Source organism: Nitrospira sp. (genome assembly GCA_024998565.1).
Classification (GTDB): domain Bacteria; phylum Nitrospirota; class Nitrospiria; order Nitrospirales; family Nitrospiraceae; genus Nitrospira_A.
Map to the genome: position 1 here is coordinate 113,204 of JACOEM010000004.1, position 57,298 is coordinate 170,501.

The following is a 57,298-nucleotide window of genomic DNA, read 5'->3' on the forward strand; positions in this document are numbered from 1 at the left end:
ACGGCTGTGACAGGGCCCGCAACACCCGGGGATGGACCATGCTTGGGCCGGGGCCCATGAGCAGGCGATGCGGTGGAACAAAGTCCTGATGCCGGGAGTTCGTAGTCATCGTTGTTGCCGGTCGTGGTTGTCGGTCCCGGGAGGCATCACCCTGTGGTTCACGGCCTGATACTCAGAGGAGCGTAGTATAACGAAACCGAATGGGATTCAGCCATGGGATTATCCGCAGTTCCCCCCTGCAATCTTCACGGCGCCGCGCCAGTTTCGCCTCTTGAAGGCCGGTGGTATACTCCGGCGCCAATCACGCTCCGGAGGACCTGTGGACGCAGACGAATCGACCGGCCCGACATCGCAGACGCCCGCATCTCCGCCGCCCTGCGTGGGGGCGCCTCCTCCCCCGCATGCCTACGATCCCGGCTTCTCCCGTGCCATCACCTGGTTGTCGGCGGTCGTGCTCAGTTCGTCCATTGCGGTGGTTGCCTGGTTATCGTTCGATGTGCCGCGTGTGGATCGGGTGCCGGATGCCGAGCGAGCGCTCAGTCATATGGTCGGGCGCTTGATGGATCAGGAAGACGGGCTCAAGACCCTGCCGGTCTGGGAACAGTTTCTCTATGAAGTGACGATGGGCGGTGACGCGAACGATCGTGAGCAGGCGATTGAATGGTATCGCGAACTCGCTGAAGAATCGTCCGACCCCTCTGTCGATTTGCATCTGGCGATCCTGGAGGGAGAGTCCGGGCACCTGGCGGATGTACAACAGAAAATGGCTCGATGGGTTCGACAGGGTGAACCGTACCCGGCCTTTGCCAGGCTACTGCAAGCGGGATACGTGGATGCCCGTGTGCCTCCCGCTTCGGGCTTCGAGTTGCAGGCCTATCTGGCCGAGCAGCCCGTGTCAGGGTGGTTCTACAGCCGTCTGGCCACTCGAATCGCCGAACGAGCCGGAGACCGGCCCTTGCTGGTGACGATCGAGACCTCGTCGCAGCAGCGGGTGGAGACAGTGCTGTGGCGCTCCCGGGTGTTTGCCTTACTCGAATTGACGCTCATGATCGTGGGGTTGTTCGTGCTGGTGTGGTGGGTCCGGCGGGGGCAAGGCACGGCGATGTTGCGCGTGGGGTCCGCGGAGCTTCCGCCACTCTGGGCCGGCCGATTGGGCGCGGGGGTGTTACTGCGCGGGGGGGCGGTGGGCGCCCTGTTGACCGTGGCGTTTCTCTATATCGCCGGCGATTATCCATCGTTGCGGGTGGTCGCGGTGCCGCTGTCGAACCTTCCCCTGTTGGCCTTGGCCTACTACCATCTGCTCCGGCCCCAGAGGCAGACGTTCTGGCGCGGATTCGGGTTGTGCATCGAACCACGCCATCTGGGGCAATTGGGGTTGGCGGTGTTGGCGGTCGTGGCCGCGGGCCTCGTGGGCGAATGGGTACTGGGCCGGATCGCGGAACCGTTGAAGTTGATCAGCCACTGGACCGAGTGGTTCGATGCGGATCTCGCGTGGGGATCGTCGCCGACCCTCATGGTCAGCCTGATGGAATACGTGTTCTTTGCGCCCGTCTTTGAAGAATTGGCTTTCCGCGGCTTGCTGTTCGGCGTGTTTCGTCGCCGGTTTCAGTGGGGCGTGGCTGCCATGCTGAGCGCGGCGTTGTTTGCGATCGCCCATGGGTATGGGTTGATCGGATTCCTCAGCGTCTTCTGGAGCGGGGTGATTTGGGCCTGGGCCTATGAACGGACCGGCAGCCTCTGGCCCGGAATGATCGGGCATGCCATCAATAATCTGCTGGTCTGTTTGAGTGTGATGGCCTTGTTACGGGCCTGAACACCGGTCGTCCGCGGCCTCACAGCCTGATGGGGGGCCGTCTGTCCGCTTCGATCGACTGGAGTGCGTCATAGAATTCCGGGTGCCGGAGCGTATAACCCACGTGTGTCAGGATCTTGTGATTCCGGATGCGTTTGCCTGATTCGCTGCGATCCGCCTGCCGAGCACTCACCACTCCCCACCTGCCTGAGACTTCCGCGCAAATATCGGCCCAGCGGCGCGGGTGTCCATCGCTCACATTGTAGGTGTCTCCGGCCTGTCCGCGTTGCAGCGCCAGGAGACAGAGGTGCGCCAGATCCTCAACATGGATGAGGTTGACGAACTTGTTCGTCGGACCGACGCGTCCTTGCCGGATCCATTCCACGGGGTTTCGATTCGGGCCGTAGATGCCGGCGACGCGCAGAATAATCGCTGCGTGATGCGTACGCAGGTATTCTTCGCCCTGCACGCGAGGAAGGCCGGTATTGATGGGATGGGCTTCGTCGATCCAGGCAGGAAGGTCATCCACGGGGCCGCCTTCCCGGTCATACGCAGAGGTACTGCCCAGCACCACCAACCTTCCGGGAGGGCGGCAAGAGTCTCGGGCAAATGCCTGGACCTGTTCGAGCGGTGTGGCGGGAAATGTCCAGATCAGGTCTGCGTCGGGAGGAAGTCCGGACCAGGTGCTCGGCTCCGCCAGGTCGAATCGAATGCGTCTCGATGGATCGACCTCACTCAAATGGCGATCGGGGTGACGGCTGCTGGCCAGGATGGGCAGGGATTGTTGCACGGCCAACTTGTAAATCCAGCGGCCGGTATACCCGGATCCCAGAATGACGAGGGTGCGTGGCGTGGTCATCGGCGCATCATACCTGAACGGCTGATCGGTTTGCTGCGCTCGACTCCGGCTTATTCTGGTTCTGGTCTCCGGCGAGCGACGCATGCTAAGATCCTGCCCTTATGAAACCCTTCAACGCCAGGCAGGAGCAGATGGGGGAAGGGAGCAGACACCCGGCCGATGACCCGTTGCATCGCCGACAGCGTCTCATGGTCGGGGCAGCGGGCCTGCTGGCGTGTCTCTTTTTCATTCTGGATCTCCAGTTGCCGCTCGGAGTGGCGAACGCGGTGCTGTACAGCGCCGTCGTCTTTCTGTCCGCGGCCAGCCAACACCGATGGCTGCCGGTCGGCACTGCCATCACCTGCTCGCTGTTGACCATCATGGCCGCTCCGTTCAGCCCCAGAGTGCCGGGCCTTCCGGCATGGTTTGAGTGGGGCAATCACCTGTTCAGTCTGTTCGGCATCTGGACTCCGGTCATGTTTATCTATCAGCGACGGCGCACGGAGTTACTGCTGAAGGAAGTCAATGAGCGGCTTGAGCAAGGAGTGGACGCGCGGACGGCGGACCTGGCCGCCAGCCGTCTGGCTCTGGAGCGAAGCGAAGAACAGTTGCATACATTGACCGGTCGGATTCTGACGGCGCAGGAAGAGGAGCGTCGGCGGATCGCGCAGGATTTACACGATGACGTCAATCAACGGCTGGCCTTGCTGATGTTGGATTTACAGGCAGTCGACCGGCAAATCGGGTCCGCTCCGGCCGAAGCTCAGGAGGGTATCCGCACCGCTCTGAAGGGGCTGGAGGAGCTGTCGGACGATGTGCGGTTTATGGCCTATCGATTCCATCCCTCCATTCTGGACGATCTGGGGTTGAAAGCGGCCTTGCAGCGGTTGCTGGATGATTTTTCGAGCCGCACGGGGGTGAAGGCGCTGTTTGTGCACCAGCCGCTCGATCACCAGCTCGACAAAACCACATCGACCGCCGTGTACCGGGTTATCCAGGAAAGCCTGTCGAATATCGCGCGACATGCCAAGGCCACCCGGGTGGAGGTGGAGGTGACGGTCGAAGACGAGGGGTTGGTCGTGGTGGTGCGTGACGACGGCAGAGGGTTCGATCAACTGGCGATCGATCGGGCCGAGGGCGGCCTGGGGTTGTTGAACATGCGAGAGCGGTTGCTGGCGGTGCAGGGGGCCTGCGAGGTGGAATCCAATCCGGGACGGGGAACGACGGTGTCGATGTATGTGCCGTTAGCACGGGTGGCGACATGACTCTGCCGCGCGTGCTACTGGCGGATGATCACACGCTGGTGTTGGAAGGGTTTCGGCGGCTGCTGGATGATCAGTGTGAACTGGTCGGGACCGTCGGGGACGGGCGTGCCCTGCTGGAGGCCATTCCGGAGTTGAAGCCGGATATCGTGATTCTCGACATCTCGATGCCGGTGCTGAACGGGATCGATGCGGCCCGTGTCCTGAAGGTCAAGTTTCCCCAGGTCAAAGTGGTCTTTATCACGATGCATGCCGATCCGGCCTATGTGCGGGCGGCCTTCGAGGCCGGCGCCTCCGCCTACCTGCTCAAACGCTGCGTGGGCGAAGAACTGGGGCAGGCGATACGGGCTGTGCGGGGCGGGAACTTCTATGTGACCCCTCTGGTGACTAAGGATGTGGTGGAAAGTATGTTGCGCGGGATCGATGGCGGGGCGCCGTCGGGTCCGGAACTGACCACCCGTCAGCGCGAAGTGCTGCAATTGCTGGCCGAAGGCCATACAGTAAAAGATATTGCCGGCACCCTCAAAATCTCCCCGCGCACCGTTGAGTTCCATAAAGGCCAGATCATGGAACAGCTCAATCTTCACACCACCGTCGAACTCGTCAAATATGCCTTGGCCCAGGGATTGACCAGCCAGACATAGTTGGCTTCCTACCGGTGTCTCCCCTTCCTCTCTTGAGTTACTAGTCAGAATCCAGGTATTTTTTAGTTGAGATGACCCGCGTTGTTACGCGTGTGGTTTTCCCTTCACTTGCCTACTATACGTCTCCATTTTCTAAGCAGTGACTCGTAGGAATATGAGAAAAAAGATGTCGCGTCCACGTGTCCTCATCGGCGATTCCTCGCGGGCTATGCTGGCCTTTCTGGAGATCTTGTTGGAACCTCAATTCGAGGTCGTGTCTTCCGAAACTGAAGCGGAAGCTATTGTATTGACTGCAAGAAAAATCTCGCCGGAGTTGGTCATTCTGGATTTCTCTCTCTCGTTTCTGGAAGGGCTTGGGGCCGCCCGACAGCTGTATGAGACAATGCCGAACAGCAAGGTCGTGTTTTTTTCTTCGCATGAAGACCCTGTCTACGTCACGGCCGCATTCGAGGCCGGCGCCAGGGGATATCTCGTCAAGCATCTCACGGTCGACCTCGGGCATTATCTCGGCCGCGTGCTGCAAGGTGAACGGGTCTGCTGTCCGGATGGTCTTCACACGCGGGTGGCTCGCATGAAAGACACCTGACCGCCTGTTGTCCGGCCATGCGATGGATTCGCGCAAAAGGAGACCGACGATGGTTCGAGTCGTACCGATGTGTGAGTTGTGCCGCCGGGTTCGTGATGAGGGGACCTCGACCTGGGGGACGAACAGCTGGGTCGATTTTCCCAGTTACCTGGCACGACATGTCGTGCCGCCCTCTCAGGTGCGGTTTTCACGGGACTATTGCAGTGAGTGCCGGCTCTCCTGCGACATTTTGAAGACGTACGGGGGGTAATGGGGGCGAAAGTCATCGCTCGAAACATTCCCTCCGAAGCGTCTAGTGAGCATCATCCGTCGCGTCGCATCCTACCGGTCCTGATCGTCCCGATTTCTCTGTTCTGAACATCCCCATTGTCGGGATCGCCGCTGCCTCGCCTTCCATTTCCTCAATCCGCATCCGTGGCGGCTTGCGCGATGTGTTGTCGTTTCCTGTTGTGCTACGATGATTCTCTGATGTCTGCCCTGCCGTTTCATCCCGTCGTTGCCGAGTGGTTCACGACCCGATTCGCCTCTGCGACGAATGTCCAGATGCAGGCCTGGCCTGCAATTCAATCCGGTCGTGACGTGCTGATCTCAGCGCCGACGGGGTCGGGGAAGACCCTCGCGGCCTTTCTCTCCTGCATCGATACTCTCTTTCAGCAGGCGGTACGCTGTGAGCTGCGGGATGAGACGCAGGTGCTCTATGTCTCGCCGCTGAAAGCGCTGAGCAACGATGTGCAGAAAAATCTGCAACAGCCGCTCAGCGAGATCGGGCAGGCCGCGCTGGCTTCCGGCCTGTTGCTGCCGCAACTGCGGGTGGTGGTGCGTACCGGCGACACGCCCATGACCGAGCGGCAACAGATGCTTCGGCGTCCGCCGCATATCCTGATCACAACCCCCGAATCGTTGTTTATCCTGCTGACGGCGGAAAAAAGCCGGGCGATGCTGAAGACCGTGCGCACGGTCATCGTGGATGAAATTCATGCCGTGGCGCCCAATAAGCGAGGGGCGCATCTGGCCCTGTCGCTGGAGCGGGTGGCGGCGCTCACCGGCGCCGGAGTTCAACGCATCGGCCTGTCGGCAACGCAGCGACCCATCGAAACCATTGCGGAGTTCTTGGTGGGAAATAGAAACCCGTCAAGTGTCAATGGTCACACGTCATACGAAGCCGTCAGTCATCAGCCACCAGTGGTCGGATCTTCCGCAGAAGTCGGAAGCCATCCGCCATCCGCCATCAGCTCTGCGCCGTGCACGATCATCGACGTGGGCCATCGCCGCGATATGGATCTGGCCGTTGAAGTGCCGAAGGATGAACTCGGGGCCGTCGCGACGAATGCGATCTGGAGCGATATCTATGATCGTGTCGCCGCGTTGGTCGAAGCGCATCGCTCCACCCTGGTCTTTGTGAATACGCGGCGGCTGGCCGAGCGGGTGTCGCACTATTTGGAAGAGCGGTTGCGGCATCTTGGGGACGAGGTGGTCGCGGCGCATCACGGGAGTCTGTCGCGAACGATCCGTCTGTCGGCCGAAGATCGATTGAAAACGGGCGCCGTACGCGTGGTGGTGGCCACGGCATCGCTGGAGCTGGGCATCGATGTTGGAACCGTCGATCTCGTGTGCCAGATCGGGTCGCCGCGGTCGATTGCCACGGGACTCCAGCGGATCGGTCGGGCAGGCCATTGGGTTCATGCCATTCCCAAGGGCCGGCTCTTTGCTACCACCCGCGACGAATTGATCGAATGCGCCGCGTTGATCCGGGCGATCAGGGCCGGGGTGTTGGACCGCATCGAAGTACCGCCTGCGCCGCTGGATGTGTTAGCCCAGCAGATCGTAGCCGCCGCGGCGACCCAGTCGTGGGAGGAGGCGGAGCTCTACGATCTCTGCCGGCGCGCGATGCCTTACCGCGATCTGGATCGGTCGACCTTCGATGCCGTCGTCACCATGCTCGCAGATGGGTACGTGACCAGCCGGGGCCGAGGACGGGCCTATCTCCATCACGACCGCATCAATCACCACATTCGGGGGCGACGCGGCGCTCGCCTGGCGGCCATTACCTCAGGCGGTGCAATCCCCGACACGGCCAACTACGCCGTGATTGCGGAGCCGGACGGTACGGTGGTGGGGTCGGTCGATGAAGATTTCGCGGTCGAGAGTTTGGCCGGAGACATCATCCTGCTGGGCAACACGTCCTGGCGGATCAAAGGTGTGGAGACCGGCAAGATGCGGGTCGAGGATGCGCAGGGCGCTCCGCCGACGATCCCGTTCTGGCGCGGAGAGGCGCCGGCCCGTACGGCGGAACTGTCCGCGGAAGTGGCGCGTCTGAAGGCCGACATCGACCATCGGCTCGGTGCCGGTCAGGCGCTCTCCGCGGGCTCTGCACCGCCCGTGCAGTGGCTTAGGCGGGAATGTGGTCTCGACCAGCGGGGGGCGCAACAGGCGGTCGAATATATCCTGGCTGGCAAGGCGGTGCTGGGGCCGGTCCCGACGCAGCAGACCATCGTGGCGGAGCGGTTCTTTGACGAAAGCGGCGGGATGCAGCTGGTCATCCATGCGCCGTTCGGCGGGCGGATCAATCGGGCCTGGGGATTGGCCTTGCGGAAGCGGTTTTGTGTGACCTTCGACTTCGAGTTGCAGGCCGCCGCCACGGATGAAGGCATCGTCCTCTCGTTGGGGGAGAAGCACAGCTTTCCGCTCGAGACGGTGTTCGCGTTCCTGAACGTCAACACCTTGCGAGAGGTGCTCACGCAGGCGGTGCTGCAAGCGCCGATGTTCATGACGCGCTGGCGGTGGAACGCTTCGCGGGCCCTGGCCCTGCTCCGGTTTGTCGGAGGGAAGCGGGTGGCGCCGCAGATTCAGCGGATGCGCGCCGAAGATCTCCTTGCCGCGGTGTTTCCCGATGCAATTGCCTGTCAGGATAATTTCCAGGGTGCGCGAACAATCCGGCAGATTCCGGACCATCCGTTGGCGCAGGAGACGATCCGCGATTGTCTGACCGAAGCAATGGATCTCGACGGCTTGATCGCCGTGCTGGAGAAGATCGAACGCGGGGCCATTACTTGCCTGGCGATCGACACGCCGATGCCCTCGGCCTTCTGCCACGAAATTTTGAACGCCAATCCCTATGCCTTCCTCGATGATGCGCCGTTGGAGGAACGCCGGGCCCGCGCGGTGGATATGCGGCGCAGTTTGCCGCCTGAACTGGCGGGTGGCATGGGCGCGCTGGATCAATCGGCCATCGATCAGGTCAGTGAGGAGTCCTGGCCGGTGGTGCGGGACGCGGAGGAGTTTCACGATGCGCTGTTGTCGCTGGGCTGGGTGCCCTGTGAGCGAATGCCCGGCTGGGACTTGCTGGTACCGACGCTGGGGGCGGCCGGTCGCGTCGCGACTCTCTGGCAGGGAGAGACGAAGCTGGGATGGTTGGCAGCGGAGAATCGTCACTACGCCGGCCTGCTCTTTCCCGATGCGCGGATCGATCCGGCGACCGGCCCGGTTGATCCGATGGAACAGGTTGAGCAGGAAGAGGTCCTGAACCGGGTGGTCTTGGGATGGATGGAGAGCATCGGCCCGACGACGGCCAGGGAACTGTCGCTGACGCTGCATCTGTCCGAGTCGGACGTTCAGTCGGCGTTTCTGCGACTCGAGTCCCAGGGCCATCTGCTCCGTGGCCAATTCCGTCAGGCACTGAGTGCGAGATCTGAAACGAAAGATCCATCGTCTCACCTTTCACCTTTCACTTCTCACGAGTTTTGTCATCGCCGCCTGCTCGCCCGGATTCACCGGTTGACGATCGGGCGGTTGCGCAAAGAAATCGAGCCGGTCACGGCTGCCGAGTTCATGCGGTTTCTGTTTCAGTGGCAACATGCGGCACCCGGTGCGCGTCTGCACGGAGAGGCCGGACTGCTTGAAGTCGTCAAACAACTCGGTGGATTCGAGGCCGCGGCCTCGGCCTGGGAGTCACAGATTCTGCGCGTCCGCATGGCCAAGTATCAGCCTGAGTGGCTCGATCGGCTCTGTTTGAGCGGCGCGCTGATGTGGGGTCGCCTGACGCCGCATCCCCGCCTGATGCAGGAGTTGAATCCTGTGTCGGGGCGCCGGGTGATTCCGACCCGCGTTGCGCCCGTCGGCATCTTTGCGCGTGAAGATGGGCCGGTCTTGCTGGCGGCGGCCGGTGAGGAGTTGGCGCGTCTCGATCTGTCCGCGCGCTTGAGTGGTTCGGCGCAAGCCATCCGACATTGCCTGCAGGCGCGGGGCGCGAGTTTTTTCAGCGAGCTGTTGCATGGGACGCGGCTGCTGGCTTCCGAAGTGGAAGACGGGTTGTGGGAACTGGTCGCGGCCGGCCTGGTGACCGCCGACGGGTTCGACAATCTGCGTTCGCTGATCGATCCGAAGCGGCGGCGTGCCGAGGCATCGGATCGAAGTCGCCGGCCGCGCCATGTGGGTGGACGCTGGTCGTTGCTGCGACCGATGGAAAACCATCAGCCATCATCCGGCAGCTCTCAGCAGTCGAACTCTGCACCGGCTACGGAGCACCTGGCCCGGCAACTGTTGCAGCGGTATGGAGTAGTGTTTCGAGATCTTCTGGGGCGGGAGTCGACGGTCTCATCCTGGCGCGATCTGTTGGTTTGTTACCGGCGGCTCGAATTGACGGGTGAAATTCGCGGGGGGCGGTTTGTGAGTGGCTTTACCGGCGAGCAGTTTGCATTGCCCGGCGCATTGGAGTCGTTGCGGGCGCTCAAGAAGCGGCCTGGTGCTGCGACTCAGCAGGAGATCAAAATTTCCGCCGCCGATCCGTTGAACCTGGCGGGGCTCATTCTGCCCGGGCCACGCATTGCCGCGGTGCCGTCGAACTTCGTGGTCTTTCGAGACGGGATGGTCGTGCGTACGGTGACGGGACGCGAGACGAACGACCGGCCGGGGGCGCCGGTCGTCGAGGTCGGTCGCGTCGGCGGATAGGATGCAGGTCGGGTTTCGTGCGGTTCCGGATCAGATGAGCTTGGCCGGAATCGCCAGCAGCGGGCAGCGCGCGCCGCGGAGCACGCGTTCCGTGGTGCTGCCGCGCAGCATGTCCAGCAGGCTGTCCTGTGCCTTTGTCGCCATGACAATTAAGTCCACGTCGAATTCCGCCCCGGCCGCAAGAATCCATTCCACCGGATCGCCTTTGCCGAACAATTGATTCCAGGACCAGCCCGCTTTTTGCGGCAGCTCCAGCGCATTGACGTCCGGTTCCTTCCCCGCATGAACCAGGGTCAGCGTGACGGGCGGGGCGCTCAGTTCCGAGATCAGCGCGCTTGCGGCATCGATGGCGGGTTGGGAAGGCGGCTGGATGGAAATGGGCAGGAGTAAGCGCTGGAGCCTGGTCTGACCGGTTTCTCGGGATACGAATCCTTCCACGTGTGACGGGACAAACAACGTCTTCACCTGCATTTCACGGGAGACCGGTTCCGCGAGCGCGTGATGCACCCATCGGGCGAATCCTTCGTGCTGATGCGTGGCCAGCACCATCAGGTCCGTCGGCGACGCCGTCAGATGATGAATGATGGCCTGTTTGGCATCGGAGGCCAGAGCGCGCACCTTCCTGATCCGGATGCCCAGTTTGGTCACATCACCCTTGGAGCTGGATTCCGGCAGCAGTCCCCATTGAGCCAGAGTCGGGCGAATACGGGGGAAGTCTTCGAATCCCTCCGGAGAGACCGCCGGGTCCACATGCATGATCGTCAGCTCGGCACGAAACACCAGCGCCAGCTTGAGTGCATGGGCGAAGGCCACCTGGCTGTCCTGCGAAAAATCTGTGGGGTGGAAGATCCGATGAATCGTGAACGGAGGGTGCAACGCATTCATGTCGATGTCGAACTCCAGTGAGGTGCTGTGATCGTCACTGCTGCCGGCTCGCCGACCGGCGGGAACGGCTAGCGCAGCGCGGATTGCAGATCGTTCACCAGGTCGGTGGTCGAGGTGCTTCCGGTCCGGCTCCAGCGGCTAAATGAGTCTTGCGCGAACGGTTGAAATACCGAGGCATCGGAGGTGCCCATGAGGCGGTCCAACGAAGCCAGGTACTCACCCTGCCCGCGGGCCGTATCGGCTTGAAGATTGTCCGCATTGTAGGCGGTGAAGGCCGCAACCTTGTGTGCGGGGTTCAGCAGGCCGTCTTCGTTCCACCAGATGCGTCCCGAGGTGGTGCCGGTGATGTTCGAGGTTGTGTCCGTCGTTTCCTTGAAGGTCGCTTTGAACGAGCAGGCCGAGAGCAGCAAGACGAGAGAGACTCCTCCGAATGCGACGACGATCCGGCGATGATTGGCAATCATGCGTAGACTCCTTTCGGGAAGCGAACAGACTCGTGCCGCGACTATACCATAGTGGAGACCAAATTGAGCCAGGTGAGAGATCGGGTATGCTCGTGTAAGTCCGGATGGTTTCCGGGCCGTCACCGTTGACAATAACGCGGAGCATGAGCACAATCGTCAAGGCCTTGATGGGGCGGAACTTCGGGCGAGGCGGTCTGGGGGAACAGCGGACCCAGGGGCCGGCGCACCCCGGGAAGATGAGGAGGCTTGAAGATGAAGACACGCGTGTTGCTGTATGGGCTTGTCGGCGTGGTGCTTGGCGTTGCGCCGGTGCGGGCGGAATCGGTTCCGATGAAGCCGGGCGAGTATCAAGTGACGGCCGTCACCGACGCCAGCAACGGCGAGGCAGGGAAGCCGGACACCCGCACTCGCTGTGTCAGGGAGGAGCATCTCGCCAATCCGGATGCCGTCTTTAACTACTACGCCTTGAACGGGTTTCAGCCCAACCCGTCCAGCAGGGTGGTGAATGTGTCGATCCAAGGCGGGAAGGTCAGTTATGACATCGAAGGTGTCTACGCGGTCACTCGTGTGGAGGGGACGGTGTCTCCCACCGGGTTTTCCGTGGTCCGCAAAGCGACGCCCAAGGGCGATCATGCGCTGTCGGTGACCATGAAAGTCGACGCGAAACGAACCGGAGATTGTCCCGGCAAGTGATGCCGTTCGGGCTGTGCGTTGAAGCTACGATATGCCTGTTGATGCGGAGGCCGGGCTGTCCCGGCCTCCGGCGTTTCGACTGTTCCCGCTAGTTCATCCACAAGCGCTGATACCATTTCTTCTCCTCGCCGGCCGGCAACGAGGCGATGTTCATCGTTTTGCGGATGTCACCGATGTTCCAGCCCGTCAGTGACGCCAGCGTTTGCGCCTCCCGCTCATATCGCTCCCGCAGTTGATGCCGGTACGCCGTGGCGGCGGCGCATTCATCGATTCCGGTCCAGGGATGGCGCAGGATATAACGCGCCTGGAAATTACTGCGATCCGAGGTCTCCTGGAATATCAGGTCTTCAGGAAAATGCGCGGCGTCGTAGCGCACGTGCAGCCGGGTAAGGAACACGTTCTGTGCCATCGGCAGGCCCTTGCCCGTCCGTCCGGTTCCATCCTGCCAGAAGACGCCCAAACCGCGGAGTTCGTCGGCAGTGAGCGGATTGGCCGCACAGGGATCGCACCAGTTCATATCCCAGGCATATTCCATGAAGACGCCGCGCTCGCTTTCCCGCTTCACCTGCTGGCTGAACAGGTCGCGATAGAACTCGCCGAATTTGTCCTTCACGTAGAGCGGAAGTTCCTGTGCCTCCGGGAGTCGCACGGTCCGGTAGTTTGTCGTCTCGACCCGACCCTGCTTCGTCAGGAAATAGATAAACAGCTCCTGTGCGCCGTCGGCATTCACCGTGCCGAGCCGGATCGGCAACATGAACTTCGGCGATTCGAATGCAATCTGAAGCGGCCGGAGGTGCGTCAAGCCGAGCTTCGCCTGCTCGCCCAGATTCACCTTCGCCACGAAAAATTTCATGCCCTGTTTGAGATAGCTATGGAGGACGACCGACGCCCCGTTCGGGATGCGATAGCCATTCTCGGTTAGCCAGCTTTCGAGCCCGATGCTCTCCTTGGCCGAGAGAATCAGGATGTCGTACTCCCCGACTGTGTATTGGGCTTCGACCGTGACCCCTAAAGCCTTGTCGCGCTCACGGGCCGACGCTGCAGCCGGGGCCATGCTTTTCATCGCGTCCATGCTCCGGCGCTCCATCAGTTCAGAACGCAGGCAGGGATTCTCGTCGAAGTATTCCACGAGCCGGGGTGCCGAGTAGTCGGCCAGATGCTTCAGCACCGCCGGATTGCCGACATGAATCTGCTCCTTCTCCAGGATGGTCGGCACCGGCACCACCAGCGCAAACTCCTTCACATCCCCTTTGAAGTCGTTCGCCATGGTGATGACCGTTTTGTGCTCGTGTCGCGCGATGGCCACTTCAGAGGCCTTGTTGAAGAGTTGGGTGTCGGCCTTGCCGACGTAGAAACCGCAAAAGGCCGAGGCCTCGCCGCTCCATGCGAGCAGGCCGAGGGCGAATAACAATGAAGGCACGATGGTACGTCTCATAAGAACCTCCTTGGTTGGTGACACGAGAGGAACGGGGACAGACTGATGCCTAGTCACGACTGACGGTCGGCCATTGACGGGTAACGACGCGTTTGGTGACGCGCTACCAGTCGATGGCCTGGCCCAGGCGTAACGAGCCCCGGGAAACAGATGGTCGAGTAGTGGGACGAGTGGTGTGCAGGCGATCAGCCCCCACAGCGGCCCATTCGGGCGGAACAATCCGAATTGGACATAGAGCGCGGCGAGGGCAACGCAGAGGGCATAGACGATTCGCCCGGCGCGGGAGTCGGGTGTGGTTTTGGGATCGGAGATCATGAAGAAGGCAAAGATGAGGAGTGCTCCGCTTTCGACCTGGTGGAACGGAATTGCAAGCGGATCGCCCAGCCACAGCGCTCGCGCGTAGAGCAGCCCGAGGTAGAAGGCGAGAAAGGCGAGGGTCACGTCGGCCCTCGCCGCGCGGGTCACCACGAGGCTGCCGAGGCAAGCAATGAGAAAGCCGAACCAGGCGACCTGCCCCCATTGTCCCGGCGAGATCCAACCGAGCCCGCACGCGAGCATGACGGCAAGAGCGAGGTTCGTCGGATTGAACAGGTGCTTGTCCTGCCAGCGAAAGAGGAACTTGCTGCCGATGGCAATGACGGAAGCCAATGCCGCGATGGCGAGATGGTCGGTGCGGAGGAGGATGCAGAGGGAGAGCGACGAGATGAGCGCGCTTTTGGGATCGAAGAACGGAAGCGTGGCGAGGCGGGTTCCGGCATACTGAGCGAGCAACGCTGTTCCGATGGTGACGGCGATATGCCGGAGGCTCACGTCGAAGTGGAGCCAAAACAGACCGTATGTCAACAACGTTCCCAAGCTGGCGATTTGGTAGAGGCGGGGATCGCGCCGATGAACTGATGGATTCGATTGGGATTTGCCCTCGGTGAGCTCCATGTGTCCTCCCTTCACAGGAGGATATGGGGCGAGGGGAGGAATCCTTTCAGGCCTGGAGGCAGGCTGTGTAAGTGATCGAATTATAATGGTGATGGTCGGTACTTCGACGGCAAACTTTAGGAGAGGCCACGGCTGACGAAGAGCGGGCAGCTTCGGTTTCGCTATGATGCGATGCAGAGCGGTTGCTGCTGTGCACGTTGCTGTTCGCCGTGCGCCTCATCGGAGCAACAGAGCGGCGCGACGGTGCCTGGTTTGGCTATCGGTCGGCAGCTGGCGCCATAGCGAAAGCCTTTGTGCCCATCTCTTCCATCCGTGGCAGAGAGAGAAGGTTTTGTCGAGCACGCGCTTCTATGAGGAGTGCGCAGGCTTCGAGGGGTTTTTGCTTTAGGTAGGATCCGTGATTCCGAAGATTCCTTGCCTTGTCAATTCTCCATGTCCTGCTAGAATGCCCGCTGTCCGTTACGTTGAGGATAGAGGAGCGGAAATAGTCTCGGGGAAGCATTACCGAGAAATAGTCCAGGAATGCTTTGAGGTCCGGAAACGATTCCCGACACCATTTCTCTCCTCCTCTGTGAGGTGATTAAACCTTGCCTACTTCGCGACTAGAAGCTCGTTTCAATCTCGAAGCGGAACGGCTTGCCCTTGCGGAAGGGCGCTTAGAAGCTTCTGTGGTCAAGTGTCCAATCTGCCTTGCTACTTTTGGTAGGCAGGACTTGTTAGCAGGAAGGTTAACGGAGGAGCATCCTATTTCCCGGAAAGTCGGTGGCCGGATGGTGACCATCACTTGCAAGGTTTGCAATAGCACTCAAGGATCCAGACTCGACAAACACGTTGTAAAAGCAGCAAGGACACGCGACGCCTTCGCCGGGCATGGTACGCTTCGTTCGACTGTGCGTATCGGAGACGCAAAGTTCGAAGCGGAAGTGGATCTGAAGCCAGACGTTATGGAGACCAATACCATTGCTGCAATAGAGAAGGCGAGCCATCCGAAGCAGATTCAAGCTGGGGTGCAACACCTTGTTTCTGGGGTTCAAGAGCTTAAGCTTTCGATATCGTTTGGCTATAATCAGGATAAGCTCCTCCTGGGTATTCTTCGCGCTGCATACCTCGGTGTGTTTCGTAATCACGGTTACACGTATGCGTTGAGTCCATCAGTAACTGCCGTCCGTCGGCAGATAACTGGCGAGGACGAACCTGATATTCACCTCGGACAGATTGTCACAGAGATTCAGACCCCAAAAATCTCATTGAGAGACGGATTCCGAGAGATCGATCTTCATCCCAGCACTGGTGAACCTATACATCTCGTGCTCGTTCAAACAAAGCTGATACTCACCACAACTTACGCAGTGCTTCTGCCTCATGCAGGTCCTGCTATGGAGAACTTGCTGGAGAGATTGGCTGCGATGCCGGGCGCGCTCAAAGGACGGACCATTTCAGTTCCTGTTGTAATGGGCAGAGTGTGACGGTGAAGTAATAGGTCTTGTGTGAGCAACTGGTATAGGGAAATATGGAGTCAAGAGCCTTTGCTCGATGTATCGTTTGCAATCCCGAATATCCCTTGTCTTGCCAATTTCCTCCGTCCTGCTAGAATCCCCGCGCCGATGACAGGTTTGATTCCCATGTGCGGCGCAATCTGTAACGTGCGCTGCCGGCGATAGAACTGTACTACTCAGAATGCTGCAGACCGACATCAGCGGCGGCTGCCCGACGGTAGCTTGCGCATCAGGTTATGCCGATCACCGTTCACCAAGGAGACCTCACCATGCTCTTCATCACCAGTCGAATGCCGACGGTCAACACCGAGCCTGAACTGAATCCGAACTTCGTCTTCGATCTTCGTAACAATTCGTCGAGCCGTGGATTTTTCTGCTGCAGCAGAAACAAGAACGGCGCGATTGAAGAGCTCGGCAGCAAGAATTTTTTGACGGCGATCAAAGAGTCCCAATATCGGCAGGTACTCATCTACATCCACGGCTTCTCGAATCTTCCCGAGGATGTCTTCAACGATGCAGAAGAGTTTCAGTCCCTCTGCAACAAGGAGAAGCAGGGGGAGTTGCTCGTGGTCCCCATCATCTGGCCCTGCGATAACGATCTGGGACTCGTCAAAGACTATTGGGACGATCAGAAGGCGGCGGACCAAAGCGCCTTTGCCTTCGCCCGTATGTTCCAGAAGTTCATGGAGTGGAGGAATTCGTCCGACGCGAATCCCGACGAGGATCCCTGCCTCAAGCGGATCAATGTCCTGGCGCACTCCATGGGCAATCGCGTGCTCCGTCAGACGTTGAGCCTCTGGCAGAAGTACGACCAACCGGGCGGATTGCCGCTCCTGTTTCGAAATACCTTTCTGATCGCGGCGGATATTCTGAACGAGTCTCTGCACAAGGGCGAGGCCGGGGAGCCGATCAGCCATGCCTCACGCAATGTGGTGGTCTATTACGCTTCGGACGACTTGGCGCTTCGGGCAAGCAAGGTCTCGAATCTCAAGAACGCCGAAGCCTCTCGCCGTCTCGGGCACACCGGACCGGAAGACATGGATCTGACACCCAAGAACGTCTATGCCATCGACTGCGATGACGTCAACACAGTGTACGATCCCCCGAAAGGCCATTCGTATTTCAGATCCGGAAGGAGAAAAGGTCAGCCCGGCGTGGTGTTCGACCATATCTTTGAAACGGTCCTGACCGGCCGCGTGTTTCCGAACGATGAGTCCAGGAAGTCGAGTATTTTGGAATTACCCCGATCGAGGTCCAAGGCCTGATCTGGATCCCTGGGCCGGGAGACGGCCGTATAATCCATCCCATGCTTGAGTTGCTCCTTGTCGTCGCGACTGTCATCGGCATCGCACTGATCGGCCTGGTGACGGTCGCGATGACACCACCGCTCATGGTTGAACTGGGATTGTGGGGGCTGGCTGCCGGGCTCTTCATCGGTATCCCGACCGGCTGGTGGTATCACGTCGTGCTCTACCGGACATTGACCGCACGCATGCCGCTTCCGCGTCGCTGGTGGCGAAGGCCGGTGGAGCTGCATCCCTTGCTGGCGCCTGACGAATATCAGAGCGTACGTCCCTGGTTTATCGCGGGTGCGCTAGGGTTTTTTCTGTGCCTCGCCGGAGGGGTTGCGGCGATCTCAGGACTGTTGGTACTCCGGTTTTATCCGTGATGGGGGGCTCGTCAGGTGAGGGCTCTCTCGGATTACTGACTGATTGGAATGTCGACGGCGAGCTGGGCGGTGGGTGATGCCTCCGGATTCACGACGTAGGTGGCCTGTTCCTGTACGCCGGACGTGTCGGCTGGAGAAACCGATTCAATGAGGAGGTTCGCCGAGAACCGGTCCAGCATGCCGACTTCCTGCATGGTCAGTGGCCCGAACGGTTTCGGTGACAGGCGGATCGTCAGCGCCAGTAAGCCATTCTCCGCCGGGGGAGGCAATGGAATCTCACTTCGTTTTCCCGCCAGCAGTTTGAGAGAAATCTTTCCCGTCTCTTGTGGTGGCCACCAGAGTCTGGTGCCGGCGGAGCCGAGATTTTGAAGGATTTGCAGATACGCATCTTGAGTCGTCTCCACTGTGATGCGCACCGGCTCTTTACTTCCGGCAGCGATCGCGGCAGCCACTTCCCGGCTCTGCCCGTCGGCGCCCCTTGTCACAAAGCTATACCGCAGTCCCAACGGTTTCACTTGGCCGATCGCCCCAGCCTTTCCTGCCGCAGCAAATTGGTCCATTCTTCGTTCCTGCGGGTTGGCCTGATCGTGTTCTTGCGCAAGACGGTTTCCATCGGCAGGGGGAGACGCGTGGCCATAGAAGAGGGCGCGGGCGCTTTGTTTTGGAGCGAGAGCGCTTGCGGCCGGCGCTTGTAGCGGAGCCGTTGCAGGGGCAGCGGCCAATGGCGGTGCGCCGGGGGAGAGTTTCTTGTCGGTTGATGCTGCTGCCTGCTCCGCCGTCCTGCCTGGTGCCGCGCCGGGGGCTTGGACCTGTTTCCGCGTTTCGTCGCGTTCGCGTAGAGGCATGATATTGTCGCGTACAGCGTTGACGGCAGGTTGTTTTTCCTGCGTCGTCTGCGTGGATCGTTCCCGCTTGGTTGATTCGACCGGCGTTCTTACTTTGAGCCGTGGTTCCGCTTCTGGCGATCGGGGTGAGTCGGCCGGTTGAGGTGCCTGGACTGACGGCCTGGCCTGCTTCGCGTCTTCGGTCGCTACCGATCGGGCGGATCGCTCGAGACTTTCCTGATAAATTCTAGTGCCGAACGCGAGTGCGAAGATCACGGCGGCGAGGCCGCCTGCAAAGGCGAGCCCTGCCGGCTTCCTGAACCAGGCCCACCAAGGCCGTGCCCAGCCGGATTCGGAAACGCCTGGTTGCTGCAATGCCTGGAGAAGTCGGCGGCGAACATCAGGATCCGCCAGCAATTCCTTCAGCGCCTGCTCGTCCGCCAGGGCGTTAAACAACTGCTGGTCCTGCAGGGCGGCTGTGTAGAGTTGTGAGCGCTCCTCCGGCGTCAGCGTATTCGCTGCGAACCCACCGAGTAATTTTTCGAGATCGTGTTCAGACATGTCTGTTACTGCGTAATACGTGAAACGTAAGACGTGAAATGAGGGCCGACATCATCATTCCCACGTGCCGCCCATCAAACTCAACAACTGTTTCCGGCAGCGGAGATCCCAGGTGTAAATGGTATTGATCGAAGGCTGTTGCATGAGGCGTTGAATCTCCGGAAAGCTATTCCCCTCCAGTTTCCATCTGAACAGGTCGCGGCAACGTTCTCCGAGTTGAGCCACGGCGGCCAGGAGTCGATCCACTCGCTGCTTCTGATCCAACAGCGTCGCCGGATCGTCCCCGGGATTGGCCAACGGCAGCTCATCGACCGATTCCTGATTGTACTCCCCCCGGCGCAGTGACTTACGATGGACATCCAGCATTTTGAACCGGAGTACTTGAAAGGCCAGGGGGACCAGTTCGGTCAGTTCAGTGACGCGGGCATACTTTTCGTGCAGCAGGATCAAGACTTCCTGCGTGAGATCCTCGGCGAGTTCCCTCGATACACGTGATGTCGCGAAGGAGAGAATCCTTTCGCGCAGAGAGGTGAGCATCTCGTCTCGCGTCATGGCCGGAGTGCCCAAAGGCCTGCCATTACTGGTGAAGGGGGAAGCAGGTCCCCGAGGGATCGAAAGCCGAGCTTCAGCCCGTGGCACACCTCGACCTGCCGGTCGAAGCGGTTCTTGGTGGCGATCATCTTGCGCAATGACCCGAGTGCGACCCGGCCCCAGGCTGCCAGATGGAACACCGACAGCGGATAGTCGGTGCCGAAGAGTAGCCGTTCATGCACCTCCGGATACTGCCGCAAGTGCAGCAGCATTCGCATCCGGTTCGGCAGGGTGAGGGCGGAAATATCCGCATAGAAATGCGGGTAACGTGTGACGAGGTCGCGCAGGGTCGGAAGAAATTTCTCGTAGAGCATCAACCCATAACTGCAGGCGTGGGCCGCGATGACGGTGGCGCCTTCATCCAGCGCCAGGCGCAACCGGTCCGGTTCGCCCACGGACTGGTCCTTCCCGATGAGGCTGAATTCGTAGCCGACATGACTGAGAAACGGCAGCTGTCGCTCCGCCAGGGCGCGATAAAAGGGTTTGTATTTCGGATTGGCCGGGTCGAATTGTTTGGCATTCGGCAGCACCTTGACGAGCACGGCCCCGGCATCCGCGCAGCGATGGACTTCGTCGATGGCATCCCGTCGCTGCGGGTTGATGGACACGCCTGCCAGCAATTCGCCGGGATGGGCCTGCGCGGTCTTGAGGACATAGTCGTTGCCGATGAGAAAGTCAGTGTGTGCCCGGTTGAGATGACCATTGTGGTCATAGACCCCGTCCATCCCGAGGAGGACGGCCTTTTGGACGTGGCGTGAGGCTCGGAGCTCGGTCAGAAGGTCGGCGAGATATTTGTGATTCGCCTCGCGCGGCTTGTCCGGTGAGAGTCCGTGTTTCCAGAGCAGAAACCGGAATAGCGGGCTCTTCAGCGTCTTGGGCGAAATATAGCAACCGTTGTCGCCGTCGGGCAGCGCGGCCAGATGGACATGGCAGTCGATGAGCGTCTTTGTGGTCAGGTTCGTCATGGTGTGTGCGGCAGCCGGGTGCCCGTCCTGCGCAGCGGACGTTTCACGCCTCACGCTCTCCCAGCCGTTCCATCGCGATCCGCTTGAGGGCCCTGAGATCCAGTTTGCCCGTTCCCAGGATCGGGAGCGCCTCGACTTTGATGCAGTGGGTGCGCGAGGGCAAAAACAGATTGGGCAAGCCGCCGGCTGCCGCCTTGGCAAGAATCTGGGGGATCCTCTCTTCTGGAAGCGTATGCAATACAGCTAACTGCTCACCTTTGCGCTCATCCGGTACGCCGGTGACGGCGCAGATTTGCAATTCCTCGCCGGATGCCAGTTGGAGCGCCTCTTCCACCAGCCGATGCGGCACCATTTCACCGCCGATCTTCGAAAAACGTGAGAGCCGATCGGTGATGGTCAAAAACCCATCGTCGTCGAGCGTGGCAATGTCACCGGTAATATACCATCCGTCGCGCATGGCCTGGGCCGTCAAATCCTCGCGACCGAGATACCCGTTCATCACGTTCGGCCCTTTGACGAGCAGCATGCCCGCTGTGCCGGGCGGGAGGATGGCGAAGCTGTCGGGATCGACGATGCGGACGGAGACACCGGGGAGCGGCTGACCGACGGTGCCACGCCGCGAGGCCGGTTGGAAAAATCCGGCAGCCCTGAAGTCCGGGCAGTTCACGGCGATGACCGGCGCACATTCGGTCACGCCATACCCTTCGATCGGGCCGATACCGAACCGGTCCTGGAACGATTCGCAAAGGCGCAGGGGCAATTTTTCGGCCCCCGTGAGGACGACTCGTAGCGTGCTGAACTGTTCCGGGGTGCAGCGTCGTTGATAGAGCTGCAGAAAAGTGGGGGTGCAGACCAGGAACGTCAGGCGATGTTTGGCACAGAGTTCTCCGATCGCCGTCACATCGAGCGGTGAGGGATGAAACACGGTTGCAGCGCCGTTGAGCGTGACATACCAGAACACGAGGTAGCCGAACGAGTGGAAGAGGGGAAGAATGCCCAGGATTCGATCATCCTCGGCCAGGGGGAGCACCTGTGAGACGGCCTGCACATTCGCGTCGATGCTGAAGTGAGACAGCATCACTCCCTTTGGCTCGCCGGTGCTGCCGCTGCTGAAGATGATGGTAGCGAGATCATCCATGGTCACGCGCCCGGTCTGTCCGCAGGCCGATTCCAGAAGACGGAGCGGAGCCAGTGCGGCAAGGGCTGTGGCGGTGAGTTTCTCCTTCGTACCGATGGTGGCGCCGATGTCCTCCAGCCAGAGAATGGTGGGACCCTCCGGGAGTTCGAGCTTGGCTTTCTCGATAAACTTGCGACTGGTGACAATGGTACGCAGCTGCGCCTGGCGTACGGCCGATTCCAATCCGGACTTGCCCACAGTGTAGTTGAGGTTGACGCAGGTGCGGCCGGCGAGCGTGGCGGCGACCGTGGTGAGGGCTCCTGCCACGGTCGGCGGCAACAGCAGCCCCACATTCTGTTGGCCTTGCCAGTGGATCTTCAGGGCGCGTGCCAGGGCGATGGCCCCGATCAAGGCCTGCAGTGAAGACACGCGGGGTTTTGTCGCATCGGCCATTGCGAGGCGAAAGGGATGCCGGCGCATGGCGCGGATGAAGGCCTGGTGCAACGGGTGCCGGGTCGGTTTTCGCAGCTGCCAGGCTGTTTCGCCAAGTTCGCGGACGAGGCGGCGGAGTTCGTGCGCCGGCGTCTCGGCGGGAACCGCAGTGCCGAACGAGACGGTGACCGGATAAGGAACACGCTCCGGCCATTTGGTGACAAACCGTCCGCCGACGAAACTGAAGATGCTGCCCCAGACGCGATCCAGGTGGACGGGTACGACCGGGACATTGCGTCCTTTGACGATCCGTTCGAATCCGCGTCGAAACGGAAGGAGGTTTCCGGTGCGGGTGATCTGGCCTTCAGGGAAAATGCAGACAAGGTCACCGGCATCGAGCGCATGACCCGCCTCGCGCAGGGCGCGGAGAATCACGCGGGGCCCGCCGTCGGACGAAATGGGAATGACCTGCAACGCGCGCATGAACGGCTTAAAAATCGGGCGATCGACGTATTGGGCATCCACCACGAACCGGATGGGACGATCCAGGCTTGCAATCAGGAGAAATCCGTCGATGAAGGAGATGTGATTGGGGACTAGAAGGGCGCCGCCCGTAACCGGCACTTGCTGCTGTCCGACGATGCGCAACTGGTAGATCGTATTCGTGAGCAACACGAGAACCAATCGCAGAAACGTTTCGGGCATCAGCCACATGGCCCAGGCAGTTCCAATGGTCGTGACGAGGGCGGTCGCGAGAAAAATGCCGACCGTCGAAAGGCCTGCGTTGGCAAGCATGCCGCCGCTCAGGGACCCCAGCAGAATGCCGGTGAAGACACAGATGTTTTCGAGGGCGATGACCGATCCCCGCCGGTCGTGAGGCGCGCGCCACTGTACCAAGGCGTTGATAGGTATGAAGATAAGCGCACTCGACATGCCCAATGCGATCATCAGCGCGAGGGTGCCGCTGAACGGGGGCATCCACCAGCCGAGGATCAGGAGAAAGGTGGCGACGCCGGCCGCTCCCAGTGGCACCAGTCCGTATTCCACGCGGGAACGGGAGAGGCGACCGACGACGAGCGCACCCAGTCCGATGCCCACCGAGATCAAGGCGGAGGGGACGGTCGCCAGGGCATCGGAGAGTCCCAGCACCGCTTTCGCATACACCAGTACGTTCTGCACGACGAGGCTGGCGATGGTCCAGAAAAAGACCGCGCCGGTGATGGCGAGACGCAGCAGGCGATCCGCCTGCAATGCCGACCAGGCCCCGCGCAGGGTGTCGAACAATCCGCCCGCATCGCGTGCCGGCGGCACCGGCGGGACAGCCCAGGCTGCGGCAAAGCCGACTAGGGCGAGCATGGTCAACGCGAACGGGGCCAACCAGGGTTGTGTCCCTGCCCCGGCCAGTAAGAACCCTCCGGCGGTGGTGCCGGTGAGGATCGCCAGGAAGGTAAACAGCTCCAGGATGCTGTTGCCTCGCGCGAGTTGTTCGTGCGGGAGTAGTTCGGGAAGAATGCCGTATTTGGCCGGACTGAAAATCGCGCTATGAACGCCCATGCTGGCGAGCACGACGAGTGCCCAGAGCCCTCCGGTCGGGTTCGCCAGCAGCGCGAGTGTTGCGGCGGCCATCAGCAGCACCTCTACTGCCTTCATCGTGAGGATGACGGTGCGTTTGCTGATACGGTCGGCAAAAAATCCGGCCACGAATGACGTCAGGACCAGCGGCAGGGTGAACACGACCATGGCGAGGGTCGTCTGGGTCTGCGATGCCGTTTCCAGATCCTGTCCCGGTGCGAGCGCGGCCGTGACGGCCCGGATGCCTAGGAGCGCAACCATGAATTTCCAGGCGTTGTCGTTGAAGGCGCCGCAGAACTGTGCGATCAGGAGTCCGCGCAAGGGAAGTCGGGTCGATGAGGAGTCGGGCTGGGGGTCGATGGGTGCCTCCTGTGTCTATGTGCCGTCGTTCGTGCCCGGGATCGAGGTTCAGTCTGCCGAAATTATTACACTGATGCAATGCGCTATCGTGATGCCGTCGAGGGAGGACTTTCCACCGGCAGCCCTTCGAGTGCCATGATTCGCAGCGCATTGGTGGTGGGGCAGGGACCCGGTTTCAATCGATAATCGAAGTGCAGTGCGCCTTCCGCCACGGTTTCCTGAAAATGCACGTTGGTGACGGTCGGGAGTTGGCGCTCCAACTCAGCCAGTTCGAGGTCGTGGGTGGTGACGAGGCCGAACCCGTTTCCTCCTGCGAGGGCCGCAATGAGGGCGCGTCCCCCGATGAGCCGCTCCCGGTTGTTGGTGCCTTTGAAGACTTCATCGATCAACCAGAGCACAGGCGGTCGCTCCATGTCCCGGGTGCGGTCGAGAATGTTCTTGAGCCGTTTCACCTCGGCATAAAAAAATGAGAGGCCGCCGTCGAGGGAATCGTCTACGCGGATGCAGCTGCCGATGCGCACTAAAGACCAACGGAAGGAGGTGGCGCAGACGGGGCCTCCGGCCTGTGCCAGGCAAGTATTGATGCCGATGGTGCGGAGAAAGGTGCTCTTGCCGGACATGTTGGAGCCGGTCACCAGAAACATGCGCCCGCGTTCCTGAAACACAATGTCATTGGCCACGCGAGCCTTCGCGGGGATGAGCGGGTGCGCCAGTCCCTGCGCATCGAGGATCGGTCCGGCACCGTTGAGATGGGCGGCGTCAGCCGTCTGCTGCAGTGAGGGCCAGGGGTAATCCGGGTGCAGGTAGGCGAATGTCGCCAGGGAGGCGGCGGCGTCCAGCTCGGCCAACAGCTCGAACCATTGCGGCGCGACGGCGGCAATCCTATCTTGCAGGTGCTGGAGACGATAGGTGTGGTAGAGGTCCCAGGGACCGAAGGCGTTGATGAGGTAATGCACCAGCGGATGGGCCCGAACGCTGAGCCGGTTCATCAGCGAGGCGGCCTGTTTCAGCGAGGTGGAGGGGCTGGTGTTTTGTTGCAGGAGCGGCCGGCACAGCTCGGCCAATCGGGGGGCGGCGCGGTACGATCGCTGCTCCAGATAACCTATGACGGCGCTGAGCCGCTCCAGTTGACGGTGCAGGGATTGGGCATGGTCGAAGATTTCTTCCGAGCGGCTGCGGACGGAGAGAAACAGGAATGCATAGAGACCGAACGACAACATCCAATAGTTACCGATTCCGGACACGAGATCGGCCAGCATGAACCCGGCCGTGACAAGGGCGAGGAAGGTTTCGGTCAGCAGCATGGGCGTGAAGCTGGGGCTGTCGACCCGCTTCTGGAGGACGGCGAGGAGCCGCCGGCCGTCGATATCGGCGTCTTCAACCGTCTGCGCTTCCAATGACAACCGGTCCCTGAGTAGAGAAAGCGGTGTCAATTCTCTGATGAGGGCCTGCCGGTTCGCCCACTGCGCGGGTTCCGGCGGTTGATTGAACAACCACGAGGCGAGCCGTTCCTGGCCCTGTGACGAGATGGTGTTGTTGATGAGATGCAGGAGTGAATGGGGGCCGGCGAGGTCGAGATCGGTCGCGTACCCGTGTCGTTCGGGTACGAATACCGGGCGAAATGGAATCTCGGCCCAGCCGAGACGCATGCGCGCGAGGTGCACCTGTTTGATGCCCTGCCAGCGGCGGAGCCGGTGCAAGCGATCTTCGAGCCTGTTATGATACCAGGCCACAATGAGAAACAGCATGACGCTGAATGCGAGTATGGCGTTGCCGAGCAGGGTCCATCCCAGTTTATGCGGAATGATAGAGCCGAAAAGTCCGACGGCAAAGATGGCGAGCCGCCAGGTCGTAAACCTTGCGCTGGCCCGGCGGGCATTCGTCTCCAGCTGTGCCGCGCGGCGCAGCATTCGCACCAGACTGTGTTCCCGCGCGGGCGACCTTCGCGATGGTGTGGATTCTGTATCAGGTGTCATCGTACCGCTGACGATACTGGGAGTCTGAGATGACGTCAACCTCGAAGACAGATGAGGGTTCCGCTGATGTGTCCGCCACGCCGGGTGCGGGCGACTGGATTCAAGTTGATGTGCACACCTCGCTCGATGCCGGTGAGCTCCTGGGGGTGCTGAACGATCCGGATGTGACCGGGGCCTGGCAGGAACAGGAGTGTATCCACCTGTACTGGCCCGCGGCCCGTTGCGGACCGGATACGTGGCAAGGCCTGAGGCTTGCGTTGACCCAGCTCGGGCATCCCGATCCGGCCGGTGCCCTCACGATCAACCACTTGGCGGACCGCGACTGGAACGCCCAGTGGTCACGTCTGGTGGAGCCGATCAGAATCCGGCAGGTAGTCATCAGGCCAAGTTGGAAGTCTCTCGCGCTGAACCCCGGCGACATCGAATTGATCATCGATCCCAAGCAGGCATTCGGCACCGGTCACCATGCGACGACCCAACTGTTGATCGAATGGCTGCAAGAGGTGGTGGCGCCCACCGATCGCGTCCTGGATGTGGGAACCGGGAGCGGTGTGTTGGCGATGGTGGCGTTGCGGCTCGGGGCCTCGGAGGCGGTCGGGGAGGATTTCGATCCGGTGGCGATTGAGTGCGCGCGGGACTACGCTCAGGTCAACGGGTTCGATACGCAGCTGACGCTGGCGGTGGAATATGCTCAGACGCAGCAGTCTCACAACGGATTCGAGCCCACTCTGGTCCTCGCGAATTTGGATCGGCAGACCCTGTTGAATGCCGCGGACACGCTCTGTGGATATGCGTCGGGCGGCGCGCGCCTGCTGCTGTCCGGTCTGCTGATCGATCAGCGGGCGGAGATCGAAGCCGCCTATGCCGAGCATGGAGTCTACGTGAGGGCATCGAGAGAACGAGACGGATGGGTCGCTCTGGAGGCCACCGGTATGGAATCCTGTGACGGCGGGCTCTGCTCCTGATACCGAGATGGCACAACCGGTTATTCCACAGGTGCATCAGGTGAGTCTGTCCGACGGCGGGGTACCGAAGTCGGCGGTACTGTCTGCGCAGGTGACGCGTGACGGATTGGTCGGGGATCGTCAGCGCAACCGGAAATATCACGGCGGTCCGGATCGGGCGGTCTGCCTCTTTTCCCTGGAGGTGATCGACGCCCTTCGGGCTGAAGGTCATTCGATCGGTCCTGGTTCGTCCGGGGAGAATCTCACTCTGGCGGGGCTCGACTGGTCCCTCATGCGGCCCGGTGATCGACTTCGAATCGGTGAGCAGGTGCGGCTGGAGATGACGAGTTATACGACCCCCTGTCGATACAATGCGCAGTGGTTCAAGGACGGGGACTATGAACGAATTGCCCAGGAGACGCATCCCGGATGGAGCCGGCTCTATGCGCGGGTTCTTCACGAAGGGACGGTGCGGCCGGGAGATCCTGTTGTGCTGGATTCGGACGACCTAAGCGGGTGGGGTGATCGATGAAGCGCGTGCTGGAACCGGAGCTGATGGACGATGCGGCGCAGGCCCGTGCCTATGCGAAGGCGGATTTCGCTGAGGAGAATCAGGGTTTCGTCGATCGTTTTCGCGAATACTTTCCCGATTGGGCCGGCGGTCATGTCGTCGATTTGGGATGCGGACCGGGAGATATTCCGATTCGTTTTCTGCGTTCCTTCCCGGACGCCCGAGTGACGGCCGTGGATGCCAGCCGTCCCATGCTGGACTTGGCGGCGGAGGCGATCGCGGGTGCGGGACTGGCGAATCGCATCACCCTCTGTTGTGAGCGGTTTCAATCGCTCGACCTGCCGGAACAGGCCGATGCTCTGTTGTCGAACAGTCTCCTGCACCATGTCCCGAATCCGCTGCAGTTCTGGTTTCGCGTGAAGCAATTGGCCAAGCCGGGGGCCTGTGTGCTGGTGATGGATTTACTGCGACCGGACTCGCCTGAAGCGGCCCAGGCCTTAGTGGACCAGTATGCAGCCGACGAAGATCCGATCTTGAAACGCGACTTCTATCACTCGTTGCTGGCCGCGTTTACCGAGGATGATGTCGCGGCACAATTGGCCGAGATGAACCTCTCCCGGCTCCTCATCGATGTGCCGGATGACCGGCATTGGGTCGTCGGCGGAATCCTTCTTTAATCAGCATGGTGAAAACGAGCTTCAACGGCGTTCTCACCTCGGCGACATCCTCAACAACGTACCCCTGAGGGTACGCCTGCGGTGTGGCCATCGGCTGCGGCCTTGTTGGATGCCCGTTTTGACCATCCTATTATGCTGATGACTTGTTCAGCAGTATTGCAGAGCGCTCGCGCCTGGGGGTCTGTTTGTGTATGCTTCCCGGCATGCGATTGCTTGTGAGTCTCCTCATCCTGTCTCTCTCGATTGCCGGTTTGGCAACCGGCGATTCAGCGTACGCACAGCTTGAGCGGCTGCGGAAAAACAAAGACGCTGAAGCTGCGCCGCTTCCCGGCCCGCCCATGGTCGCGATCCCTGAAGGAGCCTTTCTCATGGGGGCTGACGGAACGGATGCGCTGGAGGATGAGCGGCCGCAACACCGGGTCTGGGTCGACCGGTTCGAGATCGACCTGTACGAGGTGACAACCCGGAGGTATGCCGAATTTCTCTCGGCGACGACCCGGGCTGAGCCCTGGCAATGGGAGGCGGTGGATCCGGCCCGGCATCATGACCGCCCGGTCATCGGCGTTAGTTGGTTCGATGCGGAGGCCTATTGTCGTTGGCGGGATGCACGACTTCCGACGGAAGCCGAATGGGAGAAGGCAGCAAGGGGGAGTGATGCTCGACTGTTCCCCTGGGGCAATCAGCCCCCGACTGACGGCGTGGCGAATTTCGGCCTGGGCGCCCGATTCAGCTACAGCCAGGTGCTTGCGCCAGTTCAACGGTACGATACCGGTCGCAGCCCCTATGGGCTGCATCAGATGGCGGGGAATGTCGGGGAATGGGTCGCCGATTGGTACGGGGCGAATTACTACGAAACCAGCGTTTCCAAGAATCCTGCCGGACCGGAACGGGGGGCATTTCGTGTCGTGCGTGGCGGCTCCTGGTCGGATTTGCCGAAGTACCTGCTGACCTACGGCCGGTCGAAGTTGCCGCCGGAGACTCGCAATAGCTATACGGGATTTCGCTGCGCCAGGACGGTCCTTCCGATCACTTCCCCGTAAGCTGGGCGCTTGCTGCGCGCCAGCTCACGGTCTCTCCCTCTTCTCTGGTTCGCGTTCGCTTAGAACAGGCTCTTGCTGACTTCTGCAGACTTGGCACTTTCGTTCCCCGACTTGTCGAAGGCCGATACGGCAAAGAAATAGGTCGCACCGACCGGCAGGTTAGTGATCGTGAAGCTGGTCCGGTTGCTGACCTCGAAGGGGCCGATGACTCCATAGCTGCCGGACCGCGTTCCGACGTAGATTCGATACCCTGCCAGATCCGATTCAGTATTCGCATTCCAGCTGACTGTGGCGCTGGCAGTCTTGGGTGCCGTCGACGAAGGCGTGGTCGCCACCGGGAGTGGTGACGGCGGAGTGGGGGGCGGAGGAGGCGGTGCGGTGACCGCCGATTGAGTCGGCGCCGACGGTGCTGCAGCGGCCGTTTGGCCTGCGGCAACGGTAAACGTCACCGGGATACGCAGCGTGTTGGAGAAATTGTTCGGGCCGGACTCGACGATATACACCACCGCTGAGTAGGTTCCTGCTGCGAGAGCGGTGGGCTGGGCCGTCACGACAATCTGATCGGTTTCACTGGAGATCGTCTGAGTGCTTCCATACGGCGGGTTGAGCCACACCCAGGGCTGGCTGGTGCTGAGCGAATAGATATGCTGGTCCGTTCCTGTTTTGCGCAGGCTCAAGGTGCCGACTGCGTTGGCGCTGGTGAGTGCCAGCGAAGCGGGACTGGCTTGGATCGGCCCGGTGGCAACCGGTGAGGGGGCCGGGGGAGCGGGGGCCGGCGGAGGCGGCACCGCCACGGGCGCGGGTGGTGGGGGAGGCGGCGTCTGCACGACGGGTTTAGGCTGCGGCGGGGTTACGGCCGGCGGCGCTGCGGGCGGCGGGGGCGGTGGTGTCGCGACCGGCGAGGCCGTCACCGTGAGCGTGACCGGGATCCGCAGCATGTTGGTGAAGTTATTGGGGCCTGATTCGACGATGTAGATCACGGCCGAATGTGTTCCAGCCGGCAGGGCGGCGGTCTGTGCCGTGATCACGAGCTGATCTGTTTCTGTCGTAATGGATTGGGTGCTGCCGTAGGGCGGGTTCATCCAGATCCACGACTGGTTCGTGCTGAGGGAGTAGGTGTGCTGAGCGGTGCCGCCTTTGCGGAGAGCCAAGGTGCCGACAGCCGGCTGTCCTTTTGCTGCCGTCAGCATGAGTGCTACGGGGGCGGCAACCATCCCGGTGCTGGAGACCACCGGCGGGGCCGGGGGAGCGGGGGCCGGCGGAGGCGGCACCGCCACGGGCGCGGGTGGTGGGGGAGGCGGCGTCTGCACGACGGGTTTAGGCTGCGGCGGGGTTACGGCCGGCGGCGCTGCGGGCGGCGGGGGCGGTGGTGTCGCGACCGGCGAGGCCGTCACCGTGAGCGTGACCGGGATCCGCAGCATGTTGGTGAAGTTATTGGGGCCTGAGTCGACGACATAGACCACGGCCGAATGTGTTCCGGCCGGCAGGGCGGCGGTTTGCGCGGTGATGACCAATTGATCGGTTTCGGAGGTAATGGACTGGGTGCTGCCGTAGGGCGGGTTCATCCAGATCCACGATTGATTCGTGCTGAGATAGTAGGTGTGTTGATCCGTGCTGGACTTCTTGAGCGTGAGGGTACCGACGGCAGTGTTGCCTTTCTGGGCCGTCAGGACCAGCGCGGTCGGGTTGGGCAGGATGGGTGCGGTTCCGCTGCCCTGGGCTTTCGTGACAGCTGCCGCAAGGGATGGCTGTTGCAGCAGACTCATCGTGGTGGCGCTGTCCGCGGCTACCGCATATGAAGCCCCTCCTGTCTGGAGCAGGGCGGAAGACAAACAACCGACAGCACCCATCACAAGCACGCTCGTTGACGTCTTCATCGTAGTTCCTCCGGGAAAATCGAGACGCTGGATGAGCAACCAGTGTGCCAGGCGTCGAAGTGGTGCGATCGCCAGAAAGCCCCGTCACGAGCCATTTTGCGGGCAATCGAGCTGCGGGTTTCTATTCGTTATTTTTTGCTGTGCAAGATGGAGCAGTGGCTGCAGGAGAAAGCCTCCGGCGGGACGCGATTCTGCAACATCGATGAGTAACCGGGATTGTGAACGAGGTTCGGGGACTGTCGTCGGTCGGCGATGTAGGAAAAGGACGGTATCAGGTCCTGGGATGGCGAGTGACCCATTCGGTGAGGAGCGTCAGCATCCGCTGAAAGTCGGAGGCTTTCGTGAAGCGGTGATCGGCACCTGGAAGAATTTCCATCCGTTTAGGTCCCGGTAAGGCCTCGAAGAGTCGCTGGCTTTGGTGGAGGGGTACATATTCATCATGATCACCCTGCACGATCAACGTGGGAACGGCGATGGTTCGGGCCGGTTCATACGCAATCCGGTTGAGGCAGTCCTGGTAGAAAACATAGTCGAGGGGAAGGCGAGTGGCTCCTCCGTGAAGATCGGGTATCGTGTCGGTTTGTTTCCATTCTTGAAGGCCGTCTTCTCCCAACTCGAGTCGAAGCTCTTCTCCGAAGTCGACCACAGGGCATTTCAGTGCGAGGCAGGCTAGTGGCGGAATGGATGCCGGTTTCAAGGTGTGCATTCTTGTCCAGTCAGCGGCGGCGAGAATCGACACGAGACCGCCGAAGCTGGAGCCCACGAGTGCCAGCCGGTGGTATCCCCGTGTGAGGAGGTAGTGCAAGGCGGCGAGCGCCTGGCCGACTCCGATGGAGGTCGTCAATTTGGCGAAAGGGCCATCGCTGTCGCCATGTCCGAAGCAATCGTACCGGAACGTGGCAATCCCCCGGCCGACCAGGAGCTCGGTCAGGGCCTGGTTGCTCGAACTGTTTTTATGGGAGAGAAACCCGTGACAGAGGACGGCAACGTGATCGGTCGCCTGTTCAGGCCTGGCCAGGACGGCCGCGATACGGTGGCCGAGTGTGTCGTGGAAAAAGACCGGTTCTTCCATGGGCCCAATCGTCGGCATACGTGGTGATCCGAGTCTGGTCAGTGCGTGGCTGCGTGGTCGCCGGTCGGCATCGTTCCGACCATCTGCGTGATTTTGACGGTGACCATCGTCAGATGGATCAAGAGAAGTCCCAGACTACCCCAGGTTGCGGCCTGGATCCAGATCGAAGAGAGCGGGAGATTCCAGGTCAGCGAGGCGACGAGGACAAGTCCCAAGGTTCCGAAGCTGAGCGTGGACACCTGCAGCGCCCGCCATCGGTTCGCGATTTGCGCAAGGGTATCCTGATAGGCAGACCGCTTTTTGTGACTGGTGATTCGTTGCGCTGCCAGCAGCGCAGGCAACGCATAGGATAATCCGGCGACGGTCGCTTGTAGGAAAAATCCCAGGAACGCCGTGTGGGTATAGGCGACCAGGTGAAGCGTCCCGTAAGGCATCACCGGCGGGGTCCACAGGACATTGATCCCGACCGCCATGCCGATACAGGTCATGATGAGCAGCAGGCATAAAGCGATCATGAGGTGATCGGTGGCGGCGGAGCCAGGTTGGCCGGCCTGGCTCCAGGTGCGAAGCAGATTGACGCTGCCGAGTGCGAGTGTCAGCAGAAAGCCAGAGCCGGCGACCAGTTGAATGTGAACGGAGGATAACAAAAATCCTGTGATCAACCCAGCGGCGCAAGCCGGCAGAAGGAGCAGGACCAGTTGCCCGAGGCCGGTGCTGCGCAGCGGGCGGTTCATCAGCCCGGGCATCGCCGTTTGCATCGCTCCGACGACCCCCAGTGTGAGGAAGAGTAACAGGCCCGCGTGCAGATGCCCCAGCCGCAGGATGCCGTGCCAGGTGGGGAACCAGGCGCCGGCCAGGAACTCGCCCAGGGCCAGGGTGCCGAACAGTCCGGTGAGGCTGATTCCAAAGTAGAAGGTCGACAAGGGAGTCCAGCCGGAACCGGTCCGAAGTCCCAGCATCAGGTGGCGTGCCATGGGAACAAACAGCGCGGCCAGCAACAGCCCGGCCCCTATGGTCAGGGTGGAGTCACGCAACCAGGCCCCGGCGGCGAGTCCGAGGGCGGCGAGATTCATGCTGAAGAACAGCAGGTGGTGTTTCGGCCCTTTGGCGTCCTGGCCGGTGAGGGCGACCGCGGTGAGTGCCAGGCCGGTCAGGAGCTGAAGGAGGCCTCCTATGAGCGCTCCATGCACATGTAACAGGCGTAGCCCGGGAGGCAGCGGGGAGCCTCGTACGATGCCCAGGAAGGTTGCCAGTCCGATCAGTGACGTCAGCAGCAGCCAGCCCCATCCGGCCAACAAGAATGGAAGTGGTGATCCGAGCCCTCGACTCATAGCGCTAACCCTGATTCAAGAAAAAGAAGTGGTTGGTGGGACCTTTTCCGTGTCCGATGGCCAGGCTGTGCCGGATGGCCTCGGTGAGATAGGTCTTGGCGGTTTGCACCGCGTCGGGAACGGTTTTCCCCCGGGCGATATGCGCCGCGATGGCTGAGGCAAAGGTGCAGCCGGTCCCGTGGGTATGCGGCGTATCGATGAACTCCCCCTTGTAGATGTTGAAGAAGCAGCCGTCATACAACAGATCGGTGGCGCGGTCGCTTGCCAAATGTCCTCCCTTGATGAGGACGTTGGCGCAGCCGAACTGGTGAATGGTCTTGGCGGCCCGGCGGGCATCGGCTAGCGAGGTGATTTCGATGCCTGACAGCTGTTGGGCTTCGTGCACGTTCGGCGTCACCAGGAGGGCCAACGGAAACAATTCCTTCTTGATCGTGTCGATGGCGTCGGGCTTCAGGAGGGCCTGACCGCCCTTGGCGATCATCACGGGATCTACCACCAGATTCTTGACCTGCTGCGGTTTGAGGAGTGTGACCACGGTCTTAATGATGTCGGTGGAGGAGAGCATGCCTGTTTTGACCGCCGCGACGTCGAAATCGTCGAAGATCGCGTCCAGTTGGGCGGCAATGATCGAAGTCGGCAGCTCGAACACGTCGGTCACCTCTTCCGTGTTCTGGGCGGTGATGGCGGTGATGACCGACATGGCATACACCCCGTTAGCCGACATGGCCTTCAAATCCGCCTGAATCCCTGCTCCGCCGCCCGAGTCCGAACCAGCTATCGTCAAGACTTGTTTAATCATGAAGGTTTCCTGTGCCTATGTTCCGGAGGTCATCGATTAGGGTGTGGGGGTGTCTGCTGCCTGCGGAGCCGGCGCTTCGGCCTCGGCGACCGGCGCGGCATCGAGTTTCAGTCCATCCAGGGTGACTACGCGATCGGGTCTCGGCGAGGTCTCGTGGTAATGCAGCGTCACGGGTCCCTTGGGCGGCTTGTTCGTCGCGATGAATGAGAGGCTCGCATGCTGCTGCCGTCTGGGATTCAGTTCCATGCCGCGAGTACAGAGGCCTTCGCGATTCTGAGCAACATCCTGCCGCCACTGTTCGCCCTGTTCATCCACCAGATACGTGTCGAGAAGCTGGCACCCGATCTTGACCGGATGGGTGCTGCGATTGACGAACAGCAGGTCGATCTCGATCTGGTCATCTTGCCTGGCGATGGCCATGACACTGACTTTGTACAACTCATTCTCATGGGCGTTCAAGACCGGGGTGGTCGGCTCCGGAAGGGTCGCCGGTGCGGGCGGTTTAGGCGCATTCGCCTGCTTGAGGAGCGCGGCGAGTGGGCCCGCTTTCGGCACGATCGCTCGGGCGGCGCCCACCGGGAACACGGTGTAGGGGCCGATCAATTTGGCGGTGACTTGCACACCCTCGGGAATTTCAAGATAGGCGCCGGTGACGTAGAGATCGGCGCGTAATGCTTTGGCGACCTTCTTGGCGGCTTTGGCCTGCGATGTGTCGAGATGAGTGAGCTGGTGTTTCTCCATGGTGGCGACCAGGAGCTTGCGATCGACGACTTTCAGCTCTCCGGCCACCAGCAGGTGGGTCGCCAGTTCCTCGGCGAGGAATTGGCCGATGGGCGTCACCTCACCCGTGCTGTCCACGAAATCCAACAGCGCGAGCCGTGACTTTTTCATTTTGATGGCTTCGGCCGCCACCCCTTCGGCCAATTCCTTCACGCTGTCTTCATATTTCGACGCAGCCAAGGCGGTGGAGTGCCAGAGCACGAACAGGATGAGGGCGCAGAGGAGACGGATCATCGGGAGGCACTCACGGCATGATAACGCATGGCCCACATTATACCCACGTCGTCGAGACTGTCCAGCCCGCGTCACTCAGGGGAAGGCCTCGGCAGGAGTATTGTGGCGATGACGCGTCCCAACCCGTACCCGATCGGCATACTCACGAGCAGGATGACCGGCAGATAGAGATAGGCAAGCGCCCCCTGCGCATCCGGATGGAGCAACACTTCAAGATGGGTCCAACTGGCAAGGATCAGCATGCCGAGTCCTGCGCCGGCGAGGCCCAATGTCCGTCGGCGCGGAATCAGCGGGTCCTGAGCAGGAGCGGCTCCCAGGTGCAGCAGAATCAAGACCGCGAGGACCACGAAGGGAACGGCCGTCAACAGGCCGATGAGGAAAAAATTGTAGCCGGGAGCGAAGAGGTGCAAGGTAAACGATCGCCAGGCCCGTGCAAAAGGGACCTGGTGCACCATGACCTCCACCGCCAGCATGATGGCCCAGGGGAGCAGCAGCCCGCCGATCACACTTCCCCAGAAACCCAGGCGAGTCAGGACGCGGAGTCTCGAGGAGGTATCGTGTGTCGTGGCGATCATGGATGAGCCGCCTTGTCGGAGGATGCTGCCGGTACCATAGCGGCCTCAATCCCGGCGATGGCATCGGCAACGGCTTCCCGCACGACGGGATCAGAGTCTTCTCGCCGCTGCTGAAGGGCCTGGAGCGCTTGCTTCGCGGCGGGCCCCATCGCGCCGATTGCTTCTACTGCGAGGTACCGAACGAACGGCCGGTCGTCCTGAAGCAGCGGCAGGACCGGGAGCAGGGCATCGCCTGCCGCCGGACCGAGCTGGGCCAGCTGATGCAAGGCATAGTCTCGCGCACCTGAATGTTGGACCATCATGCCCAATGATTCGAGTTGGGCCGCATCGTCCGGCCTTGCTTTGTCCAGCGCACTGCGGGCCAGCGTGGCCATGGATCTATTCGGATCGTTCAGCAGCGGCGTCAAAGCAGTGATCACAGGCTGTGTCAGGGGAATCGTAAAGGCAAATTGAGTGACGGCTGTCTGGCGAACCAGTGAGGAGGAATCGCGCAGTCCCTCCAGCAAGGCAGCCACGATCGGTGGGGATGGAATGCCGATGCTCGCCAAGGCCATCAGCGCATTGCGTCGCACGAGTTCATCGAGATCATGCACCAGCGCCAGCAGGGCCGGCACCGCGGGCTTAGCCACCGGGCCGAGGCTCCCGAGTACCGCGCAGGCGGTGCGGCGCTGTTGCGCATCCTGGTCCTGCAGGCGCGGAATGAAGTGGGTCATGACCTGCCGGGCCGCCGTCAGATCGATCGATTTCAGGGCCGTAGCCGCGGTGGTGTTCGCGTGCTGACTGCCGTCCCGCGTGGCTTGGGCCAGCAATTGAGGAAGTGCCGCCTGCGCTGCGGGCCCGACCTGTCCAAGCTGCTCCGCCGCGACGATGCGTGTGGATGGATCGTCGTCCTGGAGCATCTCGATCCATGTCGGCATGGCTCGTGCGCCGGTGGAAAGCCAATACCACAGACCCAGCAGGCCGAGGAAGAGAACGAGCCCAAGCAGGTGCAGCTTGATCTCGCGTGGGGGCAGGACGGTGGGTGAGTGAGAGGATATTGTCATGATTGTGGGTATACGTCTGTTCTTTTAGGTGCGTCTAATGATGGCACCAATGTGTTTCGGGAGCAATGCGTTAGGGTGTCTCGAGAGTGGGATGCCAATAAGGTAGAACTGCTGCAGGCGAATGGCAGAGTCAGTGGATTTTTTTAGGAGTGGCTTGCTCGTTAGGACTGATGTCTATCGCAAGTGGTGGAGCAAAGCAAGAAAGGTTATGGGGTAGGTAGAGAACGGTGCCGTATTAGGGAAGGTATCGTACCCCTGTACCGGTCACGTGATATATATTGGTCTCCCTTAGGTTAATGCTCGAACTCCGTTCTTCAATGTCGATGACGGCGTCCGCTCCTGATGCGCAAGCTTCCTTACTTAGTTCGGGTAAAGCATCATCCAGTTGTGATCTGACATAGTAGGTCCGCTCTATGTGGACATCGAGGCGAGAGATTCTTTCAAACTCATGTGATGGCTTGCCTTGTGTGAAGAAATCGATGTGGCAATGTGCCGGTTTGGGATCATAGTGCGGAACCAGCATTGTGTGTCGGCTCTGACTCGAACAGCCGGTAATGACGAGCGAGAGGAACGTGACGGCCAGAAGTGTCGAGTCGGTCTTATTTGTTAATTCTGGGCGGTTCATACCGAAACTACCTTCTTCGACCCAGACTCTTTTCCATTTCCGCGAGAATTGGTGCAGCCCATTCTTCCTGGCAGGCTCTGCCGAAAGAAGACTTCTCGCTGCTGATTCGAGCTTGAGTATGCGCTGGGCTGATTTCCTCTAACCAAATGCCCACTCCCTCTCCCCCAGGAGTGCAGAAGAATCCCCAGGTCCGTGGCCGGTGACCCTCAATGTATGTGGGTTCGTTCTGAGTAACCTGAAAGCCATTAACGGCCATGGCATCCACGCTGGCTTGTTTCACAACCTTGAGAGGCTGGTTGTACTCGCCTTGAAATCCTCCAGGTTTCACAGGGGTAGCCGTACATGCCGACAAGGAGCATGTGAGGATCAGCGTAATACCAAGAACCGCCGCATCGAGCGTCGGTTTCATAAACGATTGCCCTCCACTATAAGTTAGCACCACCGTTGATCAGAGCATCTCACATCGAGAGGAGCATGTTTCCCATCTTAGACGGCTATGAGATTTTGGCAAGTAGAACCCAAGAAAGTTAAAGCTGAAAATAGAACTTGGAAGAGGTGCGTGGATTAATACCGATCGATATGACGTTCGACAGACTCTGCCAATCAGATGCGGCCCGCTCAGTACTCACCGCTGTCGAAGCTTTAGTTTAGAGGCGAGTGACCTGCCGTCTCTATCCGTCTATTCCCACCATCTCCTCCCAAGCGGACGTGTGATTGGCGAGGGTGGGGCCTGGCTCTGAGCGATGGCACAGCATCGGCGATGTGTGTGCGCGCCCTGAGACAGACCGCCCTGCCTCGCAGGTGGCGTCTGCTGTTTGAAGCTGCGGGTCGCATGGCGAGACGCAGCAAGTTCAGACGCCAAGGTCGTCTCTGGGAGCGCCCGTCGGTGCTGTGCTAATGAGCGTAAGAGCTAGGTCCCACCCTCGCCCCCTCACACCGGCCACTTCTCCTCGTTCCAGGCCATCTCCCAAAACATCCACTCATATTTTGAGCTGATCAGAAATGCCTGCTCCATGCGTTTCTTTTCCTCGTGGCCCGCCGTCCGCGCCCAGGTATCCACCCGGGCCCGCATCCATTCCTGGACGGCCTCGAATTCCGGCGAGGCATAGAGCATCAGCCAATCCCGATAGGGATGTTTGGCAGGCGGCGGTCCGTTCTTGAGGAAGTGTTTGCCGACGACGCAGTAGATCCAGGCACAGGGCAGCGCCACGACGGCGATCTCGGTGGCCGTACCGCCTTGAGCGACGGCGAGCATGTGGCGCGTGTAGGCATAGTTGGTGGGAGCCATCGGTTCGTTCAGCATATCGTGGGGGGAGAGTTTCCAGCGCTTGCCGTAGTTCTCGTGGAGGCTGCGTTCCACGGTGATGGTTTCTTCCGCCAGCTTGGCAAAGCGCAGGGCCGATTCGGAGTCGGGCGCCCGCAAAGATCCGGCGGCAAATACGCGGGCCAGATCCGCGAGAAAGCGGGCATCCTGGAGAATGTAGTAGCGGAACTTCCGCTCCGCCAGCGTGCCCTTTCCAAGGGCCACGACGAACGGGTGCGTCAGCTGGGCATCCCAGACGGGCTGGGCCAATTTGCGAAGATGATTGGAAAACGACATCCGGTTCCTCCTTTGTCGACGTCACGCGTATCTCGTCGATCGTGAAGCATATCTCGCGAGCAATTCCCGATACAGACTCCTGCCGGTTCATTCATTGTCTGCTTCACGTTTCACGAACGACGCGTCAGACTCTCGGCGGCCAGGGCCTGGGCAACTGATTGATGCCGTCAAGGGCGGCGACGCGATAACATTCAGCGAGTGTCGGGTAGTTGAACACGGCTTCGATGAAATAATCGATCTGGCCCTGATAGGCCATGACGGTCTGGCCGATGTGGATGAGTTCCGTGGCGCCGTCGCCGATCGCATGCACGCCGAGCAGTTGTCGGGTTTTGTTGTGAAAGAGCAGTTTCAGCATGCCAAGTTCGTCGCCGATGATCTGTCCACGGGCGATCTCTCTGTAGCGGGCGATGCCGACGGCATAGGGGACGCCGTTTTTGGTCAAGTCATCCTCGTTGCGGCCGACCATGGAAATTTCCGGGATCGAATAGATGCCGTATGGCATCAGCTCGGACTGGGTCTGGCAGGGAATGCCGAAGGCATGGCAGGCGGCATGGCGTCCTTGCTGCATGGACGTTGAGGCGAGCGCGGGAAAGCCGATGATGTCGCCCGCCGCATAGATGTGCGGTACGGTCGTCTGATAGTGCTCATTGACTGTCAGGCGTCCACGGTCGTCCGCGACCAGTCCGATCGCTTCGAGGTTGAGGGTGGCGCTGGCGCCGGTGCGGCCGACTGAATACAGCACCGTGGTTGCGGCGATTTCCTTGCCGCTTTTCAGTCGGACGATGACCTGCTCCTGCGGTTGCCGCTCGACGGACACCACTTCTTCGTTGAACCGCAGGGTCACGCCGATGCTGCGCATGTGGTACTGGAGGGCCTCGATCGTTTCCTGATCGACAAACTCCAGCAGGCGCGGGCGGCGTTCGATGAGGGTGACGTGAATGCCCATGGTCGCCAGGATCGAGGCATATTCCGCGCCGATGACCCCGCCGCCGATGATGGTGATCGACTTGGGGAGTGTTTTCAGGGTCAGCAGGCCGTCGGTGTCGATGATGCTGTGATCGTCGAAGGGAATGTGCGAGGGCCGGGCGGGGACAGTCCCGCAGGCGATGACCACGAAGTCGGCCGTGTGCTCCACGAGGTCGTCGGATCGTTCGATGCGCAGGCGGTGCGGATCGACGAAGCCGGCGGTGCCGAACCAGAGGTCGACATTGTTGCGCGTCATCTGGTTCTGGATGATCTCGATTTCCCGGTTGATGACGTGGTTGGCGCGGAAGGTGAGATCTTCCATCGTGATGTCCTGTTTGACGCGATAACTGGCGCCATACAGGCTGCGCTGGTGGAAACCCGACAGATAGAGTGCGGCCTCGCGGAGCGATTTGCTGGGGATGGTGCCGGTGTTGGTGCAGACGCCGCCGACGACTCGTTTGCGTTCGACGATGCCGACTTTTTTCCCCAGCTTGGCCGCCTGGATGGCGGCTTTCTGCCCTGCCGGGCCGGTTCCGATGACCAGCAGATCGTAGTGCGCCATTTCACCTCTCTTGTGACAGGCGATGTCCTCGTCGGACGCAACCGTTCTTACGAGTCGTGAAACGTGAAGCGTCTCTCGCCGTGAAACAGAGCCTAGCGCCCATAGAGAATAGGCCCTATCCTTCCGTGCTATGAGCCATTCGCCATACGCTCTTCTCTTCGCTCACGAGGCACGAAGGACGCTTCACGGTGGATGCTGTCCTCAGCTGGCCGTGACCAGTTTGCGCGCGAATCGGAATGCCTCTTCAAGGTCCGGCAGCTGTGCGAGTTCGGGGGTGATTTGGAGATATCGAACCTTGTTGTCCTTGTCCACGACGAGCAGCGCGCGACTGAGCAGATGGGGGTCTTTGAGCAGAAGTCCATGGGCCTTGCCGAAATCGGCGGCGCGGAAATCAGAGAGGAACGTCACATTCGTGATCTTCGCTTCCTCGGCGAAACGTTTCTGCGCAAAGGGGGTGTCGATGCTGATGGTGATCAGTTCGACCATTCGATCGAGACCCATGTTCTTCTCGCTCAGGTAGTGGGTCTGTTGTTCGCAGACCTTGGTGTCGAGGGACGGCACGATACTGATAATACGGACCTTGCCCTTCCCTTTCGTGTCGTTGATCGGCACCATCGATAAATCGGTCTGGGTGAGCTTCACGTCGCGCAGCTTGTCGCCGACTTTGATGCCCATCCCCGAGAGCATCAACGGCTTGCCCTGAAACAGGACGTTGTTGCCTTCTCCGGCGGCGGCGCTGCCGTCGGCCACCGACATATTCTTGTATGAAAAATCAGAATGGCCGGGGCTGGGCAAGGTTCCGCAGCCGCTGAAAAGCAGGCACAGAAGGGCCGTTAGAAAGTGGGACGTCGAAGCGCCGGGGATCATGCGGGTATGGGTCGATGCCATAGAATATCTCCATCGAAGAGGACTGTCGTCTCAGTGGGCTCTGTCACTGTATGGCCGGTTCGTTGAGCTGTCAAGGTTGCAGGAATTCCGTAATGTGCCGGTTCACCACCTCCGGTTGTTCCCACTGCGGGATATGGCCGGCATCGGGAATGATGATGAGCCGGGCCTGCGGAATCGTGGCCTGGAGATCGCGGCCGACTTGCGGGGGAAAGAGGCGATCCTGTTCGCCCCAGAGAATCAGGGTGGAATGGCGGATGTCCTTGAGTCTGGGCGCAAAGTGCTGTTCCCACAGGGGCAGGCTATCACGGAGCGACATGAGGGGCGTAATCATATCCTCGCGTTGACGGTTCCGGTTGGAGCGGTCCAGCACCGCCGCGGTCACCAGCCTGTGGTCGAAAATGATTTCTTTCAGCACGGCCTCCATGGTGCGATTCCCGACGAACAGGGCTCCGAAGCGGGCCAGCCATGCGGGGATGCTGGTGTTCAGGGCGCGTTGCATCAGCGGGCTGGCCAGTCGTTCGCGAACATGATCGGGCAAACTGTCGATCAATACCAGGTGCGACACCCGATCGGGATGGGTCAGGGCCATACCGATAGCCACACCGCCGCCCATGGAGTTGCCGATCAAGGTGGCGGTCGGAAGCCCGAGCGCATCCATGAGGCCGCGGATCGATTCGATCAACTCTTCAGGCCGGTAGTCGAGTGGAGGTTTGTCCGAGAGGCCTGACCCGATCAGGTCTGGCGTGATGACGCGGAATCGGCGGGCGAGGGGGATCTGTTGATATTCCCACTGCCACATCGAACCGCCGTACCCGTGGAGCAGGATGAGCGGCGGGCCCTGGCCTTCGTCGAGATAGGCGATGCGGTGGCTGTTGACCGAGGCGGTGCGGATGGGAAATCGTTGGAAGCCGTCGAACCAGCGGGGAATCTCTGGAGGCGTCGCACAACCGCTCATGAGGACCGCTGCGAGACAGAAGGTTAGGACGTGTGACGACGCGACGGCGGTACACCGGACCTGCCACGCCGGGAGCCTCACGGCTACTCCAGTTGAATGACGGTTTCGTCGATTTTGACGTTGTCGCCTTCGACCACCAGAATCGCCGCGACTCGTCCGTCCATCGGCGCCGGAACTTGGCTTTCCATCTTCATGGCCTCAATGATCAGAAGCGGGTCGCCGGTCTTCACCTGCGCGCCTTCCGTCACCAGGACTTTCACGACACGACCGGGCATGGGCGGGGCGACATCGCCGGGTTTGGCCGGCCGGGGCCGTTTCGGCTTGCTCGTGCTGCCGGCTCCGGGGGATTCTGGCACACCGGCCAGCACTTCCTGCAAAGGTTCCAGTGAGACTTCCTGCAGCCGGTCGTTGACCCGTATGTAGTAGGGCTTGCGGCCGTCGGTGGTGCGGCCTGAGCCCGAGACCACGACATGATAATTCTCGCCGTGCACGGTGATGTTGAATTCAGCCGGCGCGAGGTGGAGGTCGTGGGCCACGGCAGGACCCTTGGTTTCGGTCGGTTCCAGCGGCTCGGGTCGGAGTTCGCCGCGTTCGCGCGCTTCGAAGAAATCCCTCGCAATCGCAGGAAAGAGGGCGAAGGACAACTGGTCCTCCAGGGTCGTGGCGGACTCGGGCATGTCTTTCTTGAGTTTTTCGAATTCCGATTCCAGGCGATCCGCGGGCCGGCCTTTGACCGGTTCTTCGTCCCCGATGGCCCTTGCCATGATTTCCTTATCGACCGGGCCGGGAGCCCGACCGTAGAGGCCGAGGAAATAATTCTTGGTTTCTGTGGTGATGACTTTATATCGCTCGCCCTGTTCACCCGTGAGCACGTTGAGGGTGGCCTGCGTGCCGACGATCTGGCTGGTCGGTGTGACGAGCGGCGGATAACCCATGTCTTTGCGGACACGGGGAATTTCGTCCATCACTTCCTTCATTCGATCCAGCGCGTTTTGTTCTGCCAACTGGGCGGCGAGATTGGATAGCATGCCGCCGGGGATTTGGGATGTCAGAATCTCGGCATCCACGCCGGTGAAGTCGCTTTCAAACTGCCGGTACTTCCGGCGCACGTTCCGGAAATGCTCCGCAATGGGTTGCAGATCCTCCAGGTCCAGTCCGCTGTCATAAGGGGTGCCCCGCAACGCAGCTACCATGGACTCGGTGGGGGGATGCGAGGCGCCTCCGGCAAGCGGAGAAATGGAAGTGTCCAGGAGATCGAGTCCCGCCATGACCGCCATCAGCGCCGACATGGTTCCCATGCCGGACGTATAGTGGGAGTGCAGGTGGATGGGCACGCGAACCGCCGCTTTGAGGCTCTTGACCAGACGGTAGGCATCGGCAGGCGCCAACAGGCCGGCCATGTCCTTGATACAGATGGTATCGGCGCCCAGGTCTTCCAACCGTTTGCCCATCGTGACGAATCCATCCAGCCGGTGGACCGGGCTGGTGGTGTAGGAGATGGCCGCTTCCACATGCTTTTCGCAGGCTTTGACTTCACGGATGGCCCGCTCCAGATTGCGGACGTCGTTGAGGGCGTCGAAGATGCGGAAGACATCGATGCCGTTAAACGCCGAGCGCTCGATAAACTTCTCCAGCACGTCGTCGGCATAGTGGCGATACCCGACCAGGTTCTGGCCGCGCAACAACATTTGCAGCTTCGTCTTCGGCATCGCCGCGCGGAGGGCGCGCAGGCGCTCCCACGGATCTTCTTTGAGGAACCGGAGGCAGGTATCGAAGGTGGCGCCGCCCCAGACTTCCAACGACCAGAATCCCACGGCGTCCAGTTTTTGGGCGATGGGCAACATGTCTTCGGTGCGCATCCTGGTCGCGAGCAGGCATTGATGTCCGTCTCGCAAGGCGACTTCGGTCATCAACAGCTTTTTCCCCGGCGCCGGGGTCACCCGGAACTCGGAGCTCGCCGGCTGCGGAATCCGGACGGCGCGTGAGGCAGCGGGCCGGCTGGGTTTTGCAGGCACGGTCTTCTTCGCGGGGCTTTTCTTCGGGGCGGTTTTTTTAGTCTTTTTCGTTGCCATACTGGCGGCCTTCGGCGGCGAATCCGCTCGAGTAACAGGGTTGAGGTGTTGTTGCCGAGTGGCTGGGGAGATCAGAGTCCTTCGTACGCGGCGATCGCTGCGGAGATGGCCAGCACCAGGTCCTCAGGCTCCTCGGATTCTTCGTATTGATACAGGTCCGGATGGGTTTCCAGGTAGGACGTATCGAATCGTCCGGCTTGAAAATCCTGCTCCATCATCACGTTCTTCATGAACGGAATGGTCGTTTTCACCCCGCGCAGCACATACTCTTCAAGGGAACGCCGCATGCGGCTCACGGCCTCTTCCCAGGTGCGTCCGCGGACGGTGAGTTTCGCCAGCAACGCATCGTAGTAGGGAGGAATCGTGTAATCGCGATAGACCGCGCCATCGATGCGGACCCCGATCCCGCCGGGTGACAGATAGGCGGTGATGGTGCCCGTGCAGGGCATGAAGTTGTTGCGGGGGTCTTCGGCATTGATGCGGCACTGAATCGCATGGCCCTGCAGGGTCACGTCCTTTTGCCGGATCTCCAACGGCTTCCCCGCCGCAATGGAAATTTGATTCCGGACGATGTCGATGGCCGTGATCTGTTCCGTGACGGTATGTTCCACCTGGAGGCGGGGATTCATTTCCATGAAATAGAAATGACCCTCATGGTCGAGGAGAAACTCGACGGTGCCGGCATTGTCGTAGTGCACCGCTTTCGCGATGGCAATGGCGGCCTCGCCCATTTGGGCGCGCAGTTTGGGCGTCAGGATCAATGACGGGGCGATTTCGATCAGTTTCTGATGCCGGCGCTGGATGGAACAATCCCGCTCGCCCAGGTGGATGATGTTGCCGTGTTTGTCGCCCAGGATTTGAAACTCGATATGGTGCGGCCGCTCGATGTACTTCTCGATGAAGATACTGCCGTCGCCGAAGGCCGCCAGCGCTTCTCTTGCCGCGACTTCCATATTCTCGCGCAATTCCTGGTCGGAACGAACGACTCGAAGTCCGCGTCCCCCGCCGCCGGCGCTGGCCTTGATCATGACCGGATAGCCGATGCGGTTGGTGAACTCCAGTGCTTCCTCGACGCTGGTGACGCCGCCTTCGGTTCCAGGGACGATCGGGAGGCCTGCCTGCTGAGCGATCTGGCGAGCCTTGACCTTGCTGCCCATGAGGTCGATCGTCTCGGGAGACGGACCGATGAAGGTAATGCCGGAGGTTTGGCAGAGCCTGGCGAATTTCGTGTTTTCAGAGAGGAATCCGTATCCGGGATGGATCGCGTCGGCGCCGATGCGCTTGGCGATTTCCACGATCTGCTTCCCGTCCAGGAAGCCTTTGACGGGTCCCGGGCCTACGAGATAGGACTCGTCGGCTTTTTTGACGTAGATCCCGGAAGAGTCGGCTTCAGAGTAGATCGCCGCCGTCGCGATATTGAGCTCACGACAGCCACGGATGATGCGCATGGCGATTTCGCCACGGTTGGCAATAAGGATCTTCCGAAACATGTTGGGATTGCGAGAGGCTTGGAGCCGTAGCTCACCTCTGATCCGCCTCCAAAAAGATCGCGTAACCTAGCATAGGGTCTAGAGAGTTGTCGAGACGAACCAGGACGAAAGGGTGGACTGTGGGAGGGGCGGAACGGGCAGGAGGTGACGTACCTCCTGCCTGACGAGTCGCTTACTTGGGTTGAATGAGGAGCGGCTTCGACTGGGCGCTGCCTCCGCCGGCCACCACGATGATAAAGGACATGCCGGCTTTCGCCTCCGGCACCACGGCCTCGATCGTCGTCTCGTTCACGAAACGGTAGTCGATCTTTTCCTTGGAGGCGGCGCTGAAGGTCACGCCATGGAAGCATTCCTTGCTCCCGAAATTTTCACCCTTGATGGTGATTTTTTCACCGGGTTTCGCTTCATCCGGTTCAACTTTCGCAATGGAAGGACGTTTGGAACGGTCACAGACCGGGTCGCTTTCCAGTTTGGAGGTGTCCGATCCCTTGATCGACTCGGTATTGAACATCGTATACCCGGCGCCCTCGACCATCGCTCCTTCCTGGGCATGCCCAGCGGGGACGGCAACGAACGTGGTTCCGAGCACAAGGGTGCATCCGAGCATGCAGGTGACAATAGTGCGCATAAAAGCCTCCTCTTATGGAGATGATGTCTTCGGGAGCGGTGTATAAGATTCGCTGATGATTTTTTGTCCGTCCTCCGACAGGGCAAATTGTTCGAAGGCCTCAACGAGCGGATCCGGCTCATTGTGCGACAGCAATAGGACCGGGCGGCGCAGGGTGTACCGGCCATCCTTGACGGTGGGCGTTTCCGGTTCGATCTTATCGACCGGCAGCAGCTTCACGGGCACACCGGATGCCACTGCCTCCAGGGCCTGGCCGAGAGATACAAAGGCGACGGCCGAGTGGGGCGGGAGGGTGCCGGCGATTGTCTTGATCACTTTTTCGTCTTTGGCGATGACCTTTGCGCCCTCGGGAATTTTGCCGGCGATGCCGAGCTGTTGCTCGAAGGCGTCGCGATTATTTTCATTGCGCGGCCGGTCGATCAGCAGGACCTTCGTATCCGGTCCGCCGAGATCGGCCCATACTTTGTACTTTCCGGAAAAGAGCTCAGCGACTTCCTGTTTGGTGACCTCTTTGGTGAAGTTCGACCGGTGCACCATGATGGCGATGCCGTCCCAGGCGATCTGGAACGAGCGCAGGCCGTCCTCCGCGGTTCCGGTCACCGCAATTTTGGCCTGTTTGGTCTTCACCAGATCGAGCGGCTTCGAATTGTCGTCCCAGACGACGTCGATGTAGGCGCGGGGATTGGCTTTTTCAAACGCATGGGCCAGCGATTCGATGACCCGCTGTTCGGGCCCGTGGCCGGCGATGACCATTGATCCGGCCACCTCGGCTGAAGCCGGGAGGCCCGTGAGACAGAGAAGAGCGGCACAGACAAATCCGCTGATACGGGTGTGCATGCTGAACCGGTCTCCTCTCAGTCTTGAGCCGCTGGACGGCTCTGTCTCACAGCGATGCCACAGGGCGGGAGTTCCGCCCGGCGTCAGGGCTCTACCTATGCGTCGGTGCCTTCAGGAGGAGCCGCGGCTCCGGCGCCTGACATCATGTCCGGCGTGACATCCACGCGCTTACCCATGGCGGGCGGCAGTTTGGAAAACCGATCCATACGCTCGTTTAACATGTCATAGGCTCTGATCTCTTCGAATCCGGGCTTGTGGGAGCCTTTGACCTTGGAGGCAAACGCCGAGAGCATTCTGGTGGCGCCGACCTTGTTGCACTGGGGACAGACGGTGTCTTCCGGTCGTGCATGGACGGACTGGGTGGCCTCGAACTGATGGGTACATTGTTCGCAGCGATATTCGTAGACCGGCATGGCCGACTCCTTGGATGGCGCCTTCTGGCCCCGCCCTGATGGGCAAGGCTGGATAAAGCGATTCTCCTGTTGGAAACGCTTGACCCTGTGCGTAGCTTTGCACTATTGTACCGAAACTTTGTGCCGAAACGCGAGACACAATTGGAGGATCGGTTGAAATGCCCCTGTTAATTCGGAAGTACAAAGGTAGCGGTGGTGTGATGCAGGAAGAGCGTATCGACGATCCGGACCGGATTGAACGCTACATGCGTCTTTTCGAAGAGAAAGATGTCAAGAAGCTGGAAACCGGCGTCAAGACCGTGATCGAGAAGGACGAGTGGCAGCTCCTGCCCTAGCGCGACCTCCCGGTTTCATCCCATAATCGAATGTTCCTCGCCGTCACGAGACTCGTCTCGGCTCGGTGTCTGCTGCGCATTGCTCTCTTGTCGAGGCACGTGGTAGGTTGAGCCGTGACGGTTATGACGTAAAAATTGGACGGGGTATTATGGTGTATTGGCTTCATATTGCACGGGCGATCGATCGTGTGACGCTCCATCGGGACCGTTGCTCCGAAGTCCCATCCGGTGTGTCGAGCAGCGACTACTGGCAAGGGGGATGGTTCGACTACCCCGACAAGGAGCGGGCGCTCGCTGCGATGGAACAGGCGGGCACCAGCGAAGAACGTAAATGCGCGTTGTGCAAACCATGACGCCGGGAATGATGAATCACGAATGTTGAATGATGACGGCGGGATGGTAGGAGACGCGTCCTCCTGTCCCACCGACTTCCTTCGTCGTTCGTGACTTTTGTTTGCCATGCCTCAATTCGCGCTGCTCCTCACGACGTTTGTGTGGGGGGCGACGTTTCCAGCCACCAAGGCAGCGCTCGAACAAATCTCTCCGCTCTCGTTTCTATTCCTGCGATTTCTCCTCGGCATGATCGTTGTGTTTGCGGTGTTGCTGTTTCTGCGTCGCCCTCTGATTCGTGACACCTCTATGATGCGGGCCAGCCTGATTGCGACCGCCTGGTTGTTCATCGGGTATGTGTTGCAGACCGTGGGGCTTCGCTTCACGACGGCCTCGAACTCGGCCTTTATCACAGTGCTGTACGTGGTATTTGTGCCGTTGTATCTATTCCGCTTGGGGCTTCACACCTGGGTTTCCAATGCGATCGCCTTGGCCGGCCTCTGGCTGCTGGTCAAGCCGACGGCCTCCGCCAATCTTGGGGATCTGCTGACGCTGGGGAGTGCGGCTGCGTTTGCCGCCCATATGGTATGTCTGGAACGGTATACCCGTGTGGCGGATCCGGTCTCGTTGTTCGTATGGCAATTGTTGCTGATGACCGTGGCCATGTCGGGGGCGATGTGGTGGGAACAGCCGACTCTCGCGATGTTTGAGCCGAGCCGCGTCCTGGCCATCGGACTTGTGGTCACCGGTATTCTGGCGACCGGGGCGTTTGCGGTCCAGATGTGGGCGCAGCGGCTTCTGCCTGCGCAGCAAGTCGCCTTGTTGTTTGCCGCGGAACCGGCCGTGGCAGCTTGGCTGGCGTGGTATTTCCTGGGTGAACAGCTGGATGCGCAGGGATGGTTCGGCAGTGCGATGATTCTCGGCGGCGTTCTGCTCGGCTCGTGGGTGACAGGTGAGTCATCCCCGTCACAGCCGGACTCGATGGCGGCGCGTTCAGAAGGAGGGTGAAGTGGCTCAGAAGTTCGGTAACAATCGTTGGGTGCAAGAGGGCTTTCTCGACAACCGTCGGCCCGGTACCGTCGTCGGGCGCATGACGTTTGCAGTGTTGGGCGCGGTCGATTTCTATCTGGTCGGTGATTGTCGGGGAGAAATCGCCGGGAAGGTGATCCGGTTCAAGAACAGCCGGTTTGTCGATGAGGATCTCGCAGGGCAGGTGCTGGGGGAAGTCGAGATTCCCCAAATCGGCGACGCGAGTCTTATCTCCTTCGATCCGCATCCGCATCTGGTTCCGCACCCGTATATCGAGTGGTTTTCTATGCGGAAGAATCACTATCGTATCGAACTGGTGCCGGAGGATGCCTGGGTTGCGGCGGAAGAAGAAGTGGCGGCGATCGACCCTGTCAGTACGGAGATTCGAGATCGCCTGGCGCCGCAGTACGGGCGTAAGGCGGCATCGGCAGATGAATCGGAATGGGTGTAGATTCGAACGAAGGGGGCGGGCCGTGAACGGCCGCCCCCGGTCTCGGTCAGGCGAGTTTATTCTTCCCTTCCCGCACGTGTGCGGGCACTTCCCGAATATCCCAGATCAGCCCCAGCGCTTGCAGGCCCCTCAGCATGTAGTACGTGATGTCGATTTCCCACCAATAGAATCCCTGGCGGGTTGAGGCGGCATAGTAGTGGTGGTTATTGTGCCAGCCTTCGCCGAGGGTAATCATGGCAAGGATGAAGTTGTTCTTGCTGTCGTCTCCCGTCTTGTAGCGCTGGGAGCCATACACATGGGACAGCGAGTTAATCGTGCAGGTGCCATGGAGCAGCGCGACGGTGGACACGAAGAACCCCCAAATGAGCATCTGCGGGCCATTCGTGCCGAGGCTCGGGGCATAGGCTTCCAGGAACTTGCCCAAGCCGAACATCCCGAAGCCGCAAATGGTGGGGACGAGGGTATCGAATCGATCCAGGAAGACCAGTTCCGGAAACTTGGCGAAATCGCCGATGCTCTTCAAACGCGGCGGGAAAAACTTTTTGGAACTGATCCAGCCGATGTGGGCCCAGAGGAATCCACCCTGGCGCACCGAATGCGTGTCTTCCGGTTTGTCTGAGTAAATGTGGTGGTGTCGATGGTGACCGCCCCACCAGAGCGGGCCGCGTTGCGCGCAGGACGCCCCGAGCAGGGCAAAGGCGAACTGACAGGCCCGGGAGGTCTTGAAAGTACGGTGCGAGAAATAGCGGTGGTACCATCCCGTGATGGCGAACATGCGGATGAAGTAGAACCCCGCTGCGACCCCTACGGCGACCCAACTCCATCCAACGATGAACACGCCCAGGCAGAGCAGGTGCACGATGATGAGCGGGATGGCCCGCAACCAGTCGACCGTCGGTGGGGCGGTATCCGTTTGCATTTTTTCAATACCCGCCCACGAGTCAAACCAGCGTATGATGGTGATCCACGGTCCATCGTTCGCCGGTTGTTCGCCTGGCTGCACATTGGTTTTGGAAAGCTCACCGTTTTCGGGTAAGGTGAGTGGTTGCAGATCACTACTCATGCCACCTCCACAGTTATGCGAATCTAGGATGCGTTATCGAGGGGTCGCGCCGCGGTTCCACTAGCGTGACTAACTCATCGCGGCGCTTGCGAGTGATGCGACTAGGCAGGCCGCTGAATGCTCTGGATTGTGTCGATCAGTGAGTGAGGATACTCAGGCTCAAAGACACGTGCGATCATTATACACAGATTCACGGAGAAATGTCCTGAGAATTTTTCCGTATGACTGTCATGTTTTTTCGTCGAATGAGCGGCAGAATCGGAACCGCCGCCCTTCCGGTGTCCGAATGATCTCAGGCGAGGAGCCGGTTCGGCGCAAGATTGTTTGACTCTGTTCGGACCGCCCCTCTAAAATGTGCCCCATTATGAATGATCGATTTTTGAAAGCGTGCCGGCGCGAACCGGTTGATTGCACGCCGGTCTGGTTCATGCGCCAGGCAGGCCGTTACATGATTGAATACCGCCGGTTACGAGAAAAGCATTCCATTCTCGAGCTCTGCAAGACGCCGGAATTAGCGGCGCAGGTCACACTGCAGCCGATCGACCGGTTTGCGCTCGATGCCGCCATTATTTTTGCCGATATCCTGCTTCCGCTTGAGCCGATGGGACTCTCCCTGGAGTTCGCGGAGGGCGAGGGGCCGATCATTCACAATCCTGTGCGGGATCGGGCCGCGGTAGACCGCCTCAAGGTCATCGATGACACCGGATTGCAGTACGTGATGGACGCGATCAGTCTGACCCGCAAGATGCTGGCGGGCCGTGTGCCCCTGATCGGCTTTGCCGGGGCGCCCTTTACGCTGGCCAGTTATGCGATTGAGGGCGGAAGTTCCAGAAACTATATCCATACGAAGCAGATGATGTATCGCGAGCCGGAAATCTGGCATCGCTTGATGGATAAATTCGCGCGCGTGATTACGGGCTACCTTCGTCGTCAGATCAAGGCCGGTGCTCAGGCTGTGCAACTGTTCGATAGCTGGGTCGGGTGTCTGTCGGCCGGAGACTATGACGAATACGTCATGCCGCATGTGCAGCTGATTTTTGAGGGACTCAAGCATGAAGGCGTCCCATTGATCCATTTCGGCACGGGCACCACGGCCATTCTCAAGGCGATGCGTCAGGCAGGTGGCGACGTAATCGGCATCGATTGGCGCATCCCGATCGACGAGGCCTGGGCCATGGTGGGCTACGATCGGGCCGTACAGGGGAATCTCGATCCGGTGACGTTGTTCGGGCCGATGTCCGAGATCGAGCGCCGCGTGACAGACATTCTCCGCCGGGCCGCAGGGCGTCCGGGCCACATTTTCAATCTGGGCCATGGGATTCTTCCCAATACTCCCGTGGAGAATGTCGCTGCCACGATCGATCTGGTGCATAAGCTGAGCACGCGATGAGCATGTCTGTGACGCCACAACCGGTTGCCGTCTTGCTGATGGCTATGGGTGGCCCTGATTGCCTGGAGAATGTCGAGCCGTATCTTCAGGATGTTCGAGGCGGACGGCCGACTTCTCCTGAACTGGTGGAGGAAATCCGCGAGCGTTATCGTGCGACCGGCGGGAAATCTCCGGTGCTCGATATCACGCGCGAGGTGGCACGGGCGTTAGAACTGCGGCTGAATGCGTCGGGAGACGTGCCGTATCGCTGCTACGTAGGGTTGCGGCACTGGCATCCGTTCATCAAGGAAACCTACGCGGAATTGCTCGAGGCCTTGCCGGACCGCATCATCGGGTTGTGCATGGCCCCGCAATATTCTTCGCTCAGCATCGGCGCTTATATGAAAACGGTCGAGGAGGCGAGGGCAGAGCTTGCCAGCGAGACCCCGATCAGCTTCGTGACGAGTTGGCATCGCCACCCACTGCTGATCGCCGCCATCGTCGAGAATATTCGCCGGACGTTGGGGAAATTTCCCGCCGAGGTGCGAGCGCACGTGCCGGTCCTGTTCACCGCCCACAGTTTGCCGGAGCGCGTGGTGGCCATGAAGGATCCGTATCCCGAGGAAGTGCAAGGAACCGCCCGGACGGTCTGTGAACAACTCGGAAGTCAGCCGACGCGGTTTGCGTATCAAAGTCAGGGACGTTCCGGGGAGAAGTGGCTCGGTCCATCGGTCGAAGAGATGTTGGCGGAATTGGCGCAGGAAGGCCATCGCCATGTCCTGGTGGCGCCGATCGGCTTTATCTGCGACCATGTGGAAACCCTCTTCGATATCGATATTGAACTGAAGCAGTTGGCTTTGAGCAAGGGGGTCCAGCTGGAACGTATTCCCATGTTGAACGCCTCGGCTCCATTGATCGACATTCTGATGTCGGTGGTGGAGGCACACGAGTCCTCGCTGGTTCATTAGGCGGATGTTGAAAAAGGCCTGCAGCTTTGTTCTCGCATCGCTCCGAGGTTCGACGTACCCAGCCACGTACGACTCACCTCGTCGCTTGCTGCGGCCGCGCTGCAGGACCTTTTTGAACATCCTGTGGGAATCATTCGTCGATTATCCTGACGCTCGAATTGTTCAGATAGCGTCGCAGCATTGTTCCACTCCCTATTAGCGGCACCACCAGTGGCGCGCACTCCACGGTCAGTTGTCATCATCGGCGGAGGCATCTCAGGCCTCTCTACGGCGTTTGCTCTCCAGGAGCAGGCGGCCGCGGCCGATCTCGCCCTCACCTGTACCATCCTCGACGCGGCACCGGTGTGGGGCGGAAAAATTCTCACGCATCGGGTCGGGCAGTTGGTCATGGAAGCGGGGCCCGACTCGTTCCTCTCGCAAAAGCCCTGGGGGATGGAGCTCTGTCGGCGTCTCGGGCTCGCCGATCAACTGATCAACACCAATCCGGTTGAGAAGAAAGCGAGTGTCTTGAGGGGCGGGCAGTTGCACGAGCTGCCGGAAGGGCTCGTGACATTCACGCCGACTCAGCTGGGGCCGTTTTTTCGCAGCGGATTGTTGTCCTGGGTCGATCTTGCCCGTATGGGCTGCGATGTGCTGATTCCGCCGCGTCGGTCCACTGACGACGAATCGCTGGCGTCGTTTTTCCGTCGCCGGTTCGGTCGTCATGCATGCGAACGGGTCATGGAGCCGCTGATGGCCGGCATCTATGCGGGCGATGCGGAACAGATGAGCCTGCGGGCGACATTCCCTCGCTTCTACGAGCTGGAGCAGGCGCATGGCAGTGTAATTCGCGGCATGATGGCGGCCCGGCGTGCACGGGCACAGAAGGTGTCCGGAGGAGGCCCCCGACACACGATGTTTGTAACGTTGAAAAACGGCCTGGCCGATCTGGTGGCTGGGCTGACGGCGCAGATCCAGCAGGCCGGCGGGGTGCTGAAAGCCGGCGTTCAAGCGGAGGCGTTGCGGGTGCGCTCGCACCAGGCCGGTCGCTGGATGTACGATGTGATTTGCACCGACGGGACGGCGCTTTCGGCGGAAGCGCTGGTCTTGGCGACGCCGGCTTATGTCAGCGCTGAACTCGTTCGGCCGTTGACGCCGATGGCGGCCGGCTTGATGGACATGATTCCCTATGCCTCGACAGCCACGATCTCTCTCATCTATCCTGCCGAAGCAGTGGGGAACCGGCTCCAAGGTTTCGGTTTCGTGGTTCCACGAATCGAGGGCCGTGATTTGATTGCCGCGACCTGGACTTCCCTCAAGTGGCCCCATCGTGCACCGCCGGAGGATGTGTCGGTGCGATGTTACCTCGGCGGGGTCGGGCGAGAAGCCATTTTGCAGCGGGACGATGAGGCCCTGGTCCGGTGTGTGCGCGAGGAATTAGCTTCCCTTGTGGGCCTGCAGGCGACACCGCATTATGCCGAGGTGAATCGCTGGAATCGGGCCATGCCTCAATATACTCTCGGGCACCTCGATCGGCTTGCGCAACTGGAGGCGGCACTCTCGCGATTCGGCGGCCTGGCCGTCACCGGCGCAGGGTATCGTGGTGTGGGCCTTCCCGATTGTATACGGGACGGCGCTGATACGGCGGCAAAGATGCTGCAGTATCTGCAAACTGCGCCGATGTGAGGTGTCAATAATGATGGTGGAAACGGGAAAAGAAGGAATACCCAGATGCTGAACAACCAGTTGGTGATCTCCGATGTGACCGGCCCCTTTCGTGAGCCGCGGGAGCCGGTCTTGTCCTATGACTATTCGATCCAGCGGGCGACCTGGGCGGCGACCCATGCCGTTCGGGTCAAGATTGCCCAGGCGGAGGAGTTGGACTATGTGAAGGAGAAGTTGCTGGGCACGATCACCGGGAGCCCCGGGCAACAGCTGATGCTGAATAAATTTCTGTCCCGCAAGATCGGTGACCAGAAGGTTCGGATCGCCGATGCCGAAGGGTGGTTAAAAGAACGCGGTGATGTGTTGGTGGCTCCCTTTACCGGTTCGCTCGCCCATTACTTTCCGCAACTGGAGGCCTGGGTTCAGGCGGAGCAGGATACCTTGCGGGCAGAGATCAAGAACCTGGTCGGCCTGGTAGCCAGTCCTCCGGCCGTCTGATGATTGCGCCCTCTGTGACCTTCAGTCCACTGCTCGTCCAAGATGCCATCCGTTACTCCGAAACCAGCCTCTCATGGCATTCCCTGGCCATTCTCGCACCCGGCCGGTGCACGGCTCGGTACTCGCGCGAGGCACTCTGTCGGCCATTCTCTAACGCACAGAATCTGTGGATAAGCGTGTGAATATCAGCCGCCTCCTCGCCCAAGTCCCTCAGTAGAACGGCCCTTCAGCGGCCTGCACAAGTTTTAGGCATTGGGGTGGTCTCTATCCGGACCACTAGATGCTGTATGGGATGAAAACCCTTAAGAAGATTATGCTCGCTGCATGCGGACCTGGGGATAGCGAAGGCAGTCTGGGCCTGGAGTTTCGCGGCAGCGGCTCAAAAAATGCGTCGATATTGTTTGCTATGGACTCCGGAATCGTCGGCGAATCCCAGCGATCCGGTGTCGGGATTGCTGGTGTCGTTCAAGTCGATGCGATAGTGCCCAAGGACGTGTTCCATCGCTTCCTCGAAAGGGATGGCTTGCGGGTAGAGGTTACCCGGCGCGTGGGCGCCGCGGGCCAGGGTGCCGACCGCCTCCGGAGTCGCATATTTGGGGTCGGAAAAAATGTACAGATCGGCCACGGCCTGGTCCCCGAGTTTGTGTCCGGGGCTGGTGGCCGGCAGCATGGAGGGGAGGCTCTGAGCCAGCCGGGCCTGCTTGAATTGTTTGAGGAGACCCACCACCTGACTGGTGGTGGCCTGCGCCGGCACCACGATACTGACGGCATTAAATTCCGTCAACGTCGTCTGGACTTTATACATGACCGGGGCCGCATCCGGATCTTCGGTCGTCACCTGCGAAATCTCCGGACCGGCGGCCTGCTTTTGTTTGCCGCTGGGAACGGCCAGGTTGATCAGTAGCCACATCACCAGGATGGCTCCGAACAGGACGATGAGCGGATGAAGTCCGGCTCGTTTGCCTTCTTCGTATGGATCCTGTTCTGTGCTCATGGATGAGTCCTGGTCGGCTCCGTCGCGGGCGAGAGGGGAGAGACGGATTCTGCGGGTGTGGTGGATTCCCCCCGCTTCGCGGCTTCCCAGTAATGATCCATTTCCACCGTGGAGAGGTCGTTGACGCTCCGTCCGCTTCGAGCCGCCTCGCGCTCGATGAATTGGAATCGTGCGGTGAACCGGTTCGTGGCGAGACGCAGCGACTCTTCCGGATTCACTTTGATGTGCCGGGCGACGTTGACCAGGGAAAACAGCAGGTCGCCCAATTCCGCGGCCATTTCCGGGGTGGGCTCCGGCTTGGGTTCGGCAGCGGAGGGCTGCGCAGCCGCGTCGGTGATCGCGTGCTTGAGTTCCCCGATTTCTTCTTCCACTTTGCCGAGCACGGCCGCCAGGCCCTGCGGGCTGTCCGGCCAGTCGAACCCAACCCGCGCGGCGCGAACCTGCGCCTGGTAGGCGCGAAGTAGGGCCGGGAGCGCTTGCGGAATGTCATGCAGGACCGAATCCGGTTTGCCGGCATTCTTGCGTTCGGCCCGTTTGATATCTTCCCACCGATGGACGACCTGGTCGGAATTGAGTGAGGACTGACCGTTCGCCCCGTCACCGAACACGTGAGGATGGCGGCGTACGAGCTTGTCGCTCAACTGTTCCAAGACGTC

52 protein-coding genes (2 of these 52 cut by a window edge) are annotated in these 57,298 nt (G+C 60.5%); 22 read left to right on the forward strand and 30 right to left on the reverse strand.

All coding sequences use genetic code 11. The features are described 5' to 3' along the window. Positions 1-58: the 5' end (the start) of an alanine--glyoxylate aminotransferase family protein gene (locus H8K11_08545; GenBank protein MCS6263795.1), read on the reverse strand. 1,109 nt of this gene lie to the left of the window's left edge; only the first 58 of its 1,167 coding nucleotides appear in the window; the start codon lies at positions 56-58; its stop codon lies off the left edge, out of view. A 261-nt stretch (positions 59-319) separates the two neighbouring features. Here H8K11_08545 and H8K11_08550 point away from each other — a divergent pair, with 261 nt between their 5' ends. Further along, the gene (locus tag H8K11_08550) at positions 320-1,813 is read left to right on the forward strand and encodes a CPBP family intramembrane metalloprotease (protein ID MCS6263796.1); all 1,494 of its coding nucleotides are present in this window, start codon (positions 320-322) and stop codon (positions 1,811-1,813) included. A gap of 19 nt (positions 1,814-1,832) precedes the next feature. Here H8K11_08550 and H8K11_08555 read toward each other — a convergent pair whose 3' ends face one another. Further along, positions 1,833-2,735: a hypothetical protein gene (locus H8K11_08555; GenBank protein ID MCS6263797.1), complete on the reverse strand. Its 903-nt coding sequence runs from the start codon at positions 2,733-2,735 to the stop codon at positions 1,833-1,835. A 17-nt stretch (positions 2,736-2,752) separates the two neighbouring features. On the opposite strand from H8K11_08555, the gene H8K11_08560 reads away from it, so the two are divergent. The 5 genes from H8K11_08560 to H8K11_08580 all read left to right on the forward strand — a co-directional run bounded on the left by H8K11_08560 (position 2,753) and on the right by H8K11_08580 (position 10,069). After that, a complete protein-coding gene (locus H8K11_08560) occupies positions 2,753-3,895 on the forward strand; it encodes a sensor histidine kinase (GenBank protein ID MCS6263798.1) in 1,143 nt (380 codons plus the stop codon). Beyond that, positions 3,892-4,536: a response regulator transcription factor gene (locus H8K11_08565; GenBank protein ID MCS6263799.1), complete on the forward strand. Its 645-nt coding sequence runs from the start codon at positions 3,892-3,894 to the stop codon at positions 4,534-4,536. Before H8K11_08560 ends, H8K11_08565 begins: the two co-directional genes overlap by 4 nt. 166 nt (positions 4,537-4,702) lie before the next feature. Further along, a complete protein-coding gene (locus tag H8K11_08570) occupies positions 4,703-5,122 on the forward strand; it encodes a response regulator transcription factor (GenBank protein MCS6263800.1) in 420 nt (139 codons plus the stop codon). A gap of 49 nt (positions 5,123-5,171) precedes the next feature. Beyond that, positions 5,172-5,372: a hypothetical protein gene (locus H8K11_08575; protein ID MCS6263801.1), complete on the forward strand. Its 201-nt coding sequence runs from the start codon at positions 5,172-5,174 to the stop codon at positions 5,370-5,372. Positions 5,373-5,590: 218 nt separating this feature from the next. Next, positions 5,591-10,069, forward strand: a complete 4,479-nt coding sequence (locus H8K11_08580; GenBank protein MCS6263802.1) for a DEAD/DEAH box helicase — start codon at positions 5,591-5,593, stop codon at positions 10,067-10,069. A 30-nt stretch (positions 10,070-10,099) separates the two neighbouring features. Here H8K11_08580 and H8K11_08585 read toward each other — a convergent pair whose 3' ends face one another. Further along, positions 10,100-10,954, reverse strand: coding sequence for a universal stress protein (locus tag H8K11_08585; GenBank protein MCS6263803.1), 855 nt, complete (start codon positions 10,952-10,954; stop codon positions 10,100-10,102). Between the two features lie 68 nt (positions 10,955-11,022). After that, positions 11,023-11,418: a DUF3015 family protein gene (locus tag H8K11_08590; GenBank protein MCS6263804.1), complete on the reverse strand. Its 396-nt coding sequence runs from the start codon at positions 11,416-11,418 to the stop codon at positions 11,023-11,025. Between the two features lie 252 nt (positions 11,419-11,670). On the opposite strand from H8K11_08590, the gene H8K11_08595 reads away from it, so the two are divergent. After that, complete coding sequence (locus H8K11_08595; protein MCS6263805.1) at positions 11,671-12,111, forward strand: hypothetical protein; 441 nt, start codon at positions 11,671-11,673, stop codon at positions 12,109-12,111. 88 nt (positions 12,112-12,199) lie between these two features. Here the strand turns inward: H8K11_08595 and H8K11_08600 are convergent, their stop codons facing one another. Next, complete coding sequence (locus H8K11_08600; GenBank protein ID MCS6263806.1) at positions 12,200-14,479, reverse strand: DUF2330 domain-containing protein; 2,280 nt, start codon at positions 14,477-14,479, stop codon at positions 12,200-12,202. Between the two features lie 587 nt (positions 14,480-15,066). Here H8K11_08600 and H8K11_08605 point away from each other — a divergent pair. The 3 genes from H8K11_08605 to H8K11_08615 all read left to right on the forward strand — a co-directional run bounded on the left by H8K11_08605 (position 15,067) and on the right by H8K11_08615 (position 17,644). Further along, a complete protein-coding gene (locus H8K11_08605) occupies positions 15,067-15,945 on the forward strand; it encodes a hypothetical protein (GenBank protein ID MCS6263807.1) in 879 nt (292 codons plus the stop codon). Between the two features lie 299 nt (positions 15,946-16,244). Then, positions 16,245-17,240 (forward strand): alpha/beta hydrolase, encoded by a 996-nt coding sequence (locus tag H8K11_08610; protein MCS6263808.1) that lies wholly within the window; start codon positions 16,245-16,247, stop codon positions 17,238-17,240. 41 nt (positions 17,241-17,281) lie between these two features. Next, positions 17,282-17,644: a hypothetical protein gene (locus tag H8K11_08615; protein MCS6263809.1), complete on the forward strand. Its 363-nt coding sequence runs from the start codon at positions 17,282-17,284 to the stop codon at positions 17,642-17,644. A gap of 32 nt (positions 17,645-17,676) precedes the next feature. Here H8K11_08615 and H8K11_08620 read toward each other — a convergent pair whose 3' ends face one another. The 5 genes from H8K11_08620 to H8K11_08640 form a co-directional block, all read right to left on the reverse strand. Beyond that, entirely contained in the window at positions 17,677-19,029 is a 1,353-nt protein-coding gene (locus tag H8K11_08620) for a hypothetical protein (GenBank protein MCS6263810.1), read from the reverse strand. Positions 19,030-19,083: 54 nt separating this feature from the next. Further along, the gene (locus tag H8K11_08625) at positions 19,084-19,581 is read right to left on the reverse strand and encodes a sigma-70 family RNA polymerase sigma factor (GenBank protein ID MCS6263811.1); all 498 of its coding nucleotides are present in this window, start codon (positions 19,579-19,581) and stop codon (positions 19,084-19,086) included. After that, entirely contained in the window at positions 19,578-20,639 is a 1,062-nt protein-coding gene (locus tag H8K11_08630) for an amidohydrolase family protein (protein ID MCS6263812.1), read from the reverse strand. The genes H8K11_08625 and H8K11_08630 overlap by 4 nt, the downstream gene beginning before the upstream one ends. Next, positions 20,629-24,027 (reverse strand): MFS transporter, encoded by a 3,399-nt coding sequence (locus H8K11_08635; GenBank protein MCS6263813.1) that lies wholly within the window; start codon positions 24,025-24,027, stop codon positions 20,629-20,631. Before H8K11_08635 ends, H8K11_08630 begins: the two co-directional genes overlap by 11 nt. A 122-nt stretch (positions 24,028-24,149) precedes the next feature. Beyond that, positions 24,150-25,982, reverse strand: coding sequence for a hypothetical protein (locus H8K11_08640; protein MCS6263814.1), 1,833 nt, complete (start codon positions 25,980-25,982; stop codon positions 24,150-24,152). An 89-nt stretch (positions 25,983-26,071) separates the two neighbouring features. On the opposite strand from H8K11_08640, the gene H8K11_08645 reads away from it, so the two are divergent. The 4 genes from H8K11_08645 to H8K11_08660 all read left to right on the forward strand — a co-directional run bounded on the left by H8K11_08645 (position 26,072) and on the right by H8K11_08660 (position 29,214). Beyond that, positions 26,072-27,007, forward strand: coding sequence for a 50S ribosomal protein L11 methyltransferase (locus tag H8K11_08645; GenBank protein ID MCS6263815.1), 936 nt, complete (start codon positions 26,072-26,074; stop codon positions 27,005-27,007). 7 nt (positions 27,008-27,014) lie between these two features. Next, the gene (locus tag H8K11_08650; GenBank protein MCS6263816.1) at positions 27,015-27,518 is read left to right on the forward strand and encodes an MOSC domain-containing protein; all 504 of its coding nucleotides are present in this window, start codon (positions 27,015-27,017) and stop codon (positions 27,516-27,518) included. Continuing rightward, on the forward strand, positions 27,515-28,174 hold the full coding sequence (locus H8K11_08655; GenBank protein MCS6263817.1) for a class I SAM-dependent methyltransferase: 660 nt from the start codon (positions 27,515-27,517) through the stop codon (positions 28,172-28,174). Before H8K11_08650 ends, H8K11_08655 begins: the two co-directional genes overlap by 4 nt. A 203-nt stretch (positions 28,175-28,377) precedes the next feature. Continuing rightward, positions 28,378-29,214: a formylglycine-generating enzyme family protein gene (locus tag H8K11_08660; GenBank protein ID MCS6263818.1), complete on the forward strand. Its 837-nt coding sequence runs from the start codon at positions 28,378-28,380 to the stop codon at positions 29,212-29,214. A gap of 59 nt (positions 29,215-29,273) precedes the next feature. On the opposite strand, the gene H8K11_08665 is transcribed toward H8K11_08660, so the two are convergent. The 17 genes from H8K11_08665 to H8K11_08745 form a co-directional block, all read right to left on the reverse strand. Then, positions 29,274-31,091, reverse strand: a complete 1,818-nt coding sequence (locus H8K11_08665) for a fibronectin type III domain-containing protein (GenBank protein MCS6263819.1) — start codon at positions 31,089-31,091, stop codon at positions 29,274-29,276. A gap of 271 nt (positions 31,092-31,362) precedes the next feature. Next, positions 31,363-32,181, reverse strand: a complete 819-nt coding sequence (locus H8K11_08670) for an alpha/beta fold hydrolase (GenBank protein MCS6263820.1) — start codon at positions 32,179-32,181, stop codon at positions 31,363-31,365. 20 nt (positions 32,182-32,201) lie between these two features. Further along, positions 32,202-33,494, reverse strand: a complete 1,293-nt coding sequence (locus H8K11_08675; GenBank protein MCS6263821.1) for a hypothetical protein — start codon at positions 33,492-33,494, stop codon at positions 32,202-32,204. A gap of 4 nt (positions 33,495-33,498) precedes the next feature. After that, complete coding sequence (gene thiD / locus H8K11_08680) at positions 33,499-34,293, reverse strand: bifunctional hydroxymethylpyrimidine kinase/phosphomethylpyrimidine kinase (GenBank protein ID MCS6263822.1); 795 nt, start codon at positions 34,291-34,293, stop codon at positions 33,499-33,501. 36 nt (positions 34,294-34,329) lie between these two features. Beyond that, positions 34,330-35,307 carry a hypothetical protein gene (locus H8K11_08685; GenBank protein ID MCS6263823.1) on the reverse strand — a complete coding sequence of 326 codons (978 nt, stop codon included), beginning with the start codon at positions 35,305-35,307 and terminating at the stop codon, positions 34,330-34,332. A 71-nt stretch (positions 35,308-35,378) separates the two neighbouring features. Beyond that, positions 35,379-35,882 (reverse strand): hypothetical protein, encoded by a 504-nt coding sequence (locus tag H8K11_08690; protein MCS6263824.1) that lies wholly within the window; start codon positions 35,880-35,882, stop codon positions 35,379-35,381. Further along, a complete protein-coding gene (locus tag H8K11_08695; GenBank protein MCS6263825.1) occupies positions 35,879-36,925 on the reverse strand; it encodes a HEAT repeat domain-containing protein in 1,047 nt (348 codons plus the stop codon). Before H8K11_08695 ends, H8K11_08690 begins: the two co-directional genes overlap by 4 nt. 632 nt (positions 36,926-37,557) lie before the next feature. Continuing rightward, positions 37,558-37,959, reverse strand: coding sequence for a hypothetical protein (locus H8K11_08700; GenBank protein MCS6263826.1), 402 nt, complete (start codon positions 37,957-37,959; stop codon positions 37,558-37,560). A gap of 522 nt (positions 37,960-38,481) precedes the next feature. Further along, entirely contained in the window at positions 38,482-39,150 is a 669-nt protein-coding gene (tenA, locus tag H8K11_08705; protein MCS6263827.1) for a thiaminase II, read from the reverse strand. 124 nt (positions 39,151-39,274) lie between these two features. Continuing rightward, positions 39,275-40,678 carry a Si-specific NAD(P)(+) transhydrogenase gene (gene sthA, locus H8K11_08710; GenBank protein MCS6263828.1) on the reverse strand — a complete coding sequence of 468 codons (1,404 nt, stop codon included), beginning with the start codon at positions 40,676-40,678 and terminating at the stop codon, positions 39,275-39,277. Positions 40,679-40,879: 201 nt separating this feature from the next. Beyond that, positions 40,880-41,566, reverse strand: a complete 687-nt coding sequence (gene tpx / locus H8K11_08715; protein ID MCS6263829.1) for a thiol peroxidase — start codon at positions 41,564-41,566, stop codon at positions 40,880-40,882. 70 nt (positions 41,567-41,636) lie between these two features. After that, on the reverse strand, positions 41,637-42,521 hold the full coding sequence (locus H8K11_08720; protein MCS6263830.1) for an alpha/beta hydrolase: 885 nt from the start codon (positions 42,519-42,521) through the stop codon (positions 41,637-41,639). Positions 42,522-42,604: 83 nt separating this feature from the next. Then, entirely contained in the window at positions 42,605-44,431 is a 1,827-nt protein-coding gene (gene oadA, locus H8K11_08725) for a sodium-extruding oxaloacetate decarboxylase subunit alpha (protein MCS6263831.1), read from the reverse strand. Positions 44,432-44,664: 233 nt separating this feature from the next. Next, positions 44,665-46,083 carry an acetyl-CoA carboxylase biotin carboxylase subunit gene (accC, locus tag H8K11_08730; GenBank protein MCS6263832.1) on the reverse strand — a complete coding sequence of 473 codons (1,419 nt, stop codon included), beginning with the start codon at positions 46,081-46,083 and terminating at the stop codon, positions 44,665-44,667. Positions 46,084-46,255: 172 nt separating this feature from the next. Next, the gene (locus tag H8K11_08735; GenBank protein ID MCS6263833.1) at positions 46,256-46,711 is read right to left on the reverse strand and encodes an IPT/TIG domain-containing protein; all 456 of its coding nucleotides are present in this window, start codon (positions 46,709-46,711) and stop codon (positions 46,256-46,258) included. Positions 46,712-46,723: 12 nt separating this feature from the next. After that, positions 46,724-47,548, reverse strand: coding sequence for a substrate-binding domain-containing protein (locus tag H8K11_08740; protein ID MCS6263834.1), 825 nt, complete (start codon positions 47,546-47,548; stop codon positions 46,724-46,726). Between the two features lie 95 nt (positions 47,549-47,643). Next, positions 47,644-47,961: a zinc ribbon domain-containing protein gene (locus H8K11_08745; protein MCS6263835.1), complete on the reverse strand. Its 318-nt coding sequence runs from the start codon at positions 47,959-47,961 to the stop codon at positions 47,644-47,646. Positions 47,962-48,119: 158 nt separating this feature from the next. On the opposite strand from H8K11_08745, the gene H8K11_08750 reads away from it, so the two are divergent. The 4 genes from H8K11_08750 to H8K11_08765 all read left to right on the forward strand — a co-directional run bounded on the left by H8K11_08750 (position 48,120) and on the right by H8K11_08765 (position 50,106). Continuing rightward, positions 48,120-48,296, forward strand: coding sequence for a hypothetical protein (locus tag H8K11_08750; GenBank protein ID MCS6263836.1), 177 nt, complete (start codon positions 48,120-48,122; stop codon positions 48,294-48,296). 149 nt (positions 48,297-48,445) lie between these two features. Further along, positions 48,446-48,649: a hypothetical protein gene (locus H8K11_08755; protein ID MCS6263837.1), complete on the forward strand. Its 204-nt coding sequence runs from the start codon at positions 48,446-48,448 to the stop codon at positions 48,647-48,649. A 106-nt stretch (positions 48,650-48,755) separates the two neighbouring features. Beyond that, positions 48,756-49,634 carry a DMT family transporter gene (locus H8K11_08760; GenBank protein MCS6263838.1) on the forward strand — a complete coding sequence of 293 codons (879 nt, stop codon included), beginning with the start codon at positions 48,756-48,758 and terminating at the stop codon, positions 49,632-49,634. A gap of 1 nt (position 49,635) precedes the next feature. Then, positions 49,636-50,106, forward strand: coding sequence for a hypothetical protein (locus tag H8K11_08765; protein MCS6263839.1), 471 nt, complete (start codon positions 49,636-49,638; stop codon positions 50,104-50,106). 46 nt (positions 50,107-50,152) lie between these two features. Here the strand turns inward: H8K11_08765 and H8K11_08770 are convergent, their stop codons facing one another. Further along, positions 50,153-51,169: an acyl-CoA desaturase gene (locus tag H8K11_08770; protein MCS6263840.1), complete on the reverse strand. Its 1,017-nt coding sequence runs from the start codon at positions 51,167-51,169 to the stop codon at positions 50,153-50,155. Between the two features lie 364 nt (positions 51,170-51,533). On the opposite strand from H8K11_08770, the gene hemE reads away from it, so the two are divergent. The 4 genes from hemE (at position 51,534) to H8K11_08790 (ending at position 55,648) form a co-directional block, all read left to right on the forward strand. Continuing rightward, positions 51,534-52,559, forward strand: coding sequence for a uroporphyrinogen decarboxylase (hemE, locus tag H8K11_08775; GenBank protein ID MCS6263841.1), 1,026 nt, complete (start codon positions 51,534-51,536; stop codon positions 52,557-52,559). Continuing rightward, a complete protein-coding gene (locus H8K11_08780) occupies positions 52,556-53,506 on the forward strand; it encodes a ferrochelatase (protein ID MCS6263842.1) in 951 nt (316 codons plus the stop codon). The genes hemE and H8K11_08780 overlap by 4 nt, the downstream gene beginning before the upstream one ends. A gap of 210 nt (positions 53,507-53,716) precedes the next feature. Then, positions 53,717-55,171 (forward strand): protoporphyrinogen oxidase, encoded by a 1,455-nt coding sequence (gene hemG, locus H8K11_08785; GenBank protein MCS6263843.1) that lies wholly within the window; start codon positions 53,717-53,719, stop codon positions 55,169-55,171. Between the two features lie 45 nt (positions 55,172-55,216). Beyond that, positions 55,217-55,648: a hypothetical protein gene (locus tag H8K11_08790; protein ID MCS6263844.1), complete on the forward strand. Its 432-nt coding sequence runs from the start codon at positions 55,217-55,219 to the stop codon at positions 55,646-55,648. 379 nt (positions 55,649-56,027) lie between these two features. Here H8K11_08790 and H8K11_08795 read toward each other — a convergent pair whose 3' ends face one another. Both H8K11_08795 and mazG read right to left on the reverse strand, forming a co-directional pair. Continuing rightward, a complete protein-coding gene (locus H8K11_08795; protein MCS6263845.1) occupies positions 56,028-56,642 on the reverse strand; it encodes a hypothetical protein in 615 nt (204 codons plus the stop codon). Then, positions 56,639-57,298: the 3' portion of a nucleoside triphosphate pyrophosphohydrolase gene (gene mazG / locus H8K11_08800; GenBank protein MCS6263846.1), read on the reverse strand. 246 nt of this gene lie beyond the right edge of the window; only the last 660 of its 906 coding nucleotides appear in the window; its start codon lies off the right edge, out of view — the gene reads right to left on this strand; its stop codon occupies positions 56,639-56,641. The genes H8K11_08795 and mazG overlap by 4 nt, the downstream gene beginning before the upstream one ends.

Excerpts from the sequence above, each read along its gene's own strand:
- H8K11_08660 (MCS6263818.1), top strand. The coding sequence starts at position 28,378 with ATGCGATTGCTTGTGAGTCTCCTCATCCTGTCTCTCTCGATTGCCGGT.
- H8K11_08615 (MCS6263809.1), top strand. The coding sequence starts at position 17,282 with ATGCTTGAGTTGCTCCTTGTCGTCGCGACTGTCATCGGCATCGCACTG.
- H8K11_08645 (MCS6263815.1), top strand. The coding sequence starts at position 26,072 with ATGACGTCAACCTCGAAGACAGATGAGGGTTCCGCTGATGTGTCCGCC.
- sthA (MCS6263828.1), bottom strand. The coding sequence starts at position 40,678 with ATGGCGCACTACGATCTGCTGGTCATCGGAACCGGCCCGGCAGGGCAG.
- H8K11_08750 (MCS6263836.1), top strand. The coding sequence starts at position 48,120 with ATGCCCCTGTTAATTCGGAAGTACAAAGGTAGCGGTGGTGTGATGCAG.
- H8K11_08595 (MCS6263805.1), top strand. The coding sequence starts at position 11,671 with ATGAAGACACGCGTGTTGCTGTATGGGCTTGTCGGCGTGGTGCTTGGC.
- H8K11_08585 (MCS6263803.1), bottom strand. The coding sequence starts at position 10,954 with ATGAATGCGTTGCACCCTCCGTTCACGATTCATCGGATCTTCCACCCC.
- tpx (MCS6263829.1), bottom strand. The coding sequence starts at position 41,566 with ATGGCATCGACCCATACCCGCATGATCCCCGGCGCTTCGACGTCCCAC.
- H8K11_08600 (MCS6263806.1), bottom strand. The coding sequence starts at position 14,479 with ATGGAGCTCACCGAGGGCAAATCCCAATCGAATCCATCAGTTCATCGG.
- H8K11_08795 (MCS6263845.1), bottom strand. The coding sequence starts at position 56,642 with ATGAGCACAGAACAGGATCCATACGAAGAAGGCAAACGAGCCGGACTT.
- hemE (MCS6263841.1), top strand. The coding sequence starts at position 51,534 with ATGAATGATCGATTTTTGAAAGCGTGCCGGCGCGAACCGGTTGATTGC.
- H8K11_08740 (MCS6263834.1), bottom strand. The coding sequence starts at position 47,548 with ATGCACACCCGTATCAGCGGATTTGTCTGTGCCGCTCTTCTCTGTCTC.
- H8K11_08580 (MCS6263802.1), top strand. The coding sequence starts at position 5,591 with ATGTCTGCCCTGCCGTTTCATCCCGTCGTTGCCGAGTGGTTCACGACC.
- H8K11_08560 (MCS6263798.1), top strand. The coding sequence starts at position 2,753 with ATGAAACCCTTCAACGCCAGGCAGGAGCAGATGGGGGAAGGGAGCAGA.
- H8K11_08570 (MCS6263800.1), top strand. The coding sequence starts at position 4,703 with ATGTCGCGTCCACGTGTCCTCATCGGCGATTCCTCGCGGGCTATGCTG.
- H8K11_08720 (MCS6263830.1), bottom strand. The coding sequence starts at position 42,521 with ATGAGCGGTTGTGCGACGCCTCCAGAGATTCCCCGCTGGTTCGACGGC.
- H8K11_08620 (MCS6263810.1), bottom strand. The coding sequence starts at position 19,029 with ATGTCTGAACACGATCTCGAAAAATTACTCGGTGGGTTCGCAGCGAAT.
- H8K11_08670 (MCS6263820.1), bottom strand. The coding sequence starts at position 32,181 with ATGCCGACGATTGGGCCCATGGAAGAACCGGTCTTTTTCCACGACACA.
- H8K11_08695 (MCS6263825.1), bottom strand. The coding sequence starts at position 36,925 with ATGACAATATCCTCTCACTCACCCACCGTCCTGCCCCCACGCGAGATC.
- H8K11_08735 (MCS6263833.1), bottom strand. The coding sequence starts at position 46,711 with ATGCGCACTATTGTCACCTGCATGCTCGGATGCACCCTTGTGCTCGGA.
- H8K11_08755 (MCS6263837.1), top strand. The coding sequence starts at position 48,446 with ATGGTGTATTGGCTTCATATTGCACGGGCGATCGATCGTGTGACGCTC.
- H8K11_08780 (MCS6263842.1), top strand. The coding sequence starts at position 52,556 with ATGAGCATGTCTGTGACGCCACAACCGGTTGCCGTCTTGCTGATGGCT.
- H8K11_08650 (MCS6263816.1), top strand. The coding sequence starts at position 27,015 with ATGGCACAACCGGTTATTCCACAGGTGCATCAGGTGAGTCTGTCCGAC.
- H8K11_08770 (MCS6263840.1), bottom strand. The coding sequence starts at position 51,169 with ATGAGTAGTGATCTGCAACCACTCACCTTACCCGAAAACGGTGAGCTT.
- H8K11_08575 (MCS6263801.1), top strand. The coding sequence starts at position 5,172 with ATGGTTCGAGTCGTACCGATGTGTGAGTTGTGCCGCCGGGTTCGTGAT.
- H8K11_08565 (MCS6263799.1), top strand. The coding sequence starts at position 3,892 with ATGACTCTGCCGCGCGTGCTACTGGCGGATGATCACACGCTGGTGTTG.
- H8K11_08790 (MCS6263844.1), top strand. The coding sequence starts at position 55,217 with ATGCTGAACAACCAGTTGGTGATCTCCGATGTGACCGGCCCCTTTCGT.
- H8K11_08555 (MCS6263797.1), bottom strand. The coding sequence starts at position 2,735 with ATGCGTCGCTCGCCGGAGACCAGAACCAGAATAAGCCGGAGTCGAGCG.
- H8K11_08685 (MCS6263823.1), bottom strand. The coding sequence starts at position 35,307 with ATGATCCGTCTCCTCTGCGCCCTCATCCTGTTCGTGCTCTGGCACTCC.
- tenA (MCS6263827.1), bottom strand. The coding sequence starts at position 39,150 with ATGTCGTTTTCCAATCATCTTCGCAAATTGGCCCAGCCCGTCTGGGAT.
- H8K11_08690 (MCS6263824.1), bottom strand. The coding sequence starts at position 35,882 with ATGATCGCCACGACACACGATACCTCCTCGAGACTCCGCGTCCTGACT.
- H8K11_08760 (MCS6263838.1), top strand. The coding sequence starts at position 48,756 with ATGCCTCAATTCGCGCTGCTCCTCACGACGTTTGTGTGGGGGGCGACG.
- H8K11_08655 (MCS6263817.1), top strand. The coding sequence starts at position 27,515 with ATGAAGCGCGTGCTGGAACCGGAGCTGATGGACGATGCGGCGCAGGCC.
- H8K11_08675 (MCS6263821.1), bottom strand. The coding sequence starts at position 33,494 with ATGAGTCGAGGGCTCGGATCACCACTTCCATTCTTGTTGGCCGGATGG.
- H8K11_08590 (MCS6263804.1), bottom strand. The coding sequence starts at position 11,418 with ATGATTGCCAATCATCGCCGGATCGTCGTCGCATTCGGAGGAGTCTCT.
- thiD (MCS6263822.1), bottom strand. The coding sequence starts at position 34,293 with ATGATTAAACAAGTCTTGACGATAGCTGGTTCGGACTCGGGCGGCGGA.
- H8K11_08625 (MCS6263811.1), bottom strand. The coding sequence starts at position 19,581 with ATGACGCGAGACGAGATGCTCACCTCTCTGCGCGAAAGGATTCTCTCC.
- accC (MCS6263832.1), bottom strand. The coding sequence starts at position 46,083 with ATGTTTCGGAAGATCCTTATTGCCAACCGTGGCGAAATCGCCATGCGC.
- H8K11_08700 (MCS6263826.1), bottom strand. The coding sequence starts at position 37,959 with ATGAAACCGACGCTCGATGCGGCGGTTCTTGGTATTACGCTGATCCTC.
- oadA (MCS6263831.1), bottom strand. The coding sequence starts at position 44,431 with ATGACCGAAGTCGCCTTGCGAGACGGACATCAATGCCTGCTCGCGACC.
- H8K11_08745 (MCS6263835.1), bottom strand. The coding sequence starts at position 47,961 with ATGCCGGTCTACGAATATCGCTGCGAACAATGTACCCATCAGTTCGAG.
- H8K11_08665 (MCS6263819.1), bottom strand. The coding sequence starts at position 31,091 with ATGAAGACGTCAACGAGCGTGCTTGTGATGGGTGCTGTCGGTTGTTTG.
- H8K11_08610 (MCS6263808.1), top strand. The coding sequence starts at position 16,245 with ATGCTCTTCATCACCAGTCGAATGCCGACGGTCAACACCGAGCCTGAA.